37 protein-coding genes are annotated in these 47,273 nt (G+C 72.7%); 18 read left to right on the plus strand and 19 right to left on the minus strand.

Going from position 1 to position 47,273, the window contains the following annotated elements:
* Positions 1-176: 176 nt before the first annotated feature.
* The 4 genes from ACWGJY_RS18125 (at position 177) to ACWGJY_RS18140 (ending at position 3,611) form a co-directional block, all read left to right on the plus strand.
* Entirely contained in the window at positions 177-479 is a 303-nt protein-coding gene (locus ACWGJY_RS18125) for a hypothetical protein (protein ID WP_453261795.1), read from the plus strand.
* Between the two features lie 246 nt (positions 480-725).
* Positions 726-920 (plus strand): hypothetical protein, encoded by a 195-nt coding sequence (locus ACWGJY_RS18130; protein WP_453261796.1) that lies wholly within the window; start codon positions 726-728, stop codon positions 918-920.
* Positions 921-1,310: 390 nt separating this feature from the next.
* Positions 1,311-2,879, plus strand: coding sequence for a class I adenylate-forming enzyme family protein (locus tag ACWGJY_RS18135; protein ID WP_453261797.1), 1,569 nt, complete (start codon positions 1,311-1,313; stop codon positions 2,877-2,879).
* A gap of 141 nt (positions 2,880-3,020) precedes the next feature.
* A complete protein-coding gene (locus ACWGJY_RS18140) occupies positions 3,021-3,611 on the plus strand; it encodes a TIGR03086 family metal-binding protein (protein ID WP_453261798.1) in 591 nt (196 codons plus the stop codon).
* A gap of 196 nt (positions 3,612-3,807) precedes the next feature.
* Here ACWGJY_RS18140 and ACWGJY_RS18145 read toward each other — a convergent pair whose 3' ends face one another.
* Positions 3,808-5,445, minus strand: a complete 1,638-nt coding sequence (locus ACWGJY_RS18145; RefSeq protein WP_453261799.1) for a FadD3 family acyl-CoA ligase — start codon at positions 5,443-5,445, stop codon at positions 3,808-3,810.
* 106 nt (positions 5,446-5,551) lie between these two features.
* On the opposite strand from ACWGJY_RS18145, the gene ACWGJY_RS18150 reads away from it, so the two are divergent.
* The 4 genes from ACWGJY_RS18150 (at position 5,552) to ACWGJY_RS18165 (ending at position 9,482) form a co-directional block, all read left to right on the plus strand.
* On the plus strand, positions 5,552-6,703 hold the full coding sequence (locus tag ACWGJY_RS18150) for a lipid-transfer protein (protein WP_453261800.1): 1,152 nt from the start codon (positions 5,552-5,554) through the stop codon (positions 6,701-6,703).
* 126 nt (positions 6,704-6,829) lie between these two features.
* Complete coding sequence (locus ACWGJY_RS18155; protein WP_453261833.1) at positions 6,830-7,312, plus strand: Zn-ribbon domain-containing OB-fold protein; 483 nt, start codon at positions 6,830-6,832, stop codon at positions 7,310-7,312.
* A complete protein-coding gene (locus ACWGJY_RS18160) occupies positions 7,309-8,139 on the plus strand; it encodes an enoyl-CoA hydratase/isomerase family protein (protein ID WP_453261801.1) in 831 nt (276 codons plus the stop codon). Before ACWGJY_RS18155 ends, ACWGJY_RS18160 begins: the two co-directional genes overlap by 4 nt.
* A gap of 374 nt (positions 8,140-8,513) precedes the next feature.
* The gene (locus tag ACWGJY_RS18165) at positions 8,514-9,482 is read left to right on the plus strand and encodes a hypothetical protein (protein WP_453261802.1); all 969 of its coding nucleotides are present in this window, start codon (positions 8,514-8,516) and stop codon (positions 9,480-9,482) included.
* A gap of 130 nt (positions 9,483-9,612) precedes the next feature.
* Here ACWGJY_RS18165 and ACWGJY_RS18170 read toward each other — a convergent pair whose 3' ends face one another.
* Positions 9,613-12,255, minus strand: coding sequence for an outer membrane protein assembly factor BamB family protein (locus ACWGJY_RS18170; RefSeq protein ID WP_453261803.1), 2,643 nt, complete (start codon positions 12,253-12,255; stop codon positions 9,613-9,615).
* 930 nt (positions 12,256-13,185) lie between these two features.
* Between ACWGJY_RS18170 and ACWGJY_RS18175 the strand changes: the two genes are divergently transcribed.
* Complete coding sequence (locus ACWGJY_RS18175; protein WP_453261804.1) at positions 13,186-13,833, plus strand: TetR family transcriptional regulator; 648 nt, start codon at positions 13,186-13,188, stop codon at positions 13,831-13,833.
* A 291-nt stretch (positions 13,834-14,124) separates the two neighbouring features.
* On the opposite strand, the gene ACWGJY_RS18180 is transcribed toward ACWGJY_RS18175, so the two are convergent.
* Together ACWGJY_RS18180 and ACWGJY_RS18185 are read right to left on the minus strand one after the other, a co-directional pair.
* The gene (locus ACWGJY_RS18180) at positions 14,125-14,595 is read right to left on the minus strand and encodes a nitroreductase family deazaflavin-dependent oxidoreductase (RefSeq protein WP_453261805.1); all 471 of its coding nucleotides are present in this window, start codon (positions 14,593-14,595) and stop codon (positions 14,125-14,127) included.
* Positions 14,595-16,148, minus strand: a complete 1,554-nt coding sequence (locus tag ACWGJY_RS18185) for an acyl-CoA dehydrogenase family protein (protein WP_453261806.1) — start codon at positions 16,146-16,148, stop codon at positions 14,595-14,597. Before ACWGJY_RS18185 ends, ACWGJY_RS18180 begins: the two co-directional genes overlap by 1 nt.
* A gap of 233 nt (positions 16,149-16,381) precedes the next feature.
* Between ACWGJY_RS18185 and ACWGJY_RS18190 the strand changes: the two genes are divergently transcribed.
* The gene (locus ACWGJY_RS18190; RefSeq protein WP_453261807.1) at positions 16,382-17,566 is read left to right on the plus strand and encodes a thiolase C-terminal domain-containing protein; all 1,185 of its coding nucleotides are present in this window, start codon (positions 16,382-16,384) and stop codon (positions 17,564-17,566) included.
* A 151-nt stretch (positions 17,567-17,717) separates the two neighbouring features.
* Here ACWGJY_RS18190 and ACWGJY_RS18195 read toward each other — a convergent pair whose 3' ends face one another.
* Entirely contained in the window at positions 17,718-18,914 is a 1,197-nt protein-coding gene (locus ACWGJY_RS18195; RefSeq protein WP_453261808.1) for a macrolide family glycosyltransferase, read from the minus strand.
* A 314-nt stretch (positions 18,915-19,228) separates the two neighbouring features.
* A complete protein-coding gene (locus ACWGJY_RS18200; protein ID WP_453261809.1) occupies positions 19,229-20,029 on the minus strand; it encodes a VOC family protein in 801 nt (266 codons plus the stop codon).
* A 273-nt stretch (positions 20,030-20,302) separates the two neighbouring features.
* Between ACWGJY_RS18200 and ACWGJY_RS18205 the strand changes: the two genes are divergently transcribed.
* Positions 20,303-21,037, plus strand: a complete 735-nt coding sequence (locus ACWGJY_RS18205; protein WP_453261810.1) for a pyridoxine/pyridoxamine 5'-phosphate oxidase — start codon at positions 20,303-20,305, stop codon at positions 21,035-21,037.
* An 89-nt stretch (positions 21,038-21,126) separates the two neighbouring features.
* On the opposite strand, the gene ACWGJY_RS18210 is transcribed toward ACWGJY_RS18205, so the two are convergent.
* Complete coding sequence (locus ACWGJY_RS18210) at positions 21,127-21,615, minus strand: N-acetyltransferase family protein (protein ID WP_453261811.1); 489 nt, start codon at positions 21,613-21,615, stop codon at positions 21,127-21,129.
* A gap of 205 nt (positions 21,616-21,820) precedes the next feature.
* Complete coding sequence (locus ACWGJY_RS18215; protein ID WP_453261812.1) at positions 21,821-22,261, minus strand: Zn-ribbon domain-containing OB-fold protein; 441 nt, start codon at positions 22,259-22,261, stop codon at positions 21,821-21,823.
* Positions 22,262-22,610: 349 nt separating this feature from the next.
* On the opposite strand from ACWGJY_RS18215, the gene ACWGJY_RS18220 reads away from it, so the two are divergent.
* Both ACWGJY_RS18220 and ACWGJY_RS18225 read left to right on the plus strand, forming a co-directional pair.
* Positions 22,611-24,866 carry an acetate--CoA ligase family protein gene (locus ACWGJY_RS18220; protein WP_453261813.1) on the plus strand — a complete coding sequence of 752 codons (2,256 nt, stop codon included), beginning with the start codon at positions 22,611-22,613 and terminating at the stop codon, positions 24,864-24,866.
* 340 nt (positions 24,867-25,206) lie between these two features.
* Positions 25,207-25,986, plus strand: a complete 780-nt coding sequence (locus ACWGJY_RS18225; protein WP_453261814.1) for an enoyl-CoA hydratase/isomerase family protein — start codon at positions 25,207-25,209, stop codon at positions 25,984-25,986.
* 26 nt (positions 25,987-26,012) lie between these two features.
* Here the strand turns inward: ACWGJY_RS18225 and ACWGJY_RS18230 are convergent, their stop codons facing one another.
* Both ACWGJY_RS18230 and ACWGJY_RS18235 read right to left on the minus strand, forming a co-directional pair.
* Entirely contained in the window at positions 26,013-26,693 is a 681-nt protein-coding gene (locus tag ACWGJY_RS18230) for a hypothetical protein (protein WP_453261815.1), read from the minus strand.
* Positions 26,694-26,701: 8 nt separating this feature from the next.
* Positions 26,702-27,274, minus strand: coding sequence for an RNA polymerase sigma factor (locus ACWGJY_RS18235; protein ID WP_453261816.1), 573 nt, complete (start codon positions 27,272-27,274; stop codon positions 26,702-26,704).
* Positions 27,275-27,495: 221 nt separating this feature from the next.
* Here ACWGJY_RS18235 and ACWGJY_RS18240 point away from each other — a divergent pair, with 221 nt between their 5' ends.
* The gene (locus tag ACWGJY_RS18240) at positions 27,496-28,110 is read left to right on the plus strand and encodes a flavin reductase family protein (protein ID WP_453261834.1); all 615 of its coding nucleotides are present in this window, start codon (positions 27,496-27,498) and stop codon (positions 28,108-28,110) included.
* 141 nt (positions 28,111-28,251) lie between these two features.
* Here ACWGJY_RS18240 and ACWGJY_RS18245 read toward each other — a convergent pair whose 3' ends face one another.
* From ACWGJY_RS18245 to ACWGJY_RS18255, 3 genes are all read right to left on the minus strand, one after another.
* A complete protein-coding gene (locus ACWGJY_RS18245) occupies positions 28,252-29,322 on the minus strand; it encodes a Zn-dependent alcohol dehydrogenase (protein WP_453261817.1) in 1,071 nt (356 codons plus the stop codon).
* Positions 29,319-30,512 (minus strand): acyl-CoA dehydrogenase family protein, encoded by a 1,194-nt coding sequence (locus tag ACWGJY_RS18250; RefSeq protein ID WP_453261818.1) that lies wholly within the window; start codon positions 30,510-30,512, stop codon positions 29,319-29,321. Before ACWGJY_RS18250 ends, ACWGJY_RS18245 begins: the two co-directional genes overlap by 4 nt.
* 199 nt (positions 30,513-30,711) lie before the next feature.
* Positions 30,712-31,644, minus strand: a complete 933-nt coding sequence (locus ACWGJY_RS18255) for an SDR family oxidoreductase (protein ID WP_453261819.1) — start codon at positions 31,642-31,644, stop codon at positions 30,712-30,714.
* 108 nt (positions 31,645-31,752) lie between these two features.
* On the opposite strand from ACWGJY_RS18255, the gene ACWGJY_RS18260 reads away from it, so the two are divergent.
* Entirely contained in the window at positions 31,753-32,679 is a 927-nt protein-coding gene (locus tag ACWGJY_RS18260) for a cyclase family protein (protein ID WP_453261820.1), read from the plus strand.
* A gap of 75 nt (positions 32,680-32,754) precedes the next feature.
* Here the strand turns inward: ACWGJY_RS18260 and ACWGJY_RS18265 are convergent, their stop codons facing one another.
* The 3 genes from ACWGJY_RS18265 to ACWGJY_RS18275 all read right to left on the minus strand — a co-directional run bounded on the left by ACWGJY_RS18265 (position 32,755) and on the right by ACWGJY_RS18275 (position 35,975).
* The gene (locus ACWGJY_RS18265; RefSeq protein WP_453261821.1) at positions 32,755-33,240 is read right to left on the minus strand and encodes an ATP-binding protein; all 486 of its coding nucleotides are present in this window, start codon (positions 33,238-33,240) and stop codon (positions 32,755-32,757) included.
* 473 nt (positions 33,241-33,713) lie between these two features.
* Complete coding sequence (locus ACWGJY_RS18270) at positions 33,714-34,784, minus strand: acyl-CoA dehydrogenase family protein (RefSeq protein WP_453261822.1); 1,071 nt, start codon at positions 34,782-34,784, stop codon at positions 33,714-33,716.
* A 6-nt stretch (positions 34,785-34,790) separates the two neighbouring features.
* Positions 34,791-35,975, minus strand: coding sequence for an acyl-CoA dehydrogenase family protein (locus ACWGJY_RS18275; protein ID WP_453261823.1), 1,185 nt, complete (start codon positions 35,973-35,975; stop codon positions 34,791-34,793).
* A gap of 124 nt (positions 35,976-36,099) precedes the next feature.
* Between ACWGJY_RS18275 and ACWGJY_RS18280 the strand changes: the two genes are divergently transcribed.
* A complete protein-coding gene (locus tag ACWGJY_RS18280) occupies positions 36,100-37,662 on the plus strand; it encodes a class I adenylate-forming enzyme family protein (protein WP_453261824.1) in 1,563 nt (520 codons plus the stop codon).
* 153 nt (positions 37,663-37,815) lie between these two features.
* Here ACWGJY_RS18280 and ACWGJY_RS18285 read toward each other — a convergent pair whose 3' ends face one another.
* A complete protein-coding gene (locus tag ACWGJY_RS18285) occupies positions 37,816-40,104 on the minus strand; it encodes a protein kinase (protein ID WP_453261825.1) in 2,289 nt (762 codons plus the stop codon).
* A gap of 218 nt (positions 40,105-40,322) precedes the next feature.
* Positions 40,323-42,488 carry a serine/threonine-protein kinase gene (locus tag ACWGJY_RS18290; RefSeq protein WP_453261826.1) on the minus strand — a complete coding sequence of 722 codons (2,166 nt, stop codon included), beginning with the start codon at positions 42,486-42,488 and terminating at the stop codon, positions 40,323-40,325.
* A gap of 189 nt (positions 42,489-42,677) precedes the next feature.
* Here ACWGJY_RS18290 and ACWGJY_RS18295 point away from each other — a divergent pair, with 189 nt between their 5' ends.
* Positions 42,678-43,904, plus strand: coding sequence for a serine hydrolase domain-containing protein (locus tag ACWGJY_RS18295; RefSeq protein ID WP_453261827.1), 1,227 nt, complete (start codon positions 42,678-42,680; stop codon positions 43,902-43,904).
* 44 nt (positions 43,905-43,948) lie between these two features.
* Here ACWGJY_RS18295 and ACWGJY_RS18300 read toward each other — a convergent pair whose 3' ends face one another.
* Positions 43,949-45,655 (minus strand): glycerol-3-phosphate dehydrogenase/oxidase, encoded by a 1,707-nt coding sequence (locus ACWGJY_RS18300; protein WP_453261828.1) that lies wholly within the window; start codon positions 45,653-45,655, stop codon positions 43,949-43,951.
* A gap of 217 nt (positions 45,656-45,872) precedes the next feature.
* Between ACWGJY_RS18300 and ACWGJY_RS18305 the strand changes: the two genes are divergently transcribed.
* On the plus strand, positions 45,873-47,120 hold the full coding sequence (locus ACWGJY_RS18305) for a nucleotide sugar dehydrogenase (protein WP_453261829.1): 1,248 nt from the start codon (positions 45,873-45,875) through the stop codon (positions 47,118-47,120).
* Positions 47,121-47,273 lie beyond the last annotated feature (153 nt).

Genomic DNA, 47,273 nt, shown 5'->3' on the forward strand with positions numbered 1-47,273 from the left:
GTTCATCGCCGCGGGCCACTCTTGTCAGTATCGATCCGCCGCCTCGGGGGGCAAGCGGCTCGGTGCCCAGGCCGCGCAGTTATCGTGAGCGGCCATGCTACGCCCGTCCGGCGGCCCACGGGGGAGTCGCCGGCCGGGCGGCCAAGCAGTAAGCGCCCACACAGGAGTTGATCCAAGTGAACGCCGACAACAAGGCCCCTGCTCCAGGGGAACGCGACATCATCAGGCCCCTGGACAACCACCAGCCCATCATCGGAGCCGGCGCCACCACGCAGGTGAAGAAAGCGGAAGACCGGGACGTCATCAGGCCCCTGGACAACCACCAGCCCATCATCGGAGCCGGCGCCACCACGCAGGTGAAGAAGGCGGAAGACCGGGACGTCATCAGGCCGATGGACAATCACCAGCCCATCGCCGCGGCCCTGACCGACGACAATCACCAGCCCAACCCGGGGAACGGCGTTTCACAGAAGGACTGACGCCAGTCCACATACGACTCCGAGTGAGGGCCCGTCAAACCAACGGGGGATGTATTCGGGGGATCGCAGGGGCCGGTTTCGATGGCGTGGAGGGGATGCCATCGAAACCGGTCCCTGCGGCGCTTTTACCTTCAGCGGCAAAACTGGCGATATTCATCCCATTTCCATGATGATCGAACATCTCCCATCAATTGCCGCTAGCTTGTCCTGAGAACAGCACCCCTTCCCGGTCTCCGAGGAGTTGGAATGACCCACACGAAAAAGGCCCTTATTGCCACCGGCTTCGCATTGGTCGCGCTCGGCGCCGCCGCACTGCCCGCCGCGGCCGACAACCACATACCCAGCCCGCCCCACCCCGTAGCGATCCAGGGTCACCTCTCACCCGTGACGCCGCTGGACAATCACGCCCCGGTGGCGTCGTTGGACAACCATCGGCCCTGAACCCGCCACAGAGCACATACGGCATATCGCGCAGTTCCTTGGTCGTTGATACCCGATCCGGGATGTGACATTGAACGGGGGCCGGGCTGACGCTCGGGCCCCGTTTGCCATCGACTCTGCCTCATGAGCCCGCGGCTGCGGATCAGGCGCCTTGCGGCAGATCTCGCATTCCTTCGATTAATGCGGTGAGCGACGACGCCGCCGGGGAACTCCATGACACTTCGTCAGGGAACTTCACGCCCCTGCCGCTGAACGGCACTGTCAAGGTCGCCCCTTCCCGTACGCGCTACCTGACGTCCCGTCAGTTCCGCTGCTACAGTCGCGCCATCCGGCCCCGGCGAGGTCACCGGGGCGGACCACGTTCCGTCCTGCTCACAGCCAGGAGGCGCCGTGTTCGAACCCGCCCGTCCACACACGCTCTGGGAACTGGTCGAGTACCGGGCGCGGGCCTCGCGCGGGGCGCCGATGTTTTTCGACGGGGGCGGGCGGAGCGTCAGCTTTGACGGGGTGCGCGACGCGGCGCTGCGGGTGGCGGCCGGGTTCCGGGAGCTGGGGATCGGGGCGGGGAGCCGGGTGGTCTGGCAGTTGCCGACGCGGATCGGGACGGTGATCGCCTCGCTGGCACTGGCCCGGCTCGGGGCCGTACAGACGCCGGTCATTCCGCTTCACCGGGAGCGCGAAATGGGCTTCATCCTGGCGGAGTCGGCGGCCGAGTTCGTACTCGTACCGGGCCGGTGGCGGGGGTTCGACCACACCGCGATGGTGCGGAAGCTCGCCGGGGACGGGGTGCGGGTGGTCTCGGTGGCGGACGGGCTGCCGGAGGGGGATCCGGGTGCGCTGCCGGCCCCGGCCGGAGCGGGCACGCGGGCCGGCCGGGAGGCCGGCGGCACCACCTGGATCTACTACACCTCCGGCACCACCTCCTCCCCCAAAGGCGTCGAGCACACCGACGCCACACTCCTCGCCGGCGGCATCGGGCTGGCCACCGCGCTCGGGATGTCCGCGGACGACATCGGCTCGATCGCCTTCCCGTACGCGCATATCGCCGGCCCGGACTATGTCATCGCCATGCTGGTCAGCGGGTTTCCCGCGGTCATCCTGGACAGCTTCGAGCCGGGCCGCGCGGCCGCCGTCTACCGGCGGCACGGGGTGACGATGGCCGGTGGCAGCACCGCCTTCTACCAGGCGTTTCTCGATGAGTCGCAGCGCTGTCGGCAGCGGCAGCCGCAGGCCGGGCGGCTGATTCCCTCGCTGCGGCTGCTGTCCGGCGGCGGGGCACCGATGCCACCGGAGCTGTACGCGGCCGCCGGGCGCGAGCTGGGGTGCGCGATCGTGCACGGATACGGCATGACCGAGTGCCCGATGATCACGATGGGCACGCCGTACGACAGCGACGAGCAGCTGTCGCGGACGGTCGGCAAGCCGGTGGCGGGGGCGGAGATACGGATCGCCCGGCCGGACGGGAGCGAGGCCGGAACCGGGGAGTCCGGTGAGGTGACGCTGAAGGGGGCGATGCTCTTCCGGCGGTACACGGACCCGATGCTGACGGCCGGGGCCTTTGCCGCCGACGGTGCCTTCCGCACCGGCGACCTGGGATATCTGCGTCCCGACGGGCATCTGGTGCTGACCGGGCGGCTCAAGGACATCATCATCCGCAAGGGCGAGAACCTCTCCGCGCAGGAGATCGAGGATCTGGTGCACACCCACCCGGCAGTGGCGGAGGCGGCGGTGATCGGGCTGCCGGACCGGGAACGCGGCGAGCGGGTGTGCGCGGTGGTCACGCCCGCCGGTCCGGCCGGGCCGGCGCTGACCCTGGACGTGCTGACCGCGCATCTGCGGGCGGCCGGGCTGATGACGCAGAAGCTGCCGGAGCAATTGGAGATCGTCGGTGAGCTGCCGCGCGGCGGTCCGCTGAACAAGGTGCTCAAGGCGGTGCTGCGGGAGCGGTATACGGAGTAGCCGGGAGCTTTGCGGCGGTGTGGCGATGAGTTCCGGGGGCCGGCGGAGTCTTCACTGGGAGCGCCACCGGATCGGTGCGCGGCACGCATCCGGTGGCACGACCCGGCAGGACGCCCCCGGCAGGACGGAAGGACCCGGACGATGACCGAGACGATCGACTTCGCGGCGCAGGCCCAGCTGGTGTCGCAGCTCGCGGCGCAGACCGCCGAGGAACAGCTCGACGCCCCCACCCCCTGCGAGGCCTATGCGGTGCGCCATCTGCTGGGCCATCTCGTCGGCCTGTCCGCGGCTTTCCAGGAGACGGCGCGCAAGAATCTGGGGCCGATGACGAACGTCGACCCGAATGCGGCGATGCCCGATGTGGAGCCCGGCTGGCGGGCCGTCCTGGACCGGAACCTCCACGGTATGGCGGAGGCCTGGCACGACCCGGCGGCCTGGGAGGGCGAGACGCAGGCGGGCGGCGTGACCCTGCCGGCCGCCATCGCGGGCCGGTTCGCGCTGAACGAGCTGGTGCTGCACGGCTGGGACCTGGCGCGCGCCACCGGCCAGGAGTACGCGCCCGATGCTGCGAGCCTCGGGGTCTCGTATGCGCTGCTCGCGCCGATGGCCGAGGCCCCGGACCGCGTGCCGGTGTTCGGCCCGCCGGTGGCGGTGGGGGCGCAGGCACCGCTTCTCGACCAGGTGGTGGCGCTCAGCGGCCGCCGGCCCGACTGGACGCCGCCGGGGGCGTAGGCGTGGGTGGTGGGGGCGTAGGCGTGGGTGGTGTAGGCGGGGTCGGGGCGTACGCGACGTCTGCGGCATCGGGGCGTGAGCGGCGCAGGCGTACCGGACGGTATTCGCAGCGCCGACAGCACCAGCCCCTCCGGCCCCACCGGCCGCATCAACCCCACCGGCCGCACCGGGCCCCCGGCCGCACCGGCCCCCCGGCTCACAACGGAGCGGAGGCCGAGCTTCCGTTCCGTAACCGGGTCTTGAGGATCTTGCCGCTGGCGTTGCGCGGGAGTTCGGGAACGAAGGCGACCTCCCGTGGGACCTTGTAGTTGGCCATCTCGCGGCGGGCCCAGGCGATCAGATCGTCGGCGGTCAGCAGGGAGCCGGCGCGGCGGACCGCATAGGCCTTGCCGACCTCGCCCAGGCGGGGGTCGGGTATGCCGATGACCGCGACATCGGCGAGGTCCGGGTGGCGGCCGAGGAGTTGCTCTATTTCGGCGGGATAGGCGTTGAAGCCGCCGACGATGAACATGTCCTTGATGCGGTCGGTGATCGTGAGGTTGCCGTCCGCGTCGAGGACACCCACATCGCCGGTGCGCAGCCAGCCGTCGGCGGTGAGCACGCGGGCCGTGCCGGCCGGGTCCTCGAAGTAGCCGGACATCACGTGGTAGCCGCGGACGTGCACCTCACCGGGGGTGCCGGGCGGCAGCGGGCGGTCCGCGGCGTCGACGGTCCGGATCTCGGTGCCGGGCAGGGCCCGGCCCGAGGTCGCAGCGATGACCTCGGGCGGATCGCCGCGACGGCACATCGTGACGACGCCCGAACTCTCGGACAGCCCGTATGCCGTCAGGACGGTGGAGATCTTCAGCTCGCTGCGCAGCCGCTCGACCAGTTCCAGGGGGACCACGGCGGCGCCGGTGACCACCAGACGCAGCGCGGACAGGTCGTGCCGGGCGCGGGCGGGGTGGTCAAGGATCTGCTGATGGAGGGTGGGCGGGCCGGGGAGTACGGAGATCCGCTCGGCGGCGACCTTGGCGAGCGCCGTCTCCACGCTGAAGACCGGCTGCGGAACCATCGTCGCGCCGCGCAGCAGACAGGCGATGATCCCGGCCTTGTAGCCGAAGGTGTGGAAGAACGGGTTGACGATCAGATAGCGGTCGCCCTCCCTGAGGCCGGCCAGTTCGCTCCAGACGTCGTAGGCGCGCAGGGTCTGGGCATGGGTGATCACGGCGCCTTTGGGGTGGCCGGTGGTGCCGGAGGTGAAGATGATGTCCGAAGGGGCGTCGGGGTGCAGGGCATCGGCCCGGCCGCGGACCGTCTCGGGGGCCACCGCAGCGCCGTCGGCGAGGAAGTCCCGCCAGGTGGTGAAGCCGGCGGGGGCGTCGTCGGAGAGCACCACGACCGTTTCCAGCTGCGGCAGTCCGGGCAGCGGGCCACGGCCGGTGCCTTCCCGGGCGGCGCGGCGGAGCGAGGCGACGTAGGACGTACCGAGGAAGGTGCCGGTGACGAAGAGCAGCCTGGCGCGGGTACGGCGCAGGACGTAGGCGGCCTCGGCGCCCTTGAAACGGGTGTTGACGGGGACGAGGACGGCGCCCGCGGTGACGGCCCCGAGGGCGGAGACGATCCAGTCGAGGGTGTTGGGAGCCCAGACCGCGACGCGGTCGCCGGGTACGACCCCGGAGGCAATACAGGCGGCGGCCGCCGCCTCCACCCGCTCGCCGAGCTCGGCGTACGACACCCGGGTCCGGCCCTCGACCACGGCTTCCCGGGAGGCATACCGCCGGGATGCCGCGCGCACCAGCCGGGGGATCGCGCCGTACTCCAGATCCGCCCGCGCCTCCAGGTCGTCGCGCATCGCGTTGCCTCCCGACAAAGAGCCCGTACGCCACTAGCTGACTGTCCGTCAGATTAGCGGTAGCCTCCTCCGCTGTCAGCACTGACGACCGACCGCGGAGGTGGCGATGGGGGCGACCCTCAAGGACGCTACGGCAATAGCGGGCATCGGACAGACCCCGTTCGCCAGACAACTCCCCGAATCCGAGAAGACCCTGGCCTGCCGCGCGATCCTCGCGGCGCTGGACGATGCCGGGATCGCCCCCTCGGAGGTGGACGCCTTCGCCTCCTACACCATGGAGGAGACCGACGAGGTCGAGATAGCCAAGGCCATCGGCGCCGGGGACATCACCCACTTCTCCAAGGTCGGCTACGGAGGCGGCGGTTCCTGTGCGACGGTGGCCCATCTGGCCGCCGCCATCGCCACCGGCCAGGCGGGCGTCGGCGTCGCCTGGCGGTCCCGCAAACGCGGTTCGGGACCGCGGCCCTGGAAGAACACCCAGGTCCAGCTGCCCACCCCGGGGCAGTGGACCCGCCCCTTCGGACTGCTGCGCCCCGCCGACGAGATCGGCATGCTGGCCCGCCGCTATATGCACGAATACGGCGCCACCCGCGACCACCTCTTCAACGTCGCGCTCGCCTGCCGCAACCGCGCCAACCAGAACCCGGCCGCGATCATGTACGACCGCCCGCTGACCCGCGAGATGTATATGACCGCCCGCTGGATCAGTGAGCCGCTCTGCCTCTTCGACAACTGCCTGGAGACCGACGGCGCGCTGGCCTGTGTCGTGGTCCCGGCCGAACGCGCCCGCGACTGCCGGCAACGGCCGGTCTACGTCCACGCCGCCGCCCAGGGCCTGCCCGCCCAGCACCACGGCATGGTCAACTACTGGAACGACGACCCGCTCACCGGCCCCGCCTGGACCGCCGCCCGGCATCTGTGGAAGGGCGCCGACCTCGGACCGCAGGACGTCGACGTGGCACAGATCTATGACGCCTTCACCCCCCTGATCCCCCTCTCGCTGGAGGGCTACGGCTTCTGCGGGCGCGGTGAGGGCGCGGCCTTCACCGAGGGCGGCGCGCTGGAGATCGGCGGCCGGCTCCCCCTCAACACCGGCGGCGGCGGTCTCTCCGAGGCGTACGTACACGGTTTCAACCTGATCACCGAGGGCGTCAAGCAGCTGCGCGGCACCAGCACCGCGCAGGTCCCCGACGCCGCCACCTGCCTGGTCACGGCGGGCGAGGGTGTCCCCACCTCGGCCCTGCTGCTGAGGAGTTGAGGCGCCATGAGCACGCGTGAGTCCGTCGAGTCCGCCGAGTCCGTCGCATCCGCCGAGTCCGTCGCATCCGCTGAGTCCGCCGAGTCCGTCGAGTCCGCTGAGTCCGCTGAGTCCGTTCGCGATGCCATGCCCTCGATCGTGACACCCGCCACTGACAACCGGCCCGACAGCGGCGCCGGCCTGCTGCTTCCCGTCGCCGATGACGACGGGGCTCCCTTCTGGGAGTACGCCGCCAGGGGTGAGCTGCGCATCCAGGCCTGCTCCGGCTGCGACGAACTGCGCTTCCCGCCCCGGCCCTGCTGCCCGCACTGCCAGTCCTTCACCGCGCACTGGCAGCGGATGAGCGGCCGCGGCCGTATCTGGTCCTATGTGCTGCCGCATCCGCCGCTGCTGCCCGCGTACGCCGCTCAGCCCGGCTACAACGCGATCATCGTGGAGCTGGCCGAGGCCCCGCACATCCGCCTCGTCGGCAATCTCGTCACCGGCGCCGACGCCCCGCTCAACTCCGTCGACCCGGCACGGCTGCGCATCGGCGCCCCGGTGAAGGCCGCCTTCCACACCATGCCGGGCGGCGTGACCGTGCCCCGCTGGCTCCTGGAGCGGCCGTGACGGTCCGCACGGAGATCAAGGACGGGGTCGCCCTGGTCACCCTCGACCGGCCCGAGCGGCACAACGCCGTCGACCTGGACACCGCTGCCGAACTCGGCGCCGCCTGGCGGGCGTTCCGCTTCGATACCGCCGTACGGGCCGCGGTGGTCACCGGCGCGGGCGGCCGGGCCTTCTGCACCGGCATCGACCGCTCCGTCGACGTCCCCCAGCCGTCCTCGCCCTACTCCCTCGACGATCCGATGCTCCGCATCGGCCCGAAGGCCAACGATCTGTGGAAGCCGGTGATCGCCGCCGTCGACGGAATGGCCTGCGGCGGCGCCTTCTACCTCCTGGGGGAGGCCGAGTTCCTCATCGCCTCCGAGAACTCCACCTTCTTCGACCCGCACACCACCTACGGGATGGTCAGCGCCTACGAGTCCATCGCCATGGCGCAGCGGATGCCCTACGGGGAGATCGCCCGGCTGGCGCTGATGGGGACGGCGGAGCGGCTGGGCGCGGCCCGCGCGTACGACATCGGCCTGGTCTCCGAGCTGACCGCGCCCGGCGCCGCGGCCGACGTGGCGCTGCGCCGCGCGGCCGTGCTCGCCGCCCAGCCGACCGAGGCGGTCCAGGGCACCGTACGGGCCCTGTGGGCAGCGAAGGAGGCGGCCAGGTCGCAGGCCCTGGCGCACGCCCCGCAGCTGATCGCGCTGGGCAACCTCCCCCCGGACCGCCAGGCCGGGCTGTTCGCCGCCCGTCCGCGGCACGGCGGCCAGAAGGGCGGGCGGCACGGCGGCCAAGAGAGCGGCCAGGACGGCGAACGGGACGGCGGGCCACCGGTCAGATGACCCTTACATCCGCGTCTTGTGCGCCCGGGTGATCTCGCAGGTGTACCAGCACTGCCCGATGGAGGACTGGTTGACGGTGTACTTGGCGGTGTACTTGGCGGTACGTCTCGGTGGCGCCGGGACCGACGGTGATCGAGCGCTCGTGCAGCCCGTAGGCCTTGCCGTCGGCCGGTTCGGCCTTCATCCAGGCCGGCCGAAGGCGCAGCCACCGACCGTGGCGACCGTGGCCAGTGCCAGTCCGGTCGCAACCGCCGCCCTGATACCCGTACGGGGCCCGGCAACGCGTGCGGGCGTACTTCTCTCGCGGGCACAGAGGGTCGGGCGTAGCGTCGGTCACAGAGGATGACCGGACGACTCGAAGCGAGGCGACGCCCGTGGTGCGCAACGTTCTCGGGTCGCTGATCGCCCTCGCCGGAGCGGCGGCCGCCGTCTGGAGCCCCTTCCGTCCCTGGTACGACGGCCGTCACGGCAGCGATGTCCGGATCGAAGACCTCTTCAACGGCATCACCCGGAACGGCGCGGCGCTCTTCGGCTCCGTTCTCCTCCCCATGGCGTTCGCCGCCCTGCTGACCCTGATCGGCGTGGCCCTGCGCTCCCGGGCGCTGATCACCCTCGCGGGCCTGGTGGTGCTCGGTTTCACGATCCTGTGGATGGTCCGACAGGGGCAGGCCGCCAGCGAACTCACCGCCGGTGCCCGCGGCCTGGGGGTGGGCGTGGCCAGCGCCCTCGGCGGCGGCGCACTGCTGCTGCTCGGCGCCCTGATCATGCGCGGCCGCGGCCGGCGGGTCCACGACCGCGGATATGACGAGCGGCGGTACGACGACGGGCGCTACGGGCCCTCGGCGTACGACGACCGCTACGACGCGCGTGCGCCGTACGACCCCTCCACGCCCTACCCGCCGGGGACGCCCGAGCCGTGGGACGCGGGTCGCCCGGGGGCCGAGGAGTGGAACCCGGAGCCGTATTCCACCGGCCCCGCCGGGCCCCCGGCAGGCCCCGCGGCGCCCGGCGGAGCCGACGGCGGCGCCTACGGGCCACGGGAGGACACCCCCACCGCTCCCCTGCCGGTCACCCCGCCACCCCCACCGCCCGCGCAGCAACAGCGGACACAGCCACAACAACAGCCTCAGCAGCCTCAACGACCGCAACAGGCACAGCCGCCACCACCGACCATGCCGGCCCATCAGCAGCCGCCCACCCCGCCGGTCGAGTGGGGCAAGGAGCACCGCCGGCAGCCCCCCACGCAACCGCGGCAACCTCAGCAGCCCCGGCAGCCCGGACAGCCCGGACAACGGCCAGGACAGCCGGAACACCCCGAACAGCCCCCGGAGGACCGGGAGTAGACGGCCGGGCGGATGCGGTCACGTACGGGCGGTCACGTACGGGCGGTCACCTACGGACCGGTCCCATCCGGGCGGTCCCGTACGGGGCGGATACGGGCCGCCGGCCCCCGCCCCCGTCACCGCCGCCGCATCACGACCGCCGCGCCAGCCCCGTCCCCTTGGCCGCGTCCAGCGCGTACACACAGCGGTCCTTGCTGCAGGCGTACACCACTCCGCCGACCGCCACCGGCGAACCGGTGATCTCGCCGCCGGTCGCCAGTTTCCAGCGCAGCTGGCCGCCCATCGCATCGAGCGTGTAGAGGCAGTGGTCGGCCGAGCCGAAATGCACCCGGCCCTCCGCGACGACCGGTGCGCCGATGACCTCCGCACCGGCCTGGAACCGCCAGCGCGGGGTGCCGGTCACCGCGTCGAGTGTGTAGAGCGCCTTGCCGCTGCCCAGGTGGACCGCGCCGTGCGCGACCAGCACCGGTTCGGTGGACTGCCGTGCCTCGGTGGCGATCCGCCAGCGGTCGCGGCCGTCCGCCGGGTCCAGCGCGTAGACCGTGCCGAGGTAGTCCGCCAGGTAGACCCCGCCGCCGGTGACGGCCGGGCCGGGTGCGAAGGCGGGCGGGCTCAGGAACACCGCGGGCGCCTCGAAGTGCCAGCGCACGTCGCCGCGGGCGATGTCGATCGCCAGCACCCGGGGGCCGGCGACGACGTAGACCGCGCCGTCCGACGCGGGCAGCAGCCGCACCGGCACCCCGCCACAGGACGCGGCGTCGCCGACCGGGTACGACCAGCGCTCGGCGCCGGTCCGCGCCTCCAGTGCCTTCAGCCGCGCGTCGGCCCAGACGAACACCGTGCCGTCGTGCACCACGGGCGCGGCCTCGGCGGTCTCGAAGTCGGTCTGGATGCCGCCGGCCTCCCACAGCCGTTCGCCGGTGGCGGCCTCCCACGCCTGGACGCCGCCCCCGCGGGTGCTGGTGACGACGATTCCGCGGTCGACCTTGAGGGCGTAGACCCAGCCCTCGGTGTGCAGCCGCCAGCGCTCGGTGCCGTCGCCGGCGTCCAGCGCGTACAGGCTCGGGCCGTCCGAGGCATGGATCCGGCCGTCGGCGACCGCCATCGCCCAGGCGACGTCACGGGTCTTGAACTGACGGCGCCCGCTGGCCACATCGAGCGCATGCACCTCGAAGGACGTGACATACAGCAGGTCGCCGGCGACGGCGGGGGTGCCCCACACGTCGTTCGACATCCGGAACCGCCAGGGGCGCCAGCGGCCCGGTTCGGCGGACGGTGCCTCGGGCGGCGCGGCCTCGCCGCGGGCCGGGCCCTCCCCGGTCACGGCACCGCCCGGCTGGCCCTGCGGCGGCACACCGGTCACGGGTCCGGTGCCGGGCGGCCGTACCCAGTTCGTCGCGGCACCGGCCTGCCCGCGCGGCTGTGGGTCCCGGAAGTCGGCGCGCGGCCCCGGCCCTATCGGGGCGGCCGAGCCACCGAGGTGTACGGGGCCGGCGGCGCCGTCCGCGGAGACGGCCGACGGGGCGGAGGAGAGCGCGGCGGGGGACGGCGAGGCGGCGGGCGGCGCCGCGGAGACCGGGGTCGCCCGAGCCGCCGAGGCGTCCGGGCCGAGCGCCGCGGGCTGCGGCATCGGGCCGGGGTGGGCACCGCGCGGGTCGCCGCCGCGGTGCGCGCCGGGGCCGGCACCGAGCCGGCCGGGCCAGCCGGACTCCGCACCGGCCGGTGGGCTCTCCGGCCGCGGCGGCGCCTGGACGGGCTGCGCCGCGGGCATCGGCGGCGCCATGGGCGGGGACGGCGGCACGGCGGGTGCCGCACGGCCGGCGCCGCGCCCGGAGCCGGCCCGCTGGCTGTTGTTCGACACGGTGGCGCGGCCGCCGCGCCGGCCCTCGATGAGCGCCACCGCGCCGGGCGGCAGCCAGGCCGAAGCGGTACCGCTGTCGTCGCTGCCGGAGCCGAAGAGATGCGGCGCGAGCTGGGACTGCAGATCGGCGGGGGACGGCCGCTGGCCGGCCTCCATCTGCATACAGGACTCCAGGAGCGGACGCAGCTCGTCCGGCAGTCCGGCCAGGTCGGGTCCCTCACGCAGCAGCATGAAGACGGTCTCGACGGGGTTGGCGCCATGGAACGGCGCATGGCCGGTGGCGGCGAAGACCAGCGTCGAGCCGAGGGAGAAGACATCGCTTGCGCCCGTCACACTGCGTGAGTCGCGGGCCTGCTCGGGCGACATGTAAGCGGGGGTGCCGACGGCGACGTTGGTCATCGTCAGGCGGGTGTTGGACACCCCGGAGGCGATACCGAAGTCGATCACCCGGGGGCCGTCCTCGACGACCAGCACATTCGACGGCTTCAGATCACGGTGCACCAGGCCCGCGCCGTGGATGGACTGCAGCGCCTCGGCGATCCCGGCCGCCAGCCAGCGCACCGCCTGGGCCGGCAGCGGCCCGCACTCATTGACTATTTCCTCGAGGGAGGGTGCGGGGACGTAGGCCGTCGCGAGCCAGGGCACCGCGGCGCGCGGATCGGCGTCCACCACCGCGGCCGTGTAGAAGCCGCTGACCGCGCGGGCCGCCTCGACCTCGCGCGTGAAGCGGACCCGGAACAGCTGGTCCTCGGCGAGCTCGGTACGCACCGTCTTGATCGCCACGCGCCGGCCGGACGCCGAGCGCGCCAGATAGACCAGTCCCATGCCGCCGGCCCCGAGACGGCCGAGCACCTCGAACGGGCCGATCCGCCGGGGATCGTGCTGCGTCAGCTGCGTCAGCTGCTCCACCACTTGCCTGCCACCTCCCCGTGGGGCGTAAAAAGAGACTCTCACTAGCCACGAGCCGCCGAGAGCCACTGCCCCGTGCAGCGTCTCACCGCCTGGCCGAAACGGCCGTACGCGTGCTGATTGTTCCTGGCCGGGCCGACGGTTGCGAACCCGGGGCCTGCCCGTCGTGTCACGGCATACCCCCCGTAACCCGCACCGGGCCCGTTACCCGACGTAACCCAACCACGTCTGACGTGCTGCGATACGTCCCCTGACAGGCGTTCGCCGAGTGGGTTACCGGCGGGTTGCGGATCTCCCGCGCGTGGCACCGCCCGAAATACGGACGTTCACCACTCCGTTTGACGGGCGCACGAAGAGAACGGTTCGCTCTCCCGGACGTCCGGCGGCCGCGGTGGCCAAAACCATGCTGTTCCCCCTGCTGTGCGCACCCATCCCCCACCGGTCATGCCATCCCCGTTGTCGCTCCCGTTCCCACGGCCCAATTCTGCGCGTTCGAAGGTCATTTCGGCGCCAGGACACCAGGCGTGGCGCCTTGCGGGACATCCGGGCAGGCCGGAACACCGACCGCCGCGGCGGCCAGATGTCCAAGCTAGCGCCGGTTCGTACGGTTCGCCCCTCGAACGCTCGCACACATGATCGATTCCTATACGGCGCACAGGATGCAGCAAGGAAGGGCCGAGGAAAGTGCCGATGTTCAACTGACGGCCATCACTGTGCACTTGCCGCACGGACGGCGACCACTTATCCACCAAAGTTGTCCACAGCCTGTTGATAACGCTATTCACTGGTTCGGACCAAGCGGCGTTGGGCGAACCGCGGCCGCGGGCGGACCCGCCACCGGCATGGTCAGGGGTGCCACCGGCCCCGAACTCCCCCATCCCCATTTGCAGGCAGCCAAATAGCGCTCCGATCACCCCTCGGTAAGCTGACGGCATGACAGGACAAGTTCGAACCGTCGACGGCAGAGTTGCCGGCCGCCGCGGACAGGCGACGCGGCAAAAGCTTCTCGACTGCCTCAGCGAAATGCTCAGTTCGTCCCCCTATCGGGACGTCAAGGTCATCGATGTAGCCCGAAAAGCGGGGACTTCACCCGCAACGTTCTATCAGTACTTCCCGGACGTCGAGGGTGCCGTCCTCGAAATCGCCGAGGAGATGGCCAAAGAAGGCGCCACTCTGACCGATCTTGTCGCCGGACGCTCCTGGGTGGGCAAATCCGCCTGGCAGGCGGCAGAAGATCTGGTCGAGGGCTTCCTCTCCTTCTGGCGCAAGCACGACGCGATTCTGCGCGTGATCGACCTGGGCGCGGCCGAGGGCGACAAGCGGTTCTACAAGATCCGCATGAAGATCCTTAATGCCGTCACCAACTCCCTTACCGATTCGATCAAGGAATTGCAGAGCAAGGGCAAGGTCGACAAGGACATGAGTGCGCCCGCGATGGCCGGCTCGCTCGTCGCGATGCTGGCGGCCGTCGCCGGGCACCAGAAGGGCTTCCAGAGCTGGGGCGTCAAGCAGGCCGAGCTCAAGCCGACTCTGGCACTGCTGGTGCATCTCGGCGTCACCGCCAAGAAGCCGACCAAATAGCGAGGCAACCGAGAGAGCAGCCGAGGAAGCGGCCGGAGAAACAGCCGCGCCTCGAAGTCCCGGCACTCCCGGAATGATTCGCCATCGGTGCTGTATCCGTCCTGCCATAGCTGTACAGCACACACAGCGGGCGCCGCGCGGCCCCTCGGGGGTTCGCCGTGGCGCCCGCTGTGCACATGGCGAACGGGCCGGGCAACGGGCCGGGCAGGGGCGAAGCCCCCGTGCCGCACGGCCGGCTCACCGCCGCTCCAGGCCGGCTCACCGCCGCTCACCGCCGCTGCCCAGGCCGGCTCACCGCCGCTCCAGCCGGAACAGCCGGATCTCCCGCGATACCCGCGCCTGGTACGCGGCGTACGGCGGCCAGAACGCCAGCGCCGTCCGCCATGCCCGCGCCCGCTCCTCACCGGTGAGCAGCCGGGCCCGCACCGGAATGTCACGGCCTCGCCAACTCACCTCGGCATCCGGGTTCTTGAGGAGATTCGTGGTCCAGGCCGGATGCCCCGGCCGCCCGAAATTGCTGCCGATCAGCAGCCGGCCGCCGTCCTCCGCCGGCAGGCACGCCAGCGGCGTCCGCCGCGGCAGCCCGCTCCTGGCCCCGGTCGCAGTCAGGATCACCCCGGGCAGCATCCGCGTGCTGAGCAGCACCTTTCCGCGGGTCACCCGGTGCACCGTGCGGTCCAGCACGGGGATGAGGTGCGGCGCGATCCGGGCGAACGCACGGGTCGCGGAGACCTTCTGGAGCAGCCGCTCACCCGGCGGCATCAGGCCTCCACCGCCTCCGGCGTACGGCCTCCGGCGGGCTCCCCGCCTGCCGCATCCGCGCGTGGGGGAGCCGCCCCGGGCGCGGGAGCCACCCCGGGCGCGGGAGCCGCCCGGCGTGCGGGAGCTGCCCCGCTTCCGCCCGCCTCCCTGCCACCGCCGGGTGTCCCGGTCCCGTCCGCCTCCCCCACCGCACCCGCGAACAGCCCGGCCTCCTCGGCGGCCCGCGCCCGCAGCCGGTGTACGGGGCCCAGCAGCAGTTCGTCACAGGCGGCGCGCTTGAAGTACAGATGGGCCTCGTGCTCCCAGGTGAAGCCGATGCCACCGTGCAGCTGCACCGCCTCGGCCGCCACCGCACGCAGCGTCTCCAGCGCCTGCGCCAGCGCCAGCGCGCCCACGCCGGGTGCGTCCGCGGCGTACGGACCCGTGGGGTGCGGCCCCGCGGCGCCCCGGGCCCCGGACCATCCGCCGCCCGCCGCCCATGCCGCGTAGTACGCCGCCGAGCGCGCCGCCTGCACCGTCACATACAGATCGGCGAGCCGGTGCTGGACCGCCTGGAAGGAGCCGATGGGCCGGCCGAACTGTTCGCGCTCCCGGACGTAGGCGACGGTCCGGGCCAGCGCCGTGTCCGCCGCCCCGACCGCCTCGGCGGCCAGCGCCGCGGCCGCCGTGACCCCGGTCGCGGCGAGGGCCCCGGCCACCGCCGTCTCGTCACCGTCCCCCTCCCCCAGCAACTCGGCCGGGACCTCGCGCAGTTCGAGTCGCGCCTGCGGACGGGTCTCGTCCAGCGCGGTCTGCCGGGTCCGCAGCAGACCGGGCACGCCGGGCCTTGCACCGCGCCGGGCATCCGGTCCGTCCGCCACCGGGCCGGGTGCCGCGGCCGGGCCGGGTGCCGCCGCCGGGCCGGGTGCCGACGCCAGGCCGGGCGCCGACGCCAGGCCGGGCGCCGACGCCCGTACGAGGAAGAGCAGAGTACGGCTGCGCGCGAACCCGCCGGTGTGCGCGGCCACCACCAGCACGTCCGCGGTGTGCCCGTTCAGCACCTGCCCGGCCTCCCCGTACAGCTGCCATGTTCCGTCCCGCATCCGCGCCTGGATGCCGCCGGCCCGGCCGCCGCCCGCCCAGTCGCCGTCGTTCGGCCCGGTCAGGGCGAGTGCGGTGGCGAGCTGCCCGCCCGGTACGGCGAGCGTTCCGGTCAGCCCTCCGGTGGCGAGGGCCGGCAGCAGTGCGGTGCGCTGGCGTTCGCTGCCCAGCGCGAGGATCAGCGGCGCGGCCAGCGCTGCGGTGGCGATCAGCGGGGAGGGCAGTACGGCGCGGCCGGTTTCCTCGCAGGCCAGCGCGAGTTCGGTGGGTCCACAGCCCACACCGCCGTATGCGGTGGGCAGCGCCAGGCCGGGCAGGCCGAGCTGGGCGGCGAGCTGCTGCCACAGGTGCTCGTCGTACCCGGGTGGGGTGCGTACGGCCGCCTTGACCTCGTCCGGACCACAGCGTTTGAGCAGCAGTTCGCGCAGCGTGCGGCGGATTTCGTGCTGCTCCTCGGTGAACGCGGCATCCATCGGCGGGCTCCTCACGGCCGTGCGACAACGCCCGTCCGGTCCGACGGGCCCCGCAACCGATCTGACGGGCCGTCATAGTAGGGACGGGGGGTGCACTTTCCTAGGCGTGTTCGCAAAGTCGCGGGGAGGAGCGGACCTCCCGCCCGGTCGGCCCCGCCCTGCCCCGCCCGCCCGGCCCGGCCCGGCTCGCCCTACCCTGCCCACCCCCGACAATCTGATGTACCGTCAGATTCATGACTCCAGGGACCCCTTACGGGAATCGCAAGGTCGCCGTCGCCGGAGTGGCCCTGTCCGACTGCGGCCGCGTGGACGAGGCCACCCCGTACGCCCTGCATGCCCAGGCCGCCCGCCGGGCCCTCGCCGACAGCGGGCTGGACCGTTCGGTGATCGACGGCTTCGCCTCGGCCGGCCTGGGCACTCTCGCCCCCGTCGAGGTCGCCGAATATCTGGGACTGCACCCCACCTGGGTCGACTCGACCTCGGTCGGCGGCGCCACCTGGGAGGTCCTGGCCGCGCACGCCGCCGACGCGATCGCCGCCGGACATGCCAACGCCGTACTCCTCGTCTACGGTTCCACTGCCCGTGCCGACATCAAGGCCGGGCGGCGCACGGCGAATCTCTCCTTCGGGGCCCGCGGCCCGCTCCAGTTCGAGGCCCCCTACGGGCACACCCTGATCGCCAAGTACGCCATGGCCGCCCGGCGCCATATGCACCAGTACGGCACCACACTGGAGCAGCTGGCCCAGATAGCGGTCCAGGCGCGCGCCAACGCGGCCACCAACCCGGACGCCATGTACCGCGACCCCATCACCGTCGACGAGGTGCTCTCCGGCCCGCTGATCGCCGACCCGTTCACCAAGCTGCACTGCTGCATCCGCTCCGACGGCGGCTGCGCGGTCCTGCTCGTCGCCGAGGACTACGTCCGGGACCTCGCCAAGTCCCCGGTATGGGTGCTCGGTTCCGGCACGTCGGTCTCGCACACCACCATGTCGGAGTGGGACGACTTCACCGTCTCGCCCGCGGCGGTCTCCGGGCGGCTGGCCTTCGCCCGCGCCGGTGTCCGCCCCGACGAGATCGACCTCGCCGAACTCTACGACGCCTTCACCTATATGACCCTGGTGACGCTGGAGGACCTGGGCTTCTGCGCCAAGGGCGAGGGCGGTGCGTTCGTCGAGAAGGGGCGGCTGCTGCGGGACGGGGAGTTGCCGGTCAACACCGACGGGGGTGGACTGGCCGCCTGCCATCCCGGTATGCGCGGCCTGTTCCTGCTGGTCGAGGCGGTACGCCAGCTCCGCGGCGAGGCCGGCCCGGACCGCCAGGTACGCAAACCCGGCGGCGCACTGCCCCAGCTCGCGGTCGCCTCGGGCACGGGCGGCTGGTTCTGCTCCTCGGGGACGGTGGTGTTGGGGCGGGGGTGAGGGGCCGGGGGTGAGGGCCGGGCCCGTAGGGGGTAACCCGAACCGGGGCCGGCCGGGGAGGCGGACCGGGGGCCGACCCCGCACGTCTACGTACGAGGCCGGCCCCCGGGGCGTCAGCTCGACCGCTCCAACCGCACCCCGGTCAGGGGCGTCAGCTCGACCGCTCCAACCGCTCCTCGATCAGATCCGCGGCCCGGCGGGCGCCCCCCTGGGCGCGGGTCTCGGCCTGTAGCCCGGCCGAACGCACGGCGACCTGCGGATCGGCGGTGAGTTCCGCCAGCGCGCCGCGCAATGCCTCCGCCGTGGCATCCGCGGTGTCGATGCGGCGGGCGACCCCCAGCTCGGCCAGCCGGTCGGCGTTGAGGAACTGCTCGGCGCCCTGCGGGACGGCGATCATCGGCACACCGGCGTACAGCCCTTCGCTGCTGCTGCCCATCCCGGCATGCGTCACAAAGGCATCCGCCTGCTCCAGCACCGCCAACTGCGGTACCCATGAGCGCACTTCGATGTTCCCGGGGATCCGGTCCCCCAGTTCGGCCGGATCGGTGTATTTGCCGATCTGCAGCACCACGTGCCACCCCGGCAGGTCCCCGAACGCCGCCACGCACTGCCGGTAGAACTCCGGCTGCCGCGTGTACGCCGAGCCCAGCGACACCAGCAGCACCTTCTCCGCGCCGGCCGGCCGCGTCCAGCCGCCCTGCTCCGCACGGCTGCCGAGGCACGGCCCGACGAAGGTCACCGCATCGGCATCGACCCGGTCGGCATGCGGCTGCATGGCGCGCGGGATCATCGCCAGCGCCCGGCGCGGACGGCCGGCGAACTCGTCCACCGTGGTGGTGACCGCACCGCACCGGTCCAGCCACGCGGCGAATCGCGCGTGGTAGTCAGCCGCCCCCGGCAGCCCGGCGAACCACGCACCGACCTCCTCCTGGGCCCCCTCCCAGCCCACATAGGTCGGTGACAGCTGGACGAGGTCGCGGCCCTGCGCCTCGGCCAGCGCACGGGCGGAGTAGGAGGCGACGTCGTACAGATAGAGATCGGCGGGGTCGTCGTCGTACGCGGTGTGCAGCTGCGGCAGCACCGCGATCGCCTCGTCGAGGAAGAGCGCGGAGGCGGCGACGGGATCCTGCGGCCAGTCGTTGTCGATGACCGGCAGGGTGGTGGTGTAGCGGACGAACTCGGCGCCGGTGGGGGCGATCAGCTCGGCCGCATGACCGGCGTTGGCATACGTCACACGATGGCCGCGGGCCACCAGTTCACGGATGATCTCCAGGCTGGGCAGCACATGACTGACCATGGGCGTGCCGACCATGGCGATATGGGCGGACGCAGAGGCAGAACGACGCATAGGACCAGGACTTCCTTCCTACAGAGCTACGGAACGGGAACACGGAAGCCCGACGGCCCAGGCGGTACCGCGCGACACCGGCAACGAAGCCGGCCGCGCCGCGGGCGCGCCTGGGTGCGGGCGGGGCGGTGGACCGCCCTCGGCCGTGTCAGCCGTAGATCTGGAGGAAGTGCATGGGGGAAGCGTAAGCCGGGCCCTGGGGCGGGGCGAATGAATTTCCGCGGCGGGGGCGGCGGGGGCGGCGGGGTGAGTGGCTCTCCGCGGCGGGGGGCGGCCCGGCGAGGACGGCGCGGCAAAAACGGCGGCGGGGGCGGCTAGCTGTCGGACGGTCCCTGACCGGCCGGCGTCGGGCGCGGGCGGGTGATGACGCTGAACGCCGTCCCGAAGGGATCGGTGATCGCGGCCATCCGGCCGTAGGGGGCGTCCTCGGGGGTGGCGGCGGTACCGCCCGCGGCGATGGCGCGGGCGGCCAGCTCGTCGGTGTCCGCGACCTCGAACACGGTCTGCCAACGGGACGCGGTGGCCGCCGGCTCGCCGAAGATGCCGCCGACCTCATGGCCGTCGGGGCGGCGCAAGAAGGTGAAGTCGAAGCCGGGGAGGTCGTCGTTGCCGTCGAGCGTGAAGTCGAAGACGGTGGCGTAGAAGCGGCGGGCGGGGCCGGGGTCCGGGGACGCGAGGTCGTTGCGGACCAGTGTGCCGGGCTCGTTGACCAGCTCACAGCCCGGCAGCGTCCTTCCCTGCCAGAGACTGAAACGGGCGCCGACGGGGTCCGCCACGACGGCCGTACGGCCCAGGTCCGCCACGTCCGTCGGCGGCGCGAGCACCGTCCCGCCGCTGACGACGATCCGCTCGGCCGTACCGTCGCAGTCGTCCGTGGCGAGGTGGACATGCCACCAGGACTCCCCTTCGGCGTCGGTGGCGGAGACGGGACGCAGCGCCGCCACCCGCCGTCCGCGCAGCAGACACAGGGTGAAGGGGCCGGTCGCCGCCGACCGCTCCTCGTACTCCCAGCCGAACAGTGCGCGGTAGAACTCCATGGCACGGTCGAGGTCGGGGACCCCGAGGTCGATCCATGTCGGCGTGCCGAGCGGCTGGTTGCTGCTGACGTTGCTCACTTCTGCTCCTTCGCGGTGATGACTCCGTCAAGGGCGACGCTAGTGAGGGTCAAGGTCAGGAACTATCCTATTTGGGCGGAACTATTTGGGCTGGCCTACTTGGGCTGGCCTGCTTGAGCCGTCCTGCTTGGGCGCCTCGGCGGCGAATCGGGCAACGAGCAGGGTGATCCGCATGATCCGCTGTTCCTGGTGGCCGTCGCCGGCCGCACACCGCACACACCACCTACGCCGCACGCACCACCTACGCCGCACACCCCACGTACGCTGCGTGACATGACTGATCACGCCGGGCACGAGGGCCCGCCGGACGCCGCCCCCGCCGGCGCCGCGGCACACCACTCCGACACTGCGGACGCCCAGGCGTTCCGTGAGCTGCTGCGCGGGCTGCGGGTCTGGGACGTCGAACTGCCGCGGTTCGACCCGGCAGCGGCCCCGGACGAACCGCTGCCGCTGTTCCGGCAGTGGTTGCGGGCGGCCGCCGAGGCCGGTGTCCCCGAGCCGCACACCATGACACTCGCCACGGCGGACGCGGCCGGTGCCCCCTCCGTACGGACCCTGATGCTGCACGACGCCGATGAGCGCGGCTGGCACTTCGCCTCGCACCACGGCAGCCGTAAGGGCCGCGAGCTGGCCGAGCGGCCACGGGCGGCGCTGGGCTTCTACTGGGCGGGCGTCGGCCGCCAGGTGCGGGTCCGGGGGACGGTGGCCGCGGCGGGGCCCGAGGAGAGCGCGGCCGATCTGCACCGCCGTTCCACGGGCGCGCTGGCCGCGGCACTGGTCGGCCGGCAGAGCGAGGTGCTCGGCTCGTCCTCGGAACTGGCGCGCGCCTCGGACGCCGCCTGGGAGCGCGCCCGGCGCGAGCCACAGGCCCCGGTGCCGAGCTGGACGCTGTACGTGCTGCGCGCCGACGAGGTCGAGTTCTTCCAGGGGGATGCGCGGCGCCGACACGTACGTCTCAACTACCGTTGCGAAGGCGGACGTTGGGTGAAGGAACTGCTCTGGCCGTGAGTCGCTGAGCCGGTCCGTGAGCTGCGGAGCCGGTCCGTGAGCCACCGAGCCGGCCCGGCGGCCGTCGCGTCACGCCGGTCCGCTCGCCCTCACAGCTGCTGGTACATGATGTGCAGCCCCACATAGCCCTTGGTGGGGTGCCGGAAGCCCTCGGGGAGTGTCGTCATGATCTGGAAGCCCAACGACTGCCAGAGGGCGACGGCGCCGGTGTTGGTCTCCACGACGGCGTTGAACTGCATCGCGCGATAGCCCTCGGCGCGGGCCCAGGCCAGTACGTGTTCGCCCAGGGCCCGCCCGACGCCGCGTCCGCCGTGCTGCGGATCGACCATGAAGCTGGCGCCGGCGATATGCGCGGCGCCGCCCATGTGGTTGGGGTTCATCTTGGCCGTACCGAGCACCGTCCCGGAGTCGTCGACGGCGACGACCGTACGGCCGGGCGCCGTCAGCATCCACATCTCGCGGGCCGTCGCCTCATCGACGTCCCGCGGATAGGTATAGGTCTCCCCGGCCGCCACGAGGGTGTGGAGGAAGGGCCAGATGGCGGGCCAGTCGCCCGCGGTCGCCTCACGGATCAGCACGCCCACAGCATCCCGCGGACGCAGCGGGCCCGCCACCGGAATTCGCCGCGGGAAGCCCACGGGAAGCCACGGGAAGCCACAGGAAGCCGCGGCCTGAACGAGGGCGCGGGGACACCGGGACACACACGGGCCCGGGGCTACGCGGGAGCCCAGGGACGGACCGCAGGGGCGCGCCGGCTCGGGGACGCACCGGGACCGGCCGATGTCACGCGGGCCGGAAGACAGGGATGGCGAACCTGCCGCCCGCGCGCGCCCCCTCGCCGTCCCCTTCACCCTCGCCCCCGTCGCGGAAGTGCACCGCGAGCGGCATCCCGATCCGCAGTTCCGGCTCCGGGCAGTCGACGATCTCGGTCATCATCCGGGGGCCTTCGACGAGATCGACCACGGCCGCGACGTACGGGACCCGGTCGCCGAACGGCGGGAGGTCGTTACGGTGCACGACGGACCAGGTGTACAGGGCGGCGCGGCCGGTGGCCGGCTCCCAGCCGACGTCCTCGCTCCAGCAGTACGGGCAGAATTCACGCGGGTAGTGATGGGCCGCACCGCACCCCTCGGCCCGGCACCGGCGCAACAGCAGCCGCCCCTCGGCCGCCGCGTCCCAGTACGGCCTGGTGAAGACGTCCGCCTCAGGCACATCGAAACGCATCCCGCACACCCTCCCGCTGCCGCACCGGGTGCCCGCCGTGGGCGCGGCACACCGCGCGCAACCCACACCCTGCACCATTCCTGACGGTACGTCAGTTCAGCCGACACGCACCCCCCCGCGCAAGGGGTTCTGCGCAATTCATCCACCCCGGGGAAGCCAAGACCGGAGCAGGGCCACGGCCGGCCCTCCCCCAAGGCCGCCCCTCCCCCAAGGTCGCCCCTCCCCCAAGGCCGGCCCCCTCCGCAACCTTTACCGTGCAGCCCCATTCCTGACACGCCGTCAGTTCAGTAATCTGACTATGCGTCAGGTAAGGAGAAGGAGCGGCCTCACAGAGGAGCGGGCGTCTGCGATGCTTGGATCGACTCACGGCACCCTCACCACTCACTCCCGGCCGGCCCGCGTCGTGGCCTGTGGGGAGCAACCACCACACACCGTCCACGGCATGAGTGAACCGCACTCCGGGGACGGAGGACAGGGCGCCGTCGCGGTCGACCGCGACGTCAGCGGGCGCCCGCTGCACGCTCCGGTGCCCGACCTGGACCGGTTCTTCCGGCCCGGGTCCGTGGCCGTGATCGGCGCCTCGGACAGCGAGGGCCGCCCCAACACCGGCATCACCCGCCAGCTGATCGCCTGGGCGGAACGCGTCGGTGCCCGGCTGCACCCCGTCAATCCGGGGCGCACCCAGGTCTTCGGGCGGCCGTGTCACGCCACCGTCGCCGATCTGCCGGAGACCGTCGACCTCGCCGTCCTCCTGGTCGGCGACCCACTGCCGGTCATCGAGCAACTCGGCGAGGCCAAGGTGAAGTTCGCCGTGGCCTTCGCCTCCGGATTCGCCGAGACCGGCGAGCGCGGCGCGGCGGCCCAGGCCCGGCTGGCCGAGGCCGTCGAGCGCGCCGGTCTGCGGCTGCTCGGCCCGAACACCAACCTCAACGCGTTCGAGAAGTTCCGCGAGGACCTGGACGGCCCGGCCATCGCCCTGATCACGCAGTCGGGCCACCAGGGCCGCCCCGTCTTCAGCCTTCAGCAACTGGGCATCCGCCTCTCACACTGGGCCCCCACCGGCAACGAAGCCGATCTGGAGACCGCCGACTTTGTCTCCTACTTCGCCACCCGTCCCGAGGTCGGGGCCATCGCCGCGTATGTGGAAGGCCTCAAGGACGGCCGCAGTTTCCTGCTGGCCGCCGACCGCGCCGCCCGCAACAAGGTGCCCGTCGTCGCCGTCAAGGTCGGCCGGACCGAGACCGGAGCCCGGACGGCCGCCTCGCACACCGGCAAGCTCACCGGCGCCGACGGTGTCGTGGACGCCGCCATGCGGCAGTTCGGCGTGATCCGGGTGGACGGGCTCGACGAGCTGCAGGACACCGCGGCCCTGCTGGCCCGTGCCAAAAAGCCCACCGCGGAGGGCGTCGCCGTCTATTCGATCTCCGGCGGCACCGGCGCCCATTTCGCCGACCTGGCGACCGCGGCGGGATTGCGGCTGCCCACCCTCGGCGATGCCAAGCAGACCGAACTGCACCAGTGGATACCGGACTACCTCAACGTCGCCAATCCGATCGACAACGGGGGGCACCCGGTGGGCGACTGGCGCGGCCGCAAGATCATCGAAGCGATCCTGGCCGACCCGTCCATCGGCGTACTGATCTGCCCGATCACCGGGCCCTTCCCGCCGATGAGCGACAAGCTCGCCCAGGATCTGGTGGACGCGGCGGAACAGACCGACAAGCTGGTGTGCGTGGTGTGGGGCTCGCCGGTCGGCACGGAGGACGCCTATCGCGGCACCCTCCTCGGCTCCTCCCGGGTGGCGACCTTCCGCACCTTCGCCAACTGCATCACCGCCGTACGCGCCTACCTCGAACACCACCGCTTCACCGCCGGCTACCGCTCCCCCTTCGAGGACGCCCCCCGCATACCGTCCCCGTCGGCGCGCAAGGCGCAGGCCCTGATGCGTCCGGGCCAGCCGCTCAGCGAGCACGCGGCCAAGCAGCTGCTGCGCGCCTACGGCATCCGGGTCCCGCGCGAACAGCTGGTGACCAGCGCGGCGGCGGCCGTACGGGCGGCGAGCCTGGTCGGCTACCCGGTGGTCATGAAGGCGTCGGGGCCGCAGCTGGCGCACAAGACCGAACTCGGCCTGGTCAAGGTCCAGCTGACCTCGGCCAGCCAGGTCAGGGACGCCTATCGCGAGCTCACCGACATCGCCCGTTACGAGGACGTCCCGCTGGACGGCGTACTGGTCTGCCAGATGATCGAGCGGGGCGTCGAGATGGTCGTCGGCATCACCCACGACAGCCTCTTCGGGCCGACCGTGACCGTCGGCCTCGGCGGGGTGCTCGTGGAGATCCTGCAGGATGTCGCGGTGGGGATACCGCCCTTCGGCGAGGACCAGGCGCGCGCGATGCTCGACGAGCTCCGCGGCCGGGCCCTCCTGGACGGCGTACGCGGCGCACCGCCCGCGGATGTCGATGCGCTGGTCGAGGTCGTGCTCAGGGTGCAGCGGATGGCGCTCGAACTCGACGGGCAGCTGGCGGAGTTGGACATCAACCCGCTGGTGGTCCTGCCACGCGGGGAGGGCGCCGTGGCCCTCGACGCGCTCGCCATCTGCCCCTGATCGCGCCCGAGCCGACGCCCGTCCCGACAACCGTCCCCTTGGGAGCCGCTCCCCCATGACACCCTCACCGTCCCCCGGTTCCGTTCCCCCGGCCGCCGCCGAACCCGACGGGCCGGCCGCACCCGCCGCGCCAGGCCGGCCCGGCGACAACACCGCCCGTACCGATCCCCCCGACCGCGCGGACCCCGTCGCTTCCGTCGCGCCGGTCAATCCACGCGCTTCAGCCGATCCACTGACTTCAGCCGATCCACGCGCTTCAGCCGGTCCAGTCCCTTCAGCCGATCCACTCCCTTCAGCCGATCCAGTCGAGTCAGCCGGTCCAGTCGACCCAGCCGATTCATTGATACTGCACGCCACTGACAACGGCGTCTCGTGGATCACCCTCAACCGGCCGGCGGCGATGAACGCGGTCACCCCGGAGCAGCGCGAGCGCCTCATCGGCCTGCTCGCCGAGGCCTCGGCCGACCCGGACGTACGGGCCGTCGTCCTCACCGCGACCGGCCGGGGCTTCTGTGCGGGCGCCGATCTGCGCGGATCGGCGGCGGCGGGCGAACGGGTCGCCGGTGACGTCGCCCGGATGATCCGGGACGGCGCGCAGCGGCTGATCACGGCGGTGCTCGACTGCGAGAAGCCGGTGATCGCCGCCGTCAACGGCACCGCGGCCGGCATCGGCGCCCATCTCGCGCTCGCCTGCGATCTGGTGCTGGCGGCCGAATCGGCCCGGTTCATCGAGGTGTTCGTCCGCCGCGGCCTGGTCCCGGACGGCGGCGGCGCCTATCTCCTGCCACGGCTGATCGGCCCGCAGCGCGCCAAGGAACTGATGTTCTTCGGCGACGCCGTGCCGGCCGCCGACGCGGCACGTATGGGGCTGGTCAACCGGGTCGTCCCGGACGGCGAGCTGGCGGAGGCGGCCCGGGAGTGGGCGGAGCGGCTGGCAGCCGGCCCGACCCGCGCACTGGCCCTGGCCAAGCAACTGGTCAACGCCTCGTTCGACACCGACCGGGCCACGGCCTTCGCCGCCGAGGCCACCGCCCAGGAGGTCAATATGACGACGGCGGACGCACAGGAGGGGATCGCCTCCTTCGTGGCACGCCGCAACCCGGCCTACCGGGGCCGCTGACCGCCTGATTCACCCCGGCACCCGGCCTACCCGCGCCGCTGACCGGACTGCTTCACCCCGGCACCGCACTCCGGCACCTCACGGGTGTTCCGCGTCCGCACCCCGGGCAGCCACCCCCGCACCCCCTGCCCGCTGGTGACCAGATACCAGCGGGTGGAGGTGATGCCCGCCTCGTCGCGGACCATCCGGCCGTCCGTCACCACACAGTGCGCGGCCAGTGCGTCACCGTGCCAGACCCGGCCGGCGGAGTTGCCACGCGCGGCGTACATGGCCCGCGGGTCCCTGGCCAGCCGCAGTGCGCACTCCAGGGAGCGGCCGGTGCGGCAGGCCTGTTCGCTGTTGTAGACCGTGATCTTCACCGTCGGGGGCGGACCCGCCGGCTGCAGGGTGACGGGCCCGGGGCGCACCAGCCACCACACCCCCAGCGCCACCGCGGCCACCGCCGCCGCCACCACGAGCGCGACCGCGTACGGCCGCTTCCGGGGCAGTGCGGCCACGGCGGGCACCGGTGCGGCGCCGGAGTCCCTGATGCGGTTCCACAGGCCGGGGGGTGTCTCGATCTGTTCGTCCGCGAGCCGCAGCCGTACGCGCAGCAGCGCCTCCGCATCGCCGCCGCCCCCGCCCCCGTCACCGCGACCGCCGCCGAAGCCCCCGCCGTCGCCGCCCGCACCACCCGCACCGCCGTCGTACCGTGACCCCACACCCACCGCGCTGCTCACCTCCCGGCCTGCCCGTGTTCGGATTCAACGAGGTAGGCGCGCAGCCTGTCCAACGCACGGGCGCGATGGCGGGCGGCGGTGCCACGATGCACCTTCATGATCTTTGCGGCCTGGTCGATGGTGTAGCCGTCGAGGTCGACGAGGATGACGATGCCGGCCTGCCGGTGCGACAACTTCCCCAGCAGGCGCACCGCTTCGATCTCGGCCTGCCGCCGCTCGACTCCGCCGTCCCAGCCACCGGGCCCCGCACCCGCGCCGCCGCCCGCGCCGGCGTTCTCGACGTCGTCCATACCCTCGACCAGCACCTGCCGCCGGTCCTTGCGGTAGGCGTCGCGGGCGACGTTGAGTACGGCGGTGAAGGCATAGGCGTACGGCTCCGGATGGGCGAGGAAGCGCTGTGGCCGGGCGGCCAGCCGGAGGTACGCCTCATGCACCACATCCTCCGCGGACTGTCTCGATCCGGCCAGCATCACCGCTCTTCGGTAGAGCCGGGGCAGCAGCCCGCAGAACACCTCGTCGAAGGTGGGTGACGCGGCAGACGAAGCTGACGACGATGTCGCATCGGCCATGTACCGGAACTCTCCCCCGTGCTCGGCTACGGACGCGGCCGAGGTGGACGCTACCCGTGCGGACGACACGCAATCAGGAAACCGCTCACCAATCTCCCGCGAATCGGCCGAGATCAACCCCGATCCCCCGGTAAACCACACGTGCGGGTGGCCACCGTTGCCCGCACCTTCACATCTGACGCCTCATCAGATTCAATAAGAGCATGATGGGACACGCAGGAATGGCGGCCACGGCCGTGCGGTATCTGCGCTCCGTCGGCGCGCCCACCACGGCCGGCGCACCGGCCGGCGCAGCCGCCGGGCCACCTCCGCGACCCGCCTTGCGGGCCGTACGCGACGACGAGCGCGCCGCGCTGGATCCGGCCGAATTCCGCTCCGTCCTGGGGCACTTCGCCAGCGGCGTCACCGTGGTCACCTCGCCCGGGGAACCGGGGCCGGCGGGCTTCGCCTGCCAGTCCTTCGCCTCGCTCTCCCTCGACCCGCCGCTGGTGGCGTTCATGGTCTCGCGTACGTCGGCCACCTGGCCGCGGATCGCCCGCGCCGGGGTGTTCTGCGTGAACATCCTCGGCGCCGGGCAGGGCGAGCTGTGCCGCGGCTTCGCGGTCAGCGGCGGCGACAAGTTCGCCGGTGTCCACTACGGGCCCGCGCCCGCGACCGGTTCACCACGGCTGGCGGGGGTCCCCGCCTGGATCGACTGCACGGTCCAGGCCGTGCACACCGGCGGCGACCATCTGATCGTGGTCGGCCGGGTCGACGCCCTCGGCACGGACCCGGCCGCCGCCGAAACCGGCCCGCTCCTCTTCCACCGGGGAGCCTTCGGGCGGTTCCGTGCGTGAGGGGTAAGCCCCGAAGCCGCCGCACGCCGGGACCGCACCCGGCCGGCACCGGGGCCGCACCCGGCCGGCACCGCGGCCACACCGGACCGGGACCGCACCGCAGCCCTGAGGGCTGTCCCGTCATCCCTGGCGGGACAGCCCTCAGCCGAACGTCAGCACCGCCCGCGCCACCCGCCCGTGATGCGCATCGTCCGCCGCCTTCGCGAAGTCCTGCACCGGATAGGTCCGGGTCACCAACTCGTCGAGCAGCAGCCGCCCTTCGCGGTACAGCCGGGCGTAGAGCGCGATGTCCCGCTGCGGGCGGGCCGACCCGTAACGGCAGCCCAGGATCGACTTGTCCAGATACATCGACGACACCCGGAACGATGCCTCCGCGGTGGCCGGCGGCACACCGAGCAGCACCGCCTGGCCGTGCCGGTCCAGCAGATCGACGGCCTGCCGGATCAGCCGGGTGCTGCCCACGCACTCGAAGGCATGGTCGGTCCCGGTCGGCAGGATCCCCTTGACCGCCTTGACGCTGTCCGTCACCGCCGACGCATCGATGAAGTGCGTCGCCCCGAACTGCCGCGCCACCGCCTCCTTCGCGGGGTTGGCGTCCACCGCCACGATCACCGACGCCCCGGCGATCCGCGCCCCCTGGAGCACATTGAGGCCGATACCGCCGGCCCCGATCACCACGACCGAGTCCCCGCGGTCCACCCGCGCCCGGTTGAGCACCGCCCCGACCCCGGTCAGCACCCCGCACCCGATCAGCGCGGCCGAAGTCAGCGGAATATCCCCGGCGATCTTCACCGCCTGCACCGCCTTGACGACCGTACGCTCGGCGAACGCCGAGTTCGACGCGAAGCTGAACAACTCGGTATCGCCCCGCCGGAACGGCTTCTGGGGCATCCCGATCGCCTTCCGGCACATCGTCGGCCGCCCCCGGTCACACTCCGCGCACGCCCCGCAGTTGGCCAGCGTCGACAGCGCGACATGATCACCGGGCGCCACATGGCCGACGCCCGCGCCCACGGCCTCGACCACCCCCGCCCCCTCGTGCCCCAGCACCACCGGCACCGGAAACGGAATGGTCCCGTCGACCACCGACAGATCGCTGTGACACAACCCCGCCGCCCGGATGCCGACCAGCACCTCGCCCGGCCCCGGGTCCCGCACCTCCAGATCGTCCACGACCCGGGGCTGCTCCCCGTCGAAGATGACGCCCCTCATATCCGCTCCGCTCTGGGCAGGCCGAGCACCCGCTCGGCGATGATGTTGCGCTGGATCTCGTCCGAGCCGCCGTAGAGGGTGTCGGCCCGGGTAAACAGGAACAGCCGCTGCAGCGCGTCGAGTTCGTACGGCGCCTGCGCGGTCCAGTCGGCGGGCCCCAGCGCCGCGGCGGCCCCCCGCACCCGCATCGCCAGCTCCCCGAGGCGCTGGTGCCAGCCGCCCCACAGCAGCTTCGCCACACTCGGTGCGCCGGCGTCCCCGGCGGCCCCCAGGGTGCGCAGCGCGTTCCACCGCATGACCTTCAACTCGGCCCACAGGGTGATGAGTTGTTCACGCAGTACCGGATCGCGCAGGGCGCCGCAGCGCACCGCCGTCCCGACGACGTCGGCCAGCTCCGCCGCGAACCCGATCTGCTGGACGAGCGTGGACACCCCGCGCTCCTGCGCCAGCAGCCCCATCGCCACCCGCCAGCCCGCACCCTCCCCGCCGACCACGTGCCCGGCGAGGGCACCGTCGAAGAACACCTCGTTGAACTCCGCCGTCCCCGACATCTGCCGGATCGGCCGCACCTCGATGCGTCCCGGCTGGTCCATCGGCACCAACAGGAACGAGAGCCCCCGGTGCCGCCGCTCGGCCGGGTCCGTCCGCGCCAGCACGAAGCACCAGTCGGCCTCCCTCGCCAGGGACGTCCAGATCTTCTGCCCGCTGACGCGATAGCCGGCACCGTCCCGGACCGCCAGCGTCCGCAGCCCCGCCAGATCCGACCCGGCATCCGGCTCGCTGTAGCCCTGGCACCACAGCTCCTCGCCCCGGGCGACGGCCGGCAGGAACCGCCGCCGCTGCGCCTCGTCCCCGTACGCGAGCAGCGTCGGCGCGAGCAGGTTCTCCCCGATGTGCCCCACCCGCCCCGGCGCCCTGACCCGCGCGTACTCCTCGGCCCATACGACCTGCCGGCTCAGACTCACCGGACGGTTCCCGTACGCCCCCGCCGCACAGTCCCAGCCGAGCCCGATCCACCCGCCGGCCCCCAGCTCCCGCTCCCACGCCCGCCGCTCCGCGGCCCCTTCGTGCTCGCTGCCGGGGCCACCGCGTCCCGCCAACTCGGCGTAGCGGCCTACGAGATGACCCGACAGCCAGTCACGGGCCTCCGCCCGGAACTCCTCATCCCCGCTCCCGAACCCAAAGTCCACGAAGACCTCCCACGCCCGCCCCACCCAGCTTTTCCCCACCCACCCACGGGAGGTGACGGGCCGGAGGGGCCTGGTGTGGGGACGTAAAGCGAAGCAGTCCCCACACCAGGCCCCGCAGGCCCGTCACCGCACCCACAGCCCCGCGCAGCGGACCAAAAAACCCACCACGGCGCCGCACCCGGCAACGCACACACACCACCTACCGGCCGGGCCGCGCCGCAGTCGCAGCCGCAGCCGCAGCCGCAGCCGCAGCCGCAGCCGCCATCGCCGCCACCTGCCCCAGCAACGGCATCGGATCGGTCCCCACCGACCCCGGCAGCACCTGGGCCACCCGCTCCGGCGTCCACCCGCCCCCCTCGGCATACACGGAGCGCAGCTCCCTGGGCTGCGCCCACACGGCGATCTTCGGCCCGGCAACCGTGTACACCTGCCCGGTGACCTCCCGGGCCTGCTCGCTGAGCAGATAGACGACCAGCGCCGCCACATCCTCCGGCTCGCCGATCTCCGTCAGCTCCATCGGCACATTCGCCGACATCCGCGTCCGCGCCACGGGCGCCACCGCATTGGCCGTCACCCCGTACTTGTGCAGCCCCAGCGCCGCGCTGCGCACCAGCGAGATGATCCCGCCCTTCGCGGACGCATAGTTGGCCTGCGACACCGACCCCTGGTGGTTCCCGCTGGTGAAGCCGACCAGGGTTCCCGAGCCCTGCCGGCGCATCACGGCCGACGCGGCCCGGAAGACCGTGAACGTCCCCTTCAGATGGGTGGCGACCACCGGGTCCCACTCCTCCTCGGACATGTTGAAGAGCATCCGCTCCCGCAGGATCCCGGCCACGCACACCACGCCGTCGACCCGCCCGAACTGCGCCAGCGCGGTGTCCACGATCCGCTGACCGCCGGCCATGGTGGACACGTCATCGGCCACCGCGACCGCCACGCCCCCGGCCGCCTCGATCTCCTTCACCACGGATTCGGCGACCTCGCTGCTGGGTTCGCCCCCCTCGATGGAGACCCCGTAGTCGTTGACGACCACCTTGGCGCCCTGGTCCGCGCAGGCGAGGGCCACCGCCCGGCCGATACCGCGGCCCGCCCCCGTTACGGCGATCACTTTGCCGGCCAAGAAGTTCCCCATGCCGTGACCCTTTCCGCAGTTTCTGACGGACCGTTAGATTTTTGAGCAGACACGGTACGAACACAAGACCCGGGGCCGGACCGAACCCGGCCATCCCAAGGAGGGCCCATGCCCCTGCCGCAGGAGTTCCACGACATCGCCCACCGCGTGAACAACTGGGGACGCTGGGGAGCGGACGACGAGGCCGGAACCCTGAACCTGATCACCGGCCAGGTCGTCCGGGAGGCCGCCGGCTGCATCCGCAGCGGCCGCCGCATCCCGCTCGCGCTCCCGCTCCGGCAGGACGGCGTACAGACCGGCGTGATCCCCGGCCGGGTCAACCCGCTGCACACCATGACCGCCGTCAACCAGGAGATCTTCGGCCCCGGCACGGTCGCGACCTCGGACGACGTGGTCACGATGGGCCTCCAGGCCGCCACCCACTGGGACGGCCTCGCCCATGCCTCCCACTCCGGGCGGCTCTACAACAACCGCCCCGCCGACTCGGTCACCGCGCATCACGGCGCCACCCGCCTCGGCGTGGAAAAGGCCCCTCCGATCGTCTCCCGCGGGGTCCTCCTGGACGTGGCCCGGGTGCACCACACCGACCGGCTTCCCGGCGGGCATGCGGTCACACCGGAAGACCTGGACGCCGCCGAGGAACTGGCCGGGACGACGGTCCGGGCCGGCGACATCGTCCTCGTACGGACCGGGCAGCTGCGGCACTACCTCGCCGGTGACCGGCAGGCCTACGCCTTCCCGTCGCCCGGCCTCTCGGTGCGCACCCCGGAGTGGTTCCACGCGCGCGATGTCGCGGCGGTCGCCAATGACACCCTGACCTTTGAGATCTTCCCGCCGGAGATCGAGAACCTGTGGATGCCGGTGCATGCGCTCGACCTCGTCGAGATGGGCATGCCGCAGGGCCAGAACTGGAATCTGGAGGAGCTGTCGACGGCCTGCGCGGAGGCGGGGCGCCACGCGTTCCTGCTGTCCGCGATGGCCGAACCGTTCGTCGGTGGATCCGGTGCACCGGTCGCGCCCGTGGCGATCCTCTGACCCGGGCCGCACCGGACCGCCGGCCGTGACGGCCGACGGCCCGACTTACTGAGGTATGAGGGAATTGCTCCCGAATTACGCCTGATGCGTCACGGCACGCGACGCTGCGTGAGGGGGCTCATAGGCCCCCAGATCGGACCCCGCCGCCATCAGGAGCGGCTGCCCGCGGTCCACCTCGCACCAGATGCGCTTGCCGCCGCCCTCCTGCTGCCAGCCCCAGCGGTCGGCCAGCCCGTCGACCAGCTCCAGGCCGCGACCGTTGGTGTCCTCGCCGTCGGCGTGCCGCTGACGTGGCGGGCGGGCGCTCACGTCCACCACTTCGACCCGGACCGTTCCGACCACGGCACCCGATCCGGAGAAACACATCCGCAGCTCGGCCGCCGCGCCGGTGTGCACCACAGCGTTGGTGACGAGCTCGGAGATCAACAGGATCAGCGTCTCCGCGAGTGGCTCGTCGGCCCCTATACCGGAACCCACGAGCCGCGACCGGGCCCACCGCCGGGCCCGCCCCACCTCCGCAGGGTCGGGCCGTACGTCCAACTGCACCTGAAGCACCTGCACCGCTCACACCATCCGAACCGGCGGAAACATCGCCTCGCGCCTCCACGGAGTCACGGTGCGTGACCCCGGCGAAGCACAGCATGGTTGACGTTCAGTCACCCCAACAAGCGCTTCGGGCATATTCCAGCGCAAGGGAGTATGCGTCCTGCATACTGTGCGACGCACTTTGCGGGGAGTCGAACAAGGGGGGCGACCACGGCCCGCCCAAGGGCGAGCGGCACGCAGTCCGTACCCCGGAGCCGTCTTTCCGACGACACCGGGTTCGTTGCGCCACAGAACCACTCGCACCCAACGGAGCGTACCCGAGCCGACCGCCGACTCCCCCCTGTGACGAGTCACGCCTAGGACACAACCCGATATCGACCCTCCGTGACCACTTCGGTGCGGTGAGTCCGACATTTCGCCTACGGGTTGCCGGAGTCCGGCATCGCCGGGCACCGGGCGCCGCCGCGCCGGCCTTCGCGCGGCCGCCGTCAGCCGATCAAGCCCGCCGCCAGCAGCTCTTCCGCCTCGCGCGCCACTTGCCAGCACTCGGCCCGCAGCCAGGCCCGCTTCAGATGCAGATGGACATCGGCTTCCCAGGTGAAGCCCATTCCGCCGTGGACCTGCAGACAATCCCGCGCATTGGCCACCGCCGCCTCGTCGGCGAGCAGCTTCGCGGCCGTGACGTCGAGAGCACTGTCCGTGACCGCCGCCGCATAGACGGCACTTCGCGCTATTTCCGCACGTACGAGCATCTGCGCGCACAGATGCTTGACCGCCTGGAAGGAGCCGATGGGGACGCCGAACTGCTCGCGCTCGCGGGCGTGGCGCACCGCGGTCTCGACCGTACGGGCCGCGCTGCCCAGCTGCTGGGCCGCGGTGAGCAGCGTGGCCTCGCGGCGGAGCCGGGGGACGTCCAGGGCCAGGGGAGCGGCGCGCGGCAGATCCGTGACGCGGGCGAGCGGGGTGAGCGGATCGACGGAGGCAAAAGGGGCGCAGGCGACCCGGTCCGACGCGCTCCGGTATGCACCGTCCGCGCGCCCCTGTACCCCCCCGACTTGGCCCCCGACTTCCCCTCCGACTTCCCCTCCGGGTCCGCCTCCGGATCCGCCTCCGGGTCCGCCTCCGGGTCCGCCTCCGGGTCCGCCGATGCGGCCACCCCTGCCGCACCCCACCATGATCAACTCATCGCAGTCGGCCGGGTGTTCCCACACCACCGGCTCCCGCTCCCCCTCGCACAGCCCGACGATCCGCTCCCCGGCCGCGACCCCGTCCACCACCCCGGCCAGCAGCTGGCACGCCACCAGCGGCCCCGGCAGCAGCGCCCGCCCGGCCTCCTCAAGGACCAGCACCGCTTCCGGCAGCCCGAGTCCCACCCCGCCGGCCTCCGCCGGCAGCCGCAGCGCAAAGAACCCGGCCTCGCCCAGTTCCCGCCACAGCGCCCGGTCCAGTGCCGGGTCCCCCACCGCGGCCCGTAGCCGGTCCCGGCCGAACCGGCCGGCCAGCAGCTCGCGGGTGCCGTCCCGCAACGCCCGCTGGTCATCGGTGAGTTGGAAGTCCACGGCCGGTCACCGCCCCTTCGGCAGGCCGAGAATCCGCTCGGCGACGATGTTCTGCTGGATCTGCGAGGTGCCGGCCGCGATGGTGTACGAGAGCGACGACAGCCGGTCGGCGATCCACTCGTGGTCCGCGTCCAGCGCACCGCCGCCGAGCACCTCGGCCGCCGTGTCGTACAGCTCCTGACGGGCGTGCGAATAGCGCAGCTTGAAGACCGAGCCACCGGTTCCCGGCACGCCGCCGCCGCTCCCTTGCCGCCCCGCGCGCGGGGGGACCCCCATCGCCTCGCTCACATTCCACTGGGTCAGCCGCCACAGCGCCGTGAACTGTGCGTTCAGCCGGCCCAGTCTGCGGCGCAGCACGGCATCGTCCCAGCGGCCGTTGGCGCGGGCCGCGCGGGCCAGCGCGCCGAGCACCCGGCGGCAGGCCACCACCTCGCCGACGAAGGCGGTGCCACGCTCGAAGGACAGCGTCACCATCGTCACCCGCCAGCCGTCGTTCTCCGCGCCGACGCGGTTGCCGGCCGGTATCCGCACCTCGTCGAGGAACACCTCGGCGAACTCCGTCGAGCCGGCCAGGGTGCGCAGCGGCCGGACCGTCACCCCCGGCGCGTCCATGGGCATCGCCAGCCAGCTGATGCCGCGGTGCCGGGGCGCGTCCGGGTCGGTGCGGACGAGGAGTTCGCACCAGTCGGCGACCTCGGCGTGCGAGGTCCAGATCTTGGCGCCGCTGACGACGTAGCTGTCCCCGTCGCGCACGGCTCGGGTTCGCAGCGCGGCGAGGTCCGAGCCGGCGTCCGGTTCGCTGAAGCCCTGGCACCAGATCTCGTCACCGCGCAGGATCGGCGGCAGCCACCGGGCGCGCTGCCCGGCGGTGCCCTCGACGGCGAGGGTCGGCCCCGCGTGCAGCAGCCCGACGAAGTTCGCGCCGACATAGGGCGCCCCGGCGCGCTCGGTCTCCTCCAGGAAGATCAGGTGCTGGGTCGGGGTGGCGCCCTGCCCGCCGGCGTCCCGCGGCCAGTGCAGGCCCGCGTATCCGGCGTCGTACAGCATCCGCTGCCAGGCCGTGTCGTACGCCCGCCGGCCGGGCCAGTCGGTGGCGGCGGGCTTCGCGGGGAGCCCCGGCAGCACCTCGCCGAGCCAGCTGCGCAGCCGGACCCGGAAGTCTTCCTCCTCGGGCGTGTACGTGAGGTCCATCGCTTCCCCTAACCCCATTCCTGACGCTCCGTCAGAAAGGCTAGCCCGGCCCCTCTGGACCGACAACCCGCCAGCACCTACCCTCCACACGAATCTGACGATGCGTCAGCATCCGGGAGGACAGATGACCGGCAGCACCCTCTGGGACCTGGTCGCCTGGCGGGCCGCCCGCACCCCCGGCGCCACCGCCCTCATCCAGGGCGCCGCATCCGCCCGGCACGAGCGGCGGATCACCTTCGGCGCCCTGCACCGGCGTGCGGAACGGGTCGCGGCCGGCCTGTACGAGCGGGGCGTACGGCCCGGCAGCCGGGTCGTCTGGCAGCTGCCGACCCGCATCGAGACCGTGCTGACCAGCCTCGCGCTGGCCCGTATCGGCGCCGTCCAGAGCCCGGTCGTCCCGCTCTACCGCGACCACGAGGTGGCCCAGGTGCTGCGCCGCACCCGCGCCGCCTTCTTCGCCGTCCCCGGCACCTGGCGCGGTTTCGACCACCATGCGATGGCCCGCCGGCTGGCCGCCGGCCTGCCCGGCCCGCTCACCGTCATCGATGTGTACGACACCCTCCCCGACGGCGACCCGGCCGTGCTGCCCCCGCCACCCGCCGACGCCGACGAGATCCGCTGGATCTACTGGACCTCCGGCACCACCGCGGAACCCAAGGGCGTCCTGCACACCGACCGCAGCCTGCGCACCGCCGGCCGCTGCCTGGCCGACGCGCTGCGCCTGGACCCGTCCGACGTCGGCTCGATGGCCTTTCCGTACGCCCATGTCGCGGGCCCCGACTACACCGTCCTGCTCCTGCTGCACGGCATCCCGGCCGTCCTGCTGGAACACTTCGCGCTGCCCGGATCGCTCGCCGCCTACCGCCGCCACGGCGTCACCGTCGCCGGCGGCTCCACCGCCTTCTACGCCCTCTTCCTCGCCGAACAGCGCAAACTACCGCCGGGAGTACGGCTCCTGCCGTCGCTGCGGCTGCTGGCCGGCGGCGGGGCACCCCTGCCCCCCGCGCTGTACCACGAGGTCGTCACCGGGCTCGGCTGCCGGCTCACCCATGGCTACGCCATGACCGAGGCCCCGATGGTCACCATGGGCGACCCGTACGACAGCCCCGCACACCTCGCCACCACCGACGGCCGGCCACCCGCCGGCATGGAGATCCGTATCGCGCCCGGCACCGGCGAGATATCCGTGCGCGGCCCGGCCGTCTGCCGTGGCTACCTCGACGAGCCCGACCCCTTCGACCCCGACGGCTTCCTGCCCACCGGCGACCTCGGGTACCTCACCCCCACCGGCCACCTCGTCATCACCGGCCGCCTCAAAGACATCATCATCCGCAAGGGCGAGAACATCTCGGCCCAGGAGATCGAGGAACTCCTCCAGCGGCACCCGGGTGTGGCCGACGCCGCGGTCATCGGCCTGCCGGACGCCGCACGCGGCGAATTGGTCTGCGCCGTCATCGAACAGCCCCCAGGCGCAAACACAGTGACCCTGCCCGAAGTCCGCGCCCACCTCCTCGCCCAGGGCCTCGCCCCGCACAAACTCCCCGAACGGCTGGAGGCACCGGCCGCCCTCCCCCGCGGCGCGACCCTGCGCAAGGTGCTCAAGGGGGAGCTGAGGGAGCGCTACGGGGGTGGGCGGAGCGCTCCGGGAACGGGCGGGCCATCGTCCGATGAGGACCCGGGCAGATAGGACACACCTTGTCCTGGCCCTCCCCTACGGTCCCCCATGAGCCACTCCCGCCCCCGTATCGGCACCGCCGCACCCTCACCCCGCGCATCCGGACGCCGCTGGAGCGGGAGTTGAGCGGGTGACAGCCCGCGGCCGGGCCGCCGCCCGGCCGGCTCAGCTCGGGCGGTAGGCGCTTGTCGCCTGCTCGTAGAGCTGGTCGACCTCGTGCCGGCCGCTGTCCGGGCCGATGACGAGGACGAGGTGGTAGCGGCCGTTGTGGATCATCGCGAGGTTCCGCACGTACACCTCGCGGCCGCTGCCGTCGCGCCAGGAGAAGGTGCCCTCGGCCATCGCCGTCTTCCCGACGTCGATCCGCTGCAGACCGGACGCCGAGGCCCAGCCGGAGGAGCGGTACGGCGCCAGTTCGGCTTCCTTGTCCTGCATGTAGGCCATCGGGTCCGTGCCGGAGTGCGCCGTGGTGTCCCGGCCGGGCACCACGACCAGCTCGTAGTCCCCTCCGACGTACCGCACCTGGCCCATGCCGTTCGCCCCGCGCCGCTGCCAGCCCTTGCGGACCGCGACCTGGAAGCCCTCGGGGTCGGTGCGGATCTCGAAGCCCTTGGCGACTTCCGTCGGCCGGGTGATCTGCGGCGCGCCGGAGCCGCCGTCTTTCTTGCTCCCCCGGTCCCCGGGCGGTGTGCCGCTGCCGCCGGGCGCCGTTCCCGAGGTGCCCGTACGGTCCGCGCCGCGCCCGCCGGCCTTGGAGTCCTGGCCGGACTTCGGCAGGAACGCCATGGCGTAGATGACCGCGCCGACGAGGAGGAGCAGGATCGCGGTGAGCACCAGCCGGCCGAGGTGGCGCGGCGCGCGCGGGGGGCGGTCCTGGCGCGGCGCGGCTTCCAGGCCGACGTCACCCAGCATCTCCTGGTCGTACGGTTCCCGGTCCGCGGTCCCGCTCCGCCCGACCGGCACCGACGGCTCGGCGGACCGGTCCGTCCGGGCGGGCCTGGGCTGCCGGAGCGGCTTGGGCTGCTTCGGGGGGCGGGTCGGACGAGGCGCGGCCGGGGCGGAGACCTCCTGGTCCGGCGGCTGCGGGACGGGCGGTGCGGCCACGGCGGCCGGCGCTCCCACGACGGGCGGTGCCGCCGCGGCGGCCGGCGCCCCCACGACGGCCGGCGCCGGCTGCGGCCGGGCACGCCGGAGCGTCCGGGGCTTCTTGTGCCGCCCCTTGCGGACGAGTTCACCGCGGCGCCGCACGATCGGCAGCCGCCGCGGATCGGCGGCGCCCTGCGAGGCCGGCATCGTCACCAGCCGGCTGCCGGCCTCCGGCTCCGGCGCCGTACGGATCAACGACCGCAGCCAGCCGTTCAGCTCGTCGGCATCCGGGCGGTCGGCGGGGTCCGGGCGCAGCAGGGACTCGACGACCGGACGCAGCGCCCCGCACTCCTCGGCGACCGCCGGCGGCTGTGAACAGACCAGCTGCGCGAGTTCGGCGGCGCTGTCCTCCGGAAACGGCGGCTGCCCCTGCACGCTCCGGTACAGCAGCGCACCGAGCGCCCACAGATCGGTGGCCGGACCGACCGGCGGCGCCAACTGCCAGTTCTCGTGCACGGGTCCGGCCTGCTCCGGGGCCCAGCGCTCGGTGACCGGGCCGATGGCGGTCAGCCGCGCCTGCCGCGCCCGCTCGGCGGCGAGCCCCGCGGTGGGCCGGCCGTACGCGGCGGTGGCCGGGGCGCCGCCGTCCGGGGCGGGCTTGCTCAGCGAGGTCCGGGCGGCGGCGGAAGCCTCCGGTGCGGACCCGTCCGGTGCACGTGCCTCCGGTGCGGACCCGTCCGCGCCGGGCGATGCGTCTGCGCACAGCGCCTCCTGGGCGGCGCCCGCCGCCAGGCCGGTCAGGATGGCCCGGCCGTCGGCGCAGACCAGGACCGTACGGACGGTGATATTGCGGTGCAGCCAGCCGTTCGCATGCAGCACCCGCAGCGCGGTGAGCAGATCAGCGGCGATCTCCGCGGCACGGTGCGGGGACAGCGGCCGCTCGGCGAGCAGCGCGGACAGCGGGCGGGCGGTGAGGAGTTCGGCGACGATCCACAGGCTGCCGTCCTGCGCGAAGGCATCGAAGACCTGCTCCAGCCGGGCGTGGTCGGCCAGCTGGGCCGCCGTCGTCGCCGCCTCCAGTGCGCGTCGTACGGCGGGGTCGCGGGGGCTGCGGTCGGCCACCCGCGCCGCACCCGGCACCCGCCCGGCACCGAAGCGGCCGCCGGCCGCACTCCGCTCGACGGGACCGGTCGCCTCCGCCCCCACGACCTCCGCCTCGACGACCTCCGGCAGCGGGACCTGACGGACCAGGACCTCCTGCCCGCTGAAGGTGTCGAACGCCCGGGTCTCGGTGAAGTCGTCGTCGCCGAGGGGCCGCAACGGCAGGCGGTATCGCTCGGCGAGCACCCTTCCCGCGTACTCGTCCACGACGCCTCCCCGCAGCGCGCGCTGTGTCTACCGTCGCGCCGGAGCCGCCCGTCAGCGCTGGCGCCTCCGGTCACTTCCGGTCGTCTTCCCGCCGATTGCGGATGCGTACGGTCTTCGCTGTCTCACGATACGTGCCCGCATCGGCGCTTGCGGCCCGCTCGGCGCAACGACGCGCAACCTCTCGGCCCGTCCCGCCCTCCGTGCGCCCGGTCCGCCGGTCAGTCCTTCAGCGTGAAGGTCTTGAACGCCGTCGCCACCATCTGCCGGCAGGCCTTGTCCGACCAGGCGTCCGCCTTGCAGGTGATCATGATGGCGTAGCCGTGGTGGTCATCGGCCCGGAAGCCGCGGTCGAGGACCCGTACCTTCTCGCCGCTCTGCCGGCGGGTGAACGACCAGTCGGCGACCGTCGGATAGCCCCGCCACTTCACCGGCTTGATGCCGATGAGGTGGTAGTCCTCGCTGGAGGAGCGCACGGCCGGCTCCAGGCTGCGCCAGGAGGCCGCCGCGTCGGTGCCGGGCTCGGCGTTGTAGTCGATCTGGATGCGCGGGAAGCCGCCCGAGGCGCTGTATATGGCGCCGGAGCCCGCCCCCGCGGTGTCGGTCTGCCGGAAGCCCTTGGGCATCGCCATACGGAAGTGGAACCTTGCGTTGGAGAGCTCGGCGAAGCCGTCCGGCACGTCCTTGCCCTTGCCGGACGCGTCGCCCTTGCCGCCCTTGTCCTCGGCCGGGCTGAGGTCCGGCGGCTGCAGGGTCGACGGGGCCCGGTCCTGCGCCGCGTCCCCGTTCGCACCGGCCGCGTCCGCCGAGGCCTTCGCCCGGCCGGCGGACGACGACTTGTCCTGCTTGCCGGACGACGCGGCGCCCTTCTTCGCCGTGTCGTCACCGCTCAGGACGACGGCCAGCACCGTGCCCAGCACCGCCAGCACGACGACCACGACCACGGCCACGATGATCAGCGTCCGGCGCGGGACGACATCGGTCACCGACGCGCGCACCGGCGGTCGGTTCCCGTCGCCGGGTCTGGAGTCCGTACGGGCCGCCATCGCGGCGGCGGCGCTGCGCACCGACTGCAGGGCGCCGCGCAGCCGCTCCTTGGCGGCCTCGCTGTCGAACCCGGGGCGGGCGCCCGCCGGCCGGTCCGGGTGCGCACCGGCCGGGCTCGTACGGTCCGTGTCCACCTGGCCCGAACCGGTGGCTTCCCCGTCCGCCGGGCCGGCCGTCTTCTTCTGCGGGCGCCCGGTGGACACCGGCGTGCCCGCCGCGGCCGCCTCGGCGGCAGCGGCCTTGCTGCCGCCCGCCTTGGCTGCCGCGGAGGTGTCCGGGCCGGTCTTGGCGTCATCGGACCGGCTCGCCTTCCCGGCGGCGTCCGCCTCCGGGGCGGCTGCCGGCTTCGACCCCCGCGCCACCCGCGACTTCAGGGCGGGCTTCGTCTTCGGCTTGGGCGTGGCCTTGGGCTTGGGCTTCGGCTCCGCCCGCTCCTGAGGCGCGGTCGGCAGCGCCATCGCCCGGGTCGCGTCCATCGGGGGCTCCGGTGTCCGCGCCTCGGGGGCGTGCACCACGTCCTCCAGCAGCGCCCGCGCGCCGACGTCGTCCAGCCGGCCCGCCGGGTCCTTCACCAGCAGGCCGTAGATGACCTCTTCCAACTCGCCGGCGCTCTTCGGCGGCTCGACCGGCTCGGTCATCACCGCGGTCAGCGTGGCGATCGCGGAGCCCTTGTCGTACGGCGGCACGCCCTCGACGCAGGCGTACAGCAGACCGCCCAGCGACCACATGTCGGCCGGCGGGCCGGGCTTGTGGCCGCGGGCGCGCTCCGGGGAGATGTAGGAGGGGGCGCCGACGAGCATGCCGGTCGAGGTCACGGAGGGGTCGCCCTCGACCTGGGCGATGCCGAAGTCGGTCAGCACGACCCGGCCGTCGTCGGAGATCAGGACGTTGGACGGCTTCACATCGCGGTGCAGGATGCCCTCGGCGTGCGCGGCGCGCAGCACATCGAGCACGACCAGGCCGACCTCGGCGGCGCGGCGCGGGGTGAGCGGGCCGTCGTCGCGGACCACCTCGGCCAGCGAGCGGCCCTCGACCAGCTCCATCACGATCCACGGGCGGTCGTCCTCGTCGACCACGTCGTAGACCGTCACCGCGCCGTTGTTGCGGATCCGGGCGATCGCCTTGGCCTCGCGCAGCGTGCGGGTGATCAGACGACGCTTCTCGTCCTCCTCGACCCCGCCCGGAAAGCGCAGCTCCTTGACCGCGACCGTGCGGCCCAGGACCTCGTCGCGTGCCCGCCACACGGTGCCCATGCCACCCCGGCCGAGAACATCGGCGAGTCGGTACCGCCCGGCGAGCAGCCTGCCCCCTTTGCCGTCCATCTCGACCTCGTCGCCCACTGCATCCCCTCTGCTATCCAGCCGAGTTGGCAGCTTCGACGTCCCATCGATCACCAAACTGGCCCAACTCGGACAACCCACCCTGGCAGAGCCTTCATTCTCCCTCATCTGCGGCCATGCGGAAGGCCCGGGTCGGTGCCGGACGACACCGTGTACCCGTCATGATGGCCCCGACGAACGGGAGTCCCGATGCCGAAGCGCTCGCCTCGCCCGGCCGCGACCGCCGCGCCGGCGACGTCGGCCGGCCGCCGCCGCGCCCTGGTCCGTTCGAGTGCCCTGGCCACGGCGGCCGCGCTGGCCCTGACGGCGTGTACGGGCCGGACCCGCCCGGCCCCCGTCCCGCCCGCGCGGCCCGAACGGCCGCCCGCGACGACGCTGCACGCACTGCACCGCCTGGTCGACGACGGCGTCCCGGGCGCAGCCTCCCTCGTCACCCGCGACGGGTACGCCGCCACGCGCTTCTCCACGGCCGGGGTGGCCGATCTGCGCAGCGGCCGCAGGATGGGCCCGCAGGACCACTTCCGGGCCGGCAGCCTCACCAAGACCCTGGTCGCCACGGTCGTCCTGCAGCTCGTCGCCGAGGGCCGGCTGTCCCTGCACGACAGCGCCGCCGCACACCTCCCGCCCGGCGTGCCGGCCACGGGGGACGGCGACCGCAGCGAGCTGCGCAGGGTGACGATCCGCCAGCTGCTCGACCATACGAGTGGTTTGTTCAACTACACCCAGGACCCCCGGCTGGCGAAGCAGCTCTACGGCACGGGCTTCGGCGCCCACCGCTACGACAGCCACACCCCGGCCGAGCTGCTGCGGATCGCCCTCAGCCACCCGCCGGTGGCCGCACCGGGCACCCGGTACGCCTACTCCAACACCAACTACCTCGTGCTGGGCCTGGTCATCCAGGCGGTCAGCAAAAAACCGTACGCCACGGAGATCCGGCGCCGCATCCTCGTCCCCGCCCGCCTCGGCCACACCTCCTTTCCCGGCACCGACCCGGTACTGCCCCGGCCGCACGGCCGCGCGTACTCCCGGATCGGTGACCGGCGGGTGGACGCCACGACCCTGGACCCCAGCCGGGCGGGCGCGGCCGGCGAAATGGTCACCACCCTGGGCGACCTCAACCGCTTCTTCTCCGCACTGCTCGGCGGCAGGCTCCTGGCGCCGCGCCAGATGGCCCAGATACGCAACGAGAAGGGCACCGGCGGGGCGTACGGCCTCGGCCTGTACGCGACCCGGCTGCCCTGCGGCGTCACGGTCTGGGGCCACACCGGCGACATCAACGGCTCCTACGCCCGCACCGCGGGTACCACCGACGGCCGCCACCTCGTCAGCTACCGCGTCAACACCGATGACCTGCCCGACCCGGCGCACGGCAGGGCGGTGCTGACCGCGGAGTTCTGCACGGCACGGCGTACGTAGCGCCCGCGGTCCACGGGCCCACCGGCCTGCCTTCGGCTACGGGCCTACAGCGGCACGATGTCCGGAGCCCCCAGCCGCGCCGCATCCGCCGTCAGATCGTCCGGCTGCCGCTGGGATTCGCGCTCCGCCTCGACCCGCTTCCGGTAGTGCGTGATCTCCTTCTCGATCTGGTCGTGGTCCCAGCCCAGCGCGGGCGCGATCAGCTCGGCCACCTCGCGGGCGCTGCGGGTGCCCCGGTCGAAGGTCTCGATGGAGATCCGGGTGCGCCGGGTCAGTACGTCGTCGAGATGCCGGGCGCCCTCATGGGTGCAGGCGTAGACGGCCTCGGCCCGCAGATAGTCGTCCGCGGCCGCCAGTGGTTCGCCCAGGGAAGGATCGGCCACCACCAGCTCCAGCAACTCCTCGGCCAGCGAGCCGTACCGGTTCAGCAGATGCTCGATGCGCGCCACATGCAGTCCGGTGCGCGCCGCGATCCGGGCCCGCGTGTTCCACAGCGCCTTGTAGCCCTCGGCCCCGACCAGCGGAATGTCCTCGGTGACACACTCCGCGACCCTCCGGTCGAGGCCGTGCACCGCCTCGTCCACCGCATCCTTCGCCATCACCCGGTACGTCGTGTACTTGCCGCCCGCGACGACGACCAGCCCCGGCACCGGGTGTGCGACGGTGTGCTCCCGCGACAGCTTGCTGGTGGCATCCGACTCCCCGGCCAGCAGCGGACGCAGCCCGGCGAAGACACCCTCGACATCGTCCCTGGTCAGCGGGGTCGCCAGCACCGCATTCACATGCTCCAGCAGATAGTCGATGTCCGCGCTGGAGGCCGCCGGATGCGCCTTGTCGAGATCCCAGTCCGTGTCCGTCGTCCCCACGATCCAGTGCCGCCCCCACGGGATGACGAACAGGACGCTCTTCTCCGTCCGCAGGATCAGCCCGGTCGTCGAATGGATCCGGTCCTTGGGGACGACCAGGTGAATGCCCTTCGACGCACGGACATGGAACTGCCCGCGCTCACCGATCAGCGCCTGGGTGTCGTCCATCCACACACCGGTGGCGTTGACCACCTGCTGCGCCCGGATCTCGTACTCACCACCGCCCTCGACGTCCTGCACCCGCGCGCCGACCACCCGCTCACCCTCGCGCAGGAAACCCACCACCCGCGCGCCGTTGGCGACCTGCGCCCCGTAGGCGGCCGCGGTCCGCACCATCGTCGCCACATAGCGCGCGTCGTCCATCTGCGCGTCGTAGTACTGCAGCGCGCCGACCAGCGCATCCCCCTTCAGGCAGGGCGCCACCCGCAGTGCCCGCTTGTGCGACAGATGCCGGTGGTGGGGCAGTCCGCGCCCGTGTCCCGACGAGAGCGACATCGCGTCGTACAGCGCCACACCGGCGCCCGCGTACCAGCGCTCCCAGCCCTTGTGCTGCAGCGGATACAGGAACGGCACCGGCTTGACCAGATGCGGCGCGAGCCGCTCCAGCAGCAGCCCCCGCTCCTTCAGCGCCTCTCTGACCAGCGCGAAGTCCAGCATCTCCAGATACCGCAGACCGCCGTGGATGAGCTTGCTCGACCGGCTGGACGTGCCCGAGGCCCAGTCGCGCGCCTCGACCAGTCCGGTGGACAGGCCGCGGGTCGCCGCGTCCAGCGCCGTCCCCGCGCCGACGACTCCGCCGCCGACCACGAGAACGTCCAGCTCCCGCTCCGCCATTCGGGCGAGCGCCTCGGCCCGCTGCGCCGGTCCCAGTATCGCTGTCTTCACCGCTGCCTCCCGCTGTGATCGGGGCCACACCCCCCGTCCGTCGATTCTGTCCGCGCTGCGTTCCGGTATCCACCCTCCGCTCACGGCGGCAACACCCCGCCGCCTTGATCCATCAATCCCTATTCTGTGTCAAATATCCGCTTAGTCTACTTATGCGCCATCCGCATATGTCGTGCGCACACGTCATTCGCAGTCGCTCGGGAAGGACGGCCGCACCATGCCCGCAGACCTCGCCGTCATCGGACTCGGTCACCTCGGCCTCCCCCTCGCCCAGGCCGCCACCACCGCCGGTATCGGCACCATCGGCTACGACCCCGACCCGCACACCGCCGCGCTCTCCGGCGCCGACGGGCCGCTGTCCGCCACCGAAGTACGCCGCCTGCTCTCCGCCGGCTTCCGCACCACCACCGACCCCACCACCCTCGGCCGGGTCCGCACCGCCGTCCTCTGCGCGCCCACCCCGCTCGGCGAGGACCGCGCGCTGGACCTCACCGCCCTCGCCGACGCCGCCCGCACACTGGCCGCACAGCTGCGCCCGCACACCACGGTGATCCTCGAATCCACCGCGTACCCGGGCACCACCGAGGAATTCCTGCGCCCCCTCCTGGAGGAGGGCTCGGGCCTCACCGCCGGCCGCGACTTCCACCTCGCCTGCTCCCCCGGCCGCCACGACCCCGGCAACCGCACCCACCGCTACGCCAACACACCCAAGGTCATCGGCGGCCTCACCCCCGCCTGCACGGAGGCCGCCGCCGCCTTCTACGGCCGCCTCACCGACAAGGTCGTACGCGCCCGGGGCCCCCGCGAGGCCGAGACCGCCAAGCTCCTGGAAACCAACTACCGCCACATCAACATCGCCCTGATGAACGAGATGGCGGTCTTCTGCCACGACATCGGCGTCGACCTGTGGGACGTCATCCGCTGCGCCGAGACCAAACCGTTCGGCTTCCAGTCCTTCCGCCCCGGCCCTGGGGTGGGCGGCCATGCCGCCCCCATCGACCCCAACTACCTCTCCTACAAAGGCCGTTCACTGGGTCATCCGCTGCGCATGGTCGAACTCGCCCAGGAGGTGAACGGCCGTATGCCCCGCTACGTCATCCAGCGCTGCGCCACCCTCCTCAACGAACACGGCAAGTCCGCCCGCGGCGCCCGCATCCTGCTGCTCGGCGTCACCTACAAGCCGGACATCGCCGACCGGACGGGCTCACCGGCCCGCGAGATCGCCTCCCGCCTGAGGGAACTGGGAGCGCACCTGACGTACCACGACCCGTATGTACCCGAGTGGAACGTCCTGGGCCGCCCCGTGCCCAGGGCCGACTCGCTGTACGAAGCGGCTGCCGCCGCCGATCTGACGGTGCTGTTGCAGGCGCACCGCACGTATGACCTTCAGGGGCTGTCGGTCAAGGCCCAGCTCCTCCTGGACACACGGGGCGCGACGCCTACCGGTGCGGCGCACCGGTTGTAATCCCACGTCTTCGGCTGCGGCGCCGCGCCTGTTTTCCGCCTTCGGCGGGAGGGGTGTTCGGGCGGGGCCGCTTGCCGTCTGTGGTGGGTGCCGGTGGTGGGCCTCCGGGGCCTGTGTTGTGGACTGCTTCGCTTTACGTCCACAACACAGGCC

It is taken from the genome of Streptomyces sp. NPDC054765, assembly GCF_053612065.1.

Excerpts from the sequence above, each read along its gene's own strand:
- ACWGJY_RS18180 (WP_453261805.1), bottom strand. The coding sequence starts at position 14,595 with ATGCCGCCGGGTGAGCGGCTGCTCCAGAAGGTCTCCGCGACCCGTGCG.
- ACWGJY_RS18305 (WP_453261829.1), top strand. The coding sequence starts at position 45,873 with ATGCCCGCAGACCTCGCCGTCATCGGACTCGGTCACCTCGGCCTCCCC.
- ACWGJY_RS18190 (WP_453261807.1), top strand. The coding sequence starts at position 16,382 with ATGACTCCAGGGACCCCTTACGGGAATCGCAAGGTCGCCGTCGCCGGA.
- ACWGJY_RS18195 (WP_453261808.1), bottom strand. The coding sequence starts at position 18,914 with ATGCGTCGTTCTGCCTCTGCGTCCGCCCATATCGCCATGGTCGGCACG.
- ACWGJY_RS18245 (WP_453261817.1), bottom strand. The coding sequence starts at position 29,322 with ATGAGGGGCGTCATCTTCGACGGGGAGCAGCCCCGGGTCGTGGACGAT.
- ACWGJY_RS18295 (WP_453261827.1), top strand. The coding sequence starts at position 42,678 with ATGCCGAAGCGCTCGCCTCGCCCGGCCGCGACCGCCGCGCCGGCGACG.
- ACWGJY_RS18275 (WP_453261823.1), bottom strand. The coding sequence starts at position 35,975 with ATGGACCTCACGTACACGCCCGAGGAGGAAGACTTCCGGGTCCGGCTG.
- ACWGJY_RS18145 (WP_453261799.1), bottom strand. The coding sequence starts at position 5,445 with ATGCGCGACGACCTGGAGGCGCGGGCGGATCTGGAGTACGGCGCGATC.
- ACWGJY_RS18155 (WP_453261833.1), top strand. The coding sequence starts at position 6,830 with ATGCCCTCGATCGTGACACCCGCCACTGACAACCGGCCCGACAGCGGC.
- ACWGJY_RS18140 (WP_453261798.1), top strand. The coding sequence starts at position 3,021 with ATGACCGAGACGATCGACTTCGCGGCGCAGGCCCAGCTGGTGTCGCAG.
- ACWGJY_RS18130 (WP_453261796.1), top strand. The coding sequence starts at position 726 with ATGACCCACACGAAAAAGGCCCTTATTGCCACCGGCTTCGCATTGGTC.
- ACWGJY_RS18150 (WP_453261800.1), top strand. The coding sequence starts at position 5,552 with ATGGGGGCGACCCTCAAGGACGCTACGGCAATAGCGGGCATCGGACAG.
- ACWGJY_RS18280 (WP_453261824.1), top strand. The coding sequence starts at position 36,100 with ATGACCGGCAGCACCCTCTGGGACCTGGTCGCCTGGCGGGCCGCCCGC.
- ACWGJY_RS18220 (WP_453261813.1), top strand. The coding sequence starts at position 22,611 with ATGCTTGGATCGACTCACGGCACCCTCACCACTCACTCCCGGCCGGCC.
- ACWGJY_RS18260 (WP_453261820.1), top strand. The coding sequence starts at position 31,753 with ATGCCCCTGCCGCAGGAGTTCCACGACATCGCCCACCGCGTGAACAAC.
- ACWGJY_RS18240 (WP_453261834.1), top strand. The coding sequence starts at position 27,496 with ATGGCGGCCACGGCCGTGCGGTATCTGCGCTCCGTCGGCGCGCCCACC.
- ACWGJY_RS18215 (WP_453261812.1), bottom strand. The coding sequence starts at position 22,261 with ATGCGTTTCGATGTGCCTGAGGCGGACGTCTTCACCAGGCCGTACTGG.
- ACWGJY_RS18185 (WP_453261806.1), bottom strand. The coding sequence starts at position 16,148 with ATGGATGCCGCGTTCACCGAGGAGCAGCACGAAATCCGCCGCACGCTG.
- ACWGJY_RS18255 (WP_453261819.1), bottom strand. The coding sequence starts at position 31,644 with ATGGGGAACTTCTTGGCCGGCAAAGTGATCGCCGTAACGGGGGCGGGC.
- ACWGJY_RS18205 (WP_453261810.1), top strand. The coding sequence starts at position 20,303 with ATGACTGATCACGCCGGGCACGAGGGCCCGCCGGACGCCGCCCCCGCC.
- ACWGJY_RS18235 (WP_453261816.1), bottom strand. The coding sequence starts at position 27,274 with ATGGCCGATGCGACATCGTCGTCAGCTTCGTCTGCCGCGTCACCCACC.
- ACWGJY_RS18175 (WP_453261804.1), top strand. The coding sequence starts at position 13,186 with ATGACAGGACAAGTTCGAACCGTCGACGGCAGAGTTGCCGGCCGCCGC.